This window comes from Acinetobacter lwoffii (assembly GCF_019048525.1).
Classification (GTDB): Bacteria; Pseudomonadota; Gammaproteobacteria; order Pseudomonadales; family Moraxellaceae; genus Acinetobacter; species Acinetobacter lwoffii_K.
Window position 1 is genome coordinate 1,211,101 of sequence record NZ_CP077369.1, and the last position, 57,325, is coordinate 1,268,425.

58 protein-coding genes (2 of these 58 running past the window's edge) are annotated in these 57,325 nt (G+C 44.9%); 31 read left to right on the forward strand and 27 right to left on the reverse strand.

The genetic code is table 11. The features are described from left to right. From hcaD to I6L24_RS05645, 4 genes are all read left to right on the forward strand, one after another. Positions 1-853, forward strand: partial view of a 3-phenylpropionate/cinnamic acid dioxygenase ferredoxin--NAD(+) reductase subunit gene (gene hcaD, locus I6L24_RS05630; protein ID WP_005102991.1) — the 3' portion only. The gene continues 374 nt to the left of window position 1, outside the view; 853 of the gene's 1,227 nt are visible here — the last part of the coding sequence; its start codon lies off the left edge, out of view; it ends in the stop codon at positions 851-853. A gap of 168 nt (positions 854-1,021) precedes the next feature. Continuing rightward, entirely contained in the window at positions 1,022-1,927 is a 906-nt protein-coding gene (locus tag I6L24_RS05635) for a DMT family transporter (protein WP_148334732.1), read from the forward strand. A 181-nt stretch (positions 1,928-2,108) separates the two neighbouring features. Then, on the forward strand, positions 2,109-3,044 hold the full coding sequence (locus I6L24_RS05640; protein ID WP_005261714.1) for a cation diffusion facilitator family transporter: 936 nt from the start codon (positions 2,109-2,111) through the stop codon (positions 3,042-3,044). A 406-nt stretch (positions 3,045-3,450) separates the two neighbouring features. Further along, on the forward strand, positions 3,451-4,506 hold the full coding sequence (locus I6L24_RS05645) for an MBL fold metallo-hydrolase (protein ID WP_005107984.1): 1,056 nt from the start codon (positions 3,451-3,453) through the stop codon (positions 4,504-4,506). On the opposite strand, the gene I6L24_RS05650 is transcribed toward I6L24_RS05645, so the two are convergent. The 3 genes from I6L24_RS05650 to I6L24_RS05660 form a co-directional block, all read right to left on the reverse strand. Further along, a complete protein-coding gene (locus tag I6L24_RS05650; protein ID WP_148334733.1) occupies positions 4,496-4,906 on the reverse strand; it encodes a DoxX-like family protein in 411 nt (136 codons plus the stop codon). The genes I6L24_RS05645 and I6L24_RS05650 overlap by 11 nt on opposite strands. After that, positions 4,896-5,339: a thiol-disulfide oxidoreductase DCC family protein gene (locus I6L24_RS05655; protein ID WP_216986520.1), complete on the reverse strand. Its 444-nt coding sequence runs from the start codon at positions 5,337-5,339 to the stop codon at positions 4,896-4,898. The genes I6L24_RS05650 and I6L24_RS05655 overlap by 11 nt, the downstream gene beginning before the upstream one ends. A 95-nt stretch (positions 5,340-5,434) precedes the next feature. Beyond that, entirely contained in the window at positions 5,435-6,955 is a 1,521-nt protein-coding gene (locus I6L24_RS05660) for a catalase (RefSeq protein ID WP_005245901.1), read from the reverse strand. A gap of 373 nt (positions 6,956-7,328) precedes the next feature. Between I6L24_RS05660 and I6L24_RS05665 the strand changes: the two genes are divergently transcribed. The 3 genes from I6L24_RS05665 (at position 7,329) to I6L24_RS05675 (ending at position 8,834) form a co-directional block, all read left to right on the forward strand. Beyond that, positions 7,329-7,784: a helix-turn-helix domain-containing protein gene (locus I6L24_RS05665; protein ID WP_004647755.1), complete on the forward strand. Its 456-nt coding sequence runs from the start codon at positions 7,329-7,331 to the stop codon at positions 7,782-7,784. A gap of 16 nt (positions 7,785-7,800) precedes the next feature. Next, positions 7,801-8,340 (forward strand): IS630 family transposase, encoded by a 540-nt coding sequence (locus I6L24_RS05670; protein ID WP_236769088.1) that lies wholly within the window; start codon positions 7,801-7,803, stop codon positions 8,338-8,340. Positions 8,341-8,654: 314 nt separating this feature from the next. Then, on the forward strand, positions 8,655-8,834 hold the full coding sequence (locus tag I6L24_RS05675) for a DUF7230 family protein (protein WP_004278505.1): 180 nt from the start codon (positions 8,655-8,657) through the stop codon (positions 8,832-8,834). Here the strand turns inward: I6L24_RS05675 and I6L24_RS05680 are convergent. The 3 genes from I6L24_RS05680 to I6L24_RS05690 form a co-directional block, all read right to left on the reverse strand. Continuing rightward, the gene (locus I6L24_RS05680; protein ID WP_216986521.1) at positions 8,831-9,331 is read right to left on the reverse strand and encodes a hypothetical protein; all 501 of its coding nucleotides are present in this window, start codon (positions 9,329-9,331) and stop codon (positions 8,831-8,833) included. The genes I6L24_RS05675 and I6L24_RS05680 overlap by 4 nt on opposite strands. Before the next feature lie 42 nt (positions 9,332-9,373). Beyond that, on the reverse strand, positions 9,374-11,671 hold the full coding sequence (gene ptsP, locus I6L24_RS05685; RefSeq protein ID WP_005250601.1) for a phosphoenolpyruvate--protein phosphotransferase: 2,298 nt from the start codon (positions 11,669-11,671) through the stop codon (positions 9,374-9,376). An 89-nt stretch (positions 11,672-11,760) separates the two neighbouring features. Further along, a complete protein-coding gene (locus tag I6L24_RS05690; protein WP_004278502.1) occupies positions 11,761-12,243 on the reverse strand; it encodes an RNA pyrophosphohydrolase in 483 nt (160 codons plus the stop codon). A gap of 182 nt (positions 12,244-12,425) precedes the next feature. Here I6L24_RS05690 and I6L24_RS05695 point away from each other — a divergent pair, with 182 nt between their 5' ends. Together I6L24_RS05695 and I6L24_RS05700 are read left to right on the forward strand one after the other, a co-directional pair. Continuing rightward, on the forward strand, positions 12,426-13,076 hold the full coding sequence (locus tag I6L24_RS05695; protein ID WP_005250603.1) for an HAD family hydrolase: 651 nt from the start codon (positions 12,426-12,428) through the stop codon (positions 13,074-13,076). A 160-nt stretch (positions 13,077-13,236) separates the two neighbouring features. Beyond that, entirely contained in the window at positions 13,237-13,485 is a 249-nt protein-coding gene (locus I6L24_RS05700; protein ID WP_004278500.1) for a DUF2789 family protein, read from the forward strand. A 48-nt stretch (positions 13,486-13,533) separates the two neighbouring features. On the opposite strand, the gene ovoA is transcribed toward I6L24_RS05700, so the two are convergent. The 3 genes from ovoA to I6L24_RS05715 form a co-directional block, all read right to left on the reverse strand. Continuing rightward, positions 13,534-15,708, reverse strand: coding sequence for a 5-histidylcysteine sulfoxide synthase (gene ovoA, locus I6L24_RS05705; RefSeq protein ID WP_216986522.1), 2,175 nt, complete (start codon positions 15,706-15,708; stop codon positions 13,534-13,536). Between the two features lie 150 nt (positions 15,709-15,858). After that, the gene (locus tag I6L24_RS05710) at positions 15,859-16,734 is read right to left on the reverse strand and encodes a LysR family transcriptional regulator (protein ID WP_004278498.1); all 876 of its coding nucleotides are present in this window, start codon (positions 16,732-16,734) and stop codon (positions 15,859-15,861) included. A 190-nt stretch (positions 16,735-16,924) separates the two neighbouring features. After that, positions 16,925-17,161: a DUF2061 domain-containing protein gene (locus tag I6L24_RS05715; RefSeq protein ID WP_005107971.1), complete on the reverse strand. Its 237-nt coding sequence runs from the start codon at positions 17,159-17,161 to the stop codon at positions 16,925-16,927. Between the two features lie 261 nt (positions 17,162-17,422). Between I6L24_RS05715 and leuC the strand changes: the two genes are divergently transcribed. The 4 genes from leuC to leuB all read left to right on the forward strand — a co-directional run bounded on the left by leuC (position 17,423) and on the right by leuB (position 21,379). Next, positions 17,423-18,856, forward strand: a complete 1,434-nt coding sequence (gene leuC, locus I6L24_RS05720; RefSeq protein WP_005250608.1) for a 3-isopropylmalate dehydratase large subunit — start codon at positions 17,423-17,425, stop codon at positions 18,854-18,856. A gap of 99 nt (positions 18,857-18,955) precedes the next feature. Beyond that, positions 18,956-19,606, forward strand: coding sequence for a 3-isopropylmalate dehydratase small subunit (gene leuD / locus I6L24_RS05725; protein ID WP_004729456.1), 651 nt, complete (start codon positions 18,956-18,958; stop codon positions 19,604-19,606). A gap of 87 nt (positions 19,607-19,693) precedes the next feature. Beyond that, the gene (locus tag I6L24_RS05730; RefSeq protein WP_004729459.1) at positions 19,694-20,257 is read left to right on the forward strand and encodes a hypothetical protein; all 564 of its coding nucleotides are present in this window, start codon (positions 19,694-19,696) and stop codon (positions 20,255-20,257) included. A gap of 42 nt (positions 20,258-20,299) precedes the next feature. After that, positions 20,300-21,379 (forward strand): 3-isopropylmalate dehydrogenase, encoded by a 1,080-nt coding sequence (gene leuB, locus I6L24_RS05735; protein WP_004278493.1) that lies wholly within the window; start codon positions 20,300-20,302, stop codon positions 21,377-21,379. Positions 21,380-21,452: 73 nt separating this feature from the next. Here the strand turns inward: leuB and I6L24_RS05740 are convergent, their stop codons facing one another. From I6L24_RS05740 to infA, 3 genes are all read right to left on the reverse strand, one after another. Then, complete coding sequence (locus tag I6L24_RS05740; protein ID WP_216986523.1) at positions 21,453-21,851, reverse strand: hypothetical protein; 399 nt, start codon at positions 21,849-21,851, stop codon at positions 21,453-21,455. Positions 21,852-21,995: 144 nt separating this feature from the next. After that, positions 21,996-22,376, reverse strand: a complete 381-nt coding sequence (locus tag I6L24_RS05745; RefSeq protein ID WP_005250613.1) for a hypothetical protein — start codon at positions 22,374-22,376, stop codon at positions 21,996-21,998. 133 nt (positions 22,377-22,509) lie between these two features. Beyond that, positions 22,510-22,731: a translation initiation factor IF-1 gene (infA, locus tag I6L24_RS05750; RefSeq protein ID WP_001284370.1), complete on the reverse strand. Its 222-nt coding sequence runs from the start codon at positions 22,729-22,731 to the stop codon at positions 22,510-22,512. Between the two features lie 231 nt (positions 22,732-22,962). Between infA and I6L24_RS05755 the strand changes: the two genes are divergently transcribed. Then, positions 22,963-23,970 (forward strand): AraC family transcriptional regulator, encoded by a 1,008-nt coding sequence (locus tag I6L24_RS05755; protein ID WP_005107962.1) that lies wholly within the window; start codon positions 22,963-22,965, stop codon positions 23,968-23,970. Between the two features lie 62 nt (positions 23,971-24,032). Here the strand turns inward: I6L24_RS05755 and I6L24_RS05760 are convergent, their stop codons facing one another. From I6L24_RS05760 to asd, 6 genes are all read right to left on the reverse strand, one after another. After that, complete coding sequence (locus tag I6L24_RS05760; RefSeq protein WP_005261725.1) at positions 24,033-25,184, reverse strand: IS4-like element ISAbe18 family transposase; 1,152 nt, start codon at positions 25,182-25,184, stop codon at positions 24,033-24,035. A 156-nt stretch (positions 25,185-25,340) separates the two neighbouring features. Continuing rightward, entirely contained in the window at positions 25,341-26,138 is a 798-nt protein-coding gene (gene truA / locus I6L24_RS05765) for a tRNA pseudouridine(38-40) synthase TruA (protein WP_005261726.1), read from the reverse strand. 14 nt (positions 26,139-26,152) lie between these two features. After that, on the reverse strand, positions 26,153-27,121 hold the full coding sequence (locus tag I6L24_RS05770; RefSeq protein ID WP_005261727.1) for an asparaginase domain-containing protein: 969 nt from the start codon (positions 27,119-27,121) through the stop codon (positions 26,153-26,155). Positions 27,122-27,168: 47 nt separating this feature from the next. Beyond that, complete coding sequence (locus I6L24_RS05775) at positions 27,169-28,485, reverse strand: hypothetical protein (protein ID WP_005261728.1); 1,317 nt, start codon at positions 28,483-28,485, stop codon at positions 27,169-27,171. A 66-nt stretch (positions 28,486-28,551) separates the two neighbouring features. Next, a complete protein-coding gene (locus I6L24_RS05780) occupies positions 28,552-30,138 on the reverse strand; it encodes a FimV/HubP-related protein (RefSeq protein WP_004729474.1) in 1,587 nt (528 codons plus the stop codon). 120 nt (positions 30,139-30,258) lie between these two features. Then, entirely contained in the window at positions 30,259-31,377 is a 1,119-nt protein-coding gene (gene asd / locus I6L24_RS05785) for an aspartate-semialdehyde dehydrogenase (protein WP_005245919.1), read from the reverse strand. Between the two features lie 188 nt (positions 31,378-31,565). On the opposite strand from asd, the gene I6L24_RS05790 reads away from it, so the two are divergent. Continuing rightward, positions 31,566-32,696, forward strand: a complete 1,131-nt coding sequence (locus I6L24_RS05790; protein ID WP_005261736.1) for an endonuclease/exonuclease/phosphatase family protein — start codon at positions 31,566-31,568, stop codon at positions 32,694-32,696. Positions 32,697-33,019: 323 nt separating this feature from the next. Here I6L24_RS05790 and I6L24_RS05795 read toward each other — a convergent pair whose 3' ends face one another. Together I6L24_RS05795 and I6L24_RS05800 are read right to left on the reverse strand one after the other, a co-directional pair. Further along, positions 33,020-33,955: an LpxL/LpxP family acyltransferase gene (locus I6L24_RS05795; protein WP_005261737.1), complete on the reverse strand. Its 936-nt coding sequence runs from the start codon at positions 33,953-33,955 to the stop codon at positions 33,020-33,022. A gap of 107 nt (positions 33,956-34,062) precedes the next feature. Next, positions 34,063-35,967 (reverse strand): ATP-binding cassette domain-containing protein, encoded by a 1,905-nt coding sequence (locus I6L24_RS05800; protein WP_005261739.1) that lies wholly within the window; start codon positions 35,965-35,967, stop codon positions 34,063-34,065. Between the two features lie 33 nt (positions 35,968-36,000). Here I6L24_RS05800 and I6L24_RS05805 point away from each other — a divergent pair, with 33 nt between their 5' ends. The 11 genes from I6L24_RS05805 to I6L24_RS05855 all read left to right on the forward strand — a co-directional run bounded on the left by I6L24_RS05805 (position 36,001) and on the right by I6L24_RS05855 (position 47,231). Next, a complete protein-coding gene (locus I6L24_RS05805; RefSeq protein WP_004278477.1) occupies positions 36,001-36,246 on the forward strand; it encodes a SlyX family protein in 246 nt (81 codons plus the stop codon). 367 nt (positions 36,247-36,613) lie between these two features. Further along, positions 36,614-37,618, forward strand: coding sequence for a hypothetical protein (locus tag I6L24_RS05810; protein ID WP_005261740.1), 1,005 nt, complete (start codon positions 36,614-36,616; stop codon positions 37,616-37,618). A gap of 70 nt (positions 37,619-37,688) precedes the next feature. Then, positions 37,689-38,138: a hypothetical protein gene (locus I6L24_RS05815; protein ID WP_004647398.1), complete on the forward strand. Its 450-nt coding sequence runs from the start codon at positions 37,689-37,691 to the stop codon at positions 38,136-38,138. A gap of 30 nt (positions 38,139-38,168) precedes the next feature. Next, a complete protein-coding gene (topA, locus tag I6L24_RS05820; RefSeq protein WP_004278474.1) occupies positions 38,169-40,811 on the forward strand; it encodes a type I DNA topoisomerase in 2,643 nt (880 codons plus the stop codon). 93 nt (positions 40,812-40,904) lie between these two features. Continuing rightward, a complete protein-coding gene (locus I6L24_RS05825) occupies positions 40,905-41,708 on the forward strand; it encodes an NYN domain-containing protein (RefSeq protein WP_034439084.1) in 804 nt (267 codons plus the stop codon). Positions 41,709-41,713: 5 nt separating this feature from the next. Then, the gene (locus I6L24_RS05830; RefSeq protein WP_153566608.1) at positions 41,714-42,469 is read left to right on the forward strand and encodes a hypothetical protein; all 756 of its coding nucleotides are present in this window, start codon (positions 41,714-41,716) and stop codon (positions 42,467-42,469) included. A gap of 65 nt (positions 42,470-42,534) precedes the next feature. After that, complete coding sequence (locus I6L24_RS05835) at positions 42,535-43,674, forward strand: glycerate kinase (protein WP_153566607.1); 1,140 nt, start codon at positions 42,535-42,537, stop codon at positions 43,672-43,674. A gap of 152 nt (positions 43,675-43,826) precedes the next feature. After that, complete coding sequence (locus I6L24_RS05840) at positions 43,827-45,815, forward strand: ATP-dependent helicase (RefSeq protein ID WP_005250636.1); 1,989 nt, start codon at positions 43,827-43,829, stop codon at positions 45,813-45,815. Positions 45,816-45,898: 83 nt separating this feature from the next. Continuing rightward, positions 45,899-46,150: an RNA recognition motif domain-containing protein gene (locus tag I6L24_RS05845; protein WP_005103025.1), complete on the forward strand. Its 252-nt coding sequence runs from the start codon at positions 45,899-45,901 to the stop codon at positions 46,148-46,150. 193 nt (positions 46,151-46,343) lie between these two features. Further along, positions 46,344-46,847, forward strand: a complete 504-nt coding sequence (locus I6L24_RS05850; protein WP_004278463.1) for a DUF6586 family protein — start codon at positions 46,344-46,346, stop codon at positions 46,845-46,847. Between the two features lie 105 nt (positions 46,848-46,952). Beyond that, positions 46,953-47,231 carry a hypothetical protein gene (locus I6L24_RS05855; RefSeq protein ID WP_004278462.1) on the forward strand — a complete coding sequence of 93 codons (279 nt, stop codon included), beginning with the start codon at positions 46,953-46,955 and terminating at the stop codon, positions 47,229-47,231. Positions 47,232-47,488: 257 nt separating this feature from the next. Here the strand turns inward: I6L24_RS05855 and I6L24_RS05860 are convergent, their stop codons facing one another. The 4 genes from I6L24_RS05860 to I6L24_RS05875 all read right to left on the reverse strand — a co-directional run bounded on the left by I6L24_RS05860 (position 47,489) and on the right by I6L24_RS05875 (position 51,358). Beyond that, a complete protein-coding gene (locus tag I6L24_RS05860; RefSeq protein ID WP_005250639.1) occupies positions 47,489-49,204 on the reverse strand; it encodes a cation:proton antiporter in 1,716 nt (571 codons plus the stop codon). Positions 49,205-49,339: 135 nt separating this feature from the next. Further along, positions 49,340-49,495, reverse strand: coding sequence for a 50S ribosomal protein L33 (gene rpmG / locus I6L24_RS05865; protein ID WP_001205031.1), 156 nt, complete (start codon positions 49,493-49,495; stop codon positions 49,340-49,342). A gap of 12 nt (positions 49,496-49,507) precedes the next feature. Further along, a complete protein-coding gene (gene rpmB / locus I6L24_RS05870) occupies positions 49,508-49,744 on the reverse strand; it encodes a 50S ribosomal protein L28 (RefSeq protein ID WP_000048256.1) in 237 nt (78 codons plus the stop codon). A gap of 165 nt (positions 49,745-49,909) precedes the next feature. Beyond that, the gene (locus I6L24_RS05875; protein ID WP_153566606.1) at positions 49,910-51,358 is read right to left on the reverse strand and encodes a coniferyl aldehyde dehydrogenase; all 1,449 of its coding nucleotides are present in this window, start codon (positions 51,356-51,358) and stop codon (positions 49,910-49,912) included. A gap of 115 nt (positions 51,359-51,473) precedes the next feature. Here I6L24_RS05875 and I6L24_RS05880 point away from each other — a divergent pair, with 115 nt between their 5' ends. From I6L24_RS05880 to I6L24_RS05900, 5 genes are all read left to right on the forward strand, one after another. Then, entirely contained in the window at positions 51,474-52,205 is a 732-nt protein-coding gene (locus I6L24_RS05880) for a TetR/AcrR family transcriptional regulator (protein WP_216986524.1), read from the forward strand. A gap of 48 nt (positions 52,206-52,253) precedes the next feature. Beyond that, positions 52,254-53,120, forward strand: coding sequence for a formyltetrahydrofolate deformylase (gene purU / locus I6L24_RS05885; protein ID WP_004278437.1), 867 nt, complete (start codon positions 52,254-52,256; stop codon positions 53,118-53,120). Positions 53,121-53,312: 192 nt separating this feature from the next. Beyond that, positions 53,313-54,080, forward strand: a complete 768-nt coding sequence (locus I6L24_RS05890; protein WP_005267494.1) for an energy transducer TonB — start codon at positions 53,313-53,315, stop codon at positions 54,078-54,080. 25 nt (positions 54,081-54,105) lie between these two features. Then, positions 54,106-54,729, forward strand: a complete 624-nt coding sequence (locus I6L24_RS05895; protein ID WP_005250649.1) for a MotA/TolQ/ExbB proton channel family protein — start codon at positions 54,106-54,108, stop codon at positions 54,727-54,729. Beyond that, the gene (locus I6L24_RS05900) at positions 54,729-55,133 is read left to right on the forward strand and encodes an ExbD/TolR family protein (protein WP_004278434.1); all 405 of its coding nucleotides are present in this window, start codon (positions 54,729-54,731) and stop codon (positions 55,131-55,133) included. The genes I6L24_RS05895 and I6L24_RS05900 overlap by 1 nt, the downstream gene beginning before the upstream one ends. Before the next feature lie 64 nt (positions 55,134-55,197). On the opposite strand, the gene msrA is transcribed toward I6L24_RS05900, so the two are convergent. The 3 genes from msrA to I6L24_RS05915 all read right to left on the reverse strand — a co-directional run. Continuing rightward, positions 55,198-55,722, reverse strand: coding sequence for a peptide-methionine (S)-S-oxide reductase MsrA (msrA, locus tag I6L24_RS05905; RefSeq protein ID WP_005267491.1), 525 nt, complete (start codon positions 55,720-55,722; stop codon positions 55,198-55,200). A 110-nt stretch (positions 55,723-55,832) separates the two neighbouring features. After that, positions 55,833-56,294: an META domain-containing protein gene (locus tag I6L24_RS05910; RefSeq protein WP_044111866.1), complete on the reverse strand. Its 462-nt coding sequence runs from the start codon at positions 56,292-56,294 to the stop codon at positions 55,833-55,835. A 102-nt stretch (positions 56,295-56,396) separates the two neighbouring features. Next, positions 56,397-57,325 carry the 3' portion of a DUF4105 domain-containing protein gene (locus tag I6L24_RS05915; RefSeq protein ID WP_153566605.1) on the reverse strand. 121 nt of this gene lie beyond the right edge of the window, so the window shows 929 of its 1,050 coding nt (coding positions 122-1,050); the start codon falls outside the window, past its right edge; it ends in the stop codon at positions 56,397-56,399.

The window sequence follows — 57,325 nt, forward strand, 5'->3', positions numbered from 1 at the left end:
CGTCTATACCCTGCGTAACTTGGAAGATTCACAGGCACTGGTGCCTGTACTTCAAGCCGGTCGCCGTATCATCCTGATCGGTGGTGGCGTGATTGGTCTTGAGTTGGCATCATCTGCACGTTACAAAGACTGTCAGGTGACTGTGATCGAAATGGGTCCGATGGTTATGGGTCGTTGTTCACCACAAATCCTGAGCGAATTCCTGCTAGAGCAGCATCGTCAAAACCAGGTCGATGTGCGTCTTGAAACCAAGATTACAGATTGCCGTTTAGATGGTGAAGAAGTCGTGGTAACGCTGGAAGGCGGTGAAGAACTGCGTGCTGATGCTGTAGTTTACGGAATCGGAATCGTGCCAAATGCACAGCTTGCGCTAGATGTAGGTCTGGATGTTGATGTTGCGATCAAAGTGAATGAACACTGCCAAACCTCGAATGCTGATATTTATGCAGCGGGCGATGTTGCGACCCAGTTACGTGACTGTGGCAATCACCGCCGTGTGGAAACCTGGGAAAATGCCAACCTTCAGGCAGGCATCTTCGCGCGTCACGTGATGGGTGTGGAACATCCGAAAGCCAATCCGGCCTGGTTCTGGACGGATCAGCTGAATATCAACTTCCAGTTTGTCGGCGATATGGCCGCAGCTGAATGGCATATCCGTGGTGAAATGGATGCAGCCAAAGGTGCAGACAATTCATTCGTGATGTACGGTGTGACTGATGGTCAGATCGTTGGCGGGATTACCGTGAATGCAGCCAAAGAAATGCGTCATTTGAAAAAAATGATCAGCAAAAATACGGCGTTTGATGTTGAAAAACATTTAGATATCGCGCAAGACTTACGCAAAATTGCTTAAGTCGTATTGAGATATCTTGGGACAGACCTATGTTTTGCATAGGTCTGTTTTTTATGCACGAAACTTGATGAATTTATCAAAAATTAAAACTTCATCTCAGCATGAATTCGCTATACGCTATTTTTGAAGTTGCTGATCCAGAACTTCTTGGCCTCGTTTAGGAGACTTATGAGTTCTTCATCTTCATTGCCGGTCACGGCAAGTATTTACGCTTTATTGGTGCTGATCTGGGCGGCAACGCCACTGGCGATTGTCTGGAGCGTGGCCGAGATTCACCCGATGTGGGTGCTGATCATTCGCTATTTTGGTGCCTCGATTATTGCGTTGTTCCTGCTGAAGATCATGCGCGACCCGCTGCCTTTTGACCGCACTTCAATGAAAAGTTATCTGGCAGGCAGTTTGAATTTAATCGGTGCGCAGCTGTTTATTTATCTGGCGGCCAATTATCTGACCTCAGGTTTGATGGCGCTAATTTTTGGTTTTTCACCGCTGATCGCCGGTTTAATCGGTCATGTGATTTTAAAAACCCATAAACTGATCTGGCTGCAATGGCTCGGCATGGCAGTGGCCGTCGCCGGTTTATGTTTTGTTTTTGCCGACTCGGCAGACAGCAAGATTAATCCTTGGGGTGTGGTACTGATGCTGATCAGTATGGTGTCTTATATCAGCTCAATCTTCTGGGTTAAACAGATTAGTGCACCCTTGAGTCCGATGTCGCAAGCGACGGGGTCATTGCTGGTCTCCGCGGCTGGTTCAGTCATTTTAGTGCCGTTTATCTGGCAACATATGCCGACTCAGTTGCCTAGCACACAGGCAATGATCGGTTTTGTATTTACCATGATCATGTCTTCGATTGTGGCAATGCTGTGTTATTTCTGGCTGATTCGCCGTCTAAATGCTTCGACCGTTTCATTGAGTAATGTGATGACGCCGGTGATCGCTCTGGTATTGGGAGCAACCTTAAATCATGAAATTATCAGCAGTCATGCTTTTGCGGGAATTGCTGTGGTGATGTTCGGGATCATCATGTATTTCTGGAAAGAGTGGCGCGAGCAGTATTTTTCCAAGCATTAAAACTGTAAAAACCAAAAGGGCGAAAGCCCTTTTATTATTTTAGTGGAGAGTAAAGTGATTCAACAACGTGAGAGATCACGACTAAGCAACAATTTGTAAAACAACTTTCAAAAATAAATGATTAAGATTTTGATACATAAATCATTCAAGCTTGCACAAGCTTATTTAGGACAGTGTCAGGATGTCTGAATCCAATAAAATCGTAGTTTATGCAGCCCTGTTTGGTAATCTGGCGATTGCGCTGGTGAAATTTGTTGCGTCCTATATAACCAATAGTTCTGCCATGTTCAGTGAGGCAATTCATTCCGTAGTAGATACCTTGAATGAAATTTTACTGTTATATGGCATGAAAAAATCAGAAAAACCGGCAAATGCCAAACATCCTTTTGGTTATGGGCGTGAACTGTATTTTTGGGCCTTTATTGTGGCACTGATGGTTTTTGCCCTAGGTGCGATTGTGTCCATCTATCAAGGGATACAGCATATTCTTCAGCCTGAAGTCATGCAGGATCCATTGATCAATTATATTGTGCTGGGTCTGGCGATTCTTTTTGAAGGATTTTCATGGTCAGTGGCTTTAAAAACCTTTCGTAAACAAAAGGGAAATCTGGGATATTTTGAAGCCTTTCGACACAGTAAAGATCCAACGACCTTTACCGTGTTATTTGAAGATACTGCCGCCCTGGTCGGCTTGGTGATTGCTCTGGTCGGTATCTTTCTGGCGCATCAACTGAATATTCCTGAATTGGACGGTGCCGCATCGATTTTAATTGGTATTGTTCTGGCGGTTTCTGCCTGGTTTCTGGCACGTGAAACCAAAGGTTTGTTACTGGGTGAAACGGCAGATCCAAAACTGCGTGAAGATGTATTGAACATTGCTCAACAGGATGCGGCAGTTTTTAGTGCTAATGGGGTATTGACTGAGCAGATGGGTGCTCAGCAAGTCATTGCATCATTGAGTCTGGAATTTAAAGATGATTTAACTTCTGATGAAATTGAAGCCTGTGTCAACCGGATCGAAGCGCAGATTAAACAGCTGCACCCGGAAATTATTGCTTTATTTGTGAAACCCCAAACCAAGGCCGTATGGCTGGAACGAACTCAAGGTCGTGTATAAAGATCTAAAAAACGCTTGAGGTTGGTATTTTGATCTCAACTTGCCTTTCTCGCACAATTGATGTGATGATACTGAGGTATGGCGAATTTCATCATAAAATCATCAATGGGCAGACATGCTTTTGTCAGCATGGGCTTATAAATATTGAGTATCATTTTGTATTTTTAGACAGAAGGGCGCGAGCGATATTTTTCTAGATAATCCAAGGCTTCAGCCAGCCATAAGGTCGATGAAATGCCATTTTTTTGCTAAAAATAACAAAAACATACATGATTTTCTGTGACGGATTTCATACTATGTTGTAGTGTGCCTGTTTTTAGTTTGTATGCTCATTAAAAGATGCACCGCTTGACCATTTCAAGAGGTTGTTGTCTTGCATATAGCGAATAATAAATAGTGGATGTTTATGCAAGATCTTCTCAAAACTAAAAAATTCCAGTTAATCACGGAATCCAGTTGGAAACATCTCTGGTCTAAGCCAGTGTTTGAGTATCTGCATTCAGATCATTTCGACGGAAAACAGTTTCGTAATCTTGAGCATGCTTCTCTATCGCGCGGTCGCTTTGATTTATACAAATGGCTCATTACCCGAAAATCCAAGACCTGGAATGTCAATCTTGACGAAGAGCGTGCCGAGTTTTTTTCTCGTCCGCGCGCATTGCCACAGCAGCGTCCAGATGCAGCTCTGGATGACTGGCAAGTCTGGTTTATTGGTCACGCCACCACATTAATTCAGATCGGCCCCTATAACTTCCTGACTGATCCGGTTTGGGCTGAATATGCCAGTCCATCGGCTTCCACAGGGCCGCAGCGGGTCATTCCGGCTGGCATTGCTCTGGATGAGTTACCCCAGATTGATGCTGTACTACTTAGCCATAACCATTATGATCATATGGATCTGGCCAGTCTGGAATGGCTGTACAACACTTTTGAGATGCCTATTTATACCGGTCTGGGTAATGCCTGGTATTTGCCAGAACATTATACCGTGCATGAAATGGACTGGTGGGAAAGTGCCTTTTTTGAAGAGATCCGGATTGTCTATACGCCGGCTCAACATGCCTCAGGGCGCGGCATGCGCGATCAGAACTGTGCACTTTGGGGAGGATTTTCTTTATTACATGGCAAGGAACATTGTTTTTTTGCCGGAGATAGTGGCTACGCCTCACATTTTAAAGAAATTCGTAAACGTCTGGGTGCACCGCGAATTGCCTTACTCCCGATAGGAGCGTATGAACCGCGTGAACTGATGCGCGCGATCCATATGAATCCGGAAGATGCCTTTCATGCCCATCATGACTTGCAGGCCAAATGTTCACTGGCGATTCATTACCGTACTTTTCAGCTCACAGATGAAGACCGGGATGCACCGGAACATGAGTTGCATGAGATCATCAAGCATTCTTCCAAATTGATTAATCCGTTTTACTGCATACGGGAAGGCAAACGGATTATTGTTTAAGTACTTCCTGTTGTTCCTCTTGGATGAGTTGAATGGCCACTACAGAAAGCATCAGCATGGCGGTATTCATTACCACAGGATTGAATGCTGCAGTAAGTTGCAACGGGGCTGTGAATGCAATCAGCAGTAGTAATCCAGCAAGTCCGATAATATTCAACCTATGCAAGAGTATGGACCGGTTCCATTTCAGAAAGCATAAGCCAAATAGCATTTCACATCCTCCGGAAAGTCCAACCAAGACTTTGGCCAGTGCCAGCTCAAAACCCATATTTTGCCAAATGCTAATTTCAGCGGGTGATTGGAACAGAATTTTTGGAATGAGTCCCTGATAGAGCCATAGTATGACCAAAGTCAGCTGGATAGTACGCAGTGATTGTAGGAATACAGGTTTAGGATTCACGGACAGCTTCTTCCAGAAAATGGCGTTTATTTTCGCTGGATGGAATCAGGCAATACTCGGTTTTACCAAATAGCTTGTAACGATTTAAAGCGACCACACGATACAGAAAATCTCGGATAAAACGTGGAACAAAATAACCTGCGCTCATTAAATTAAAGGGAAAACCAAGATGCTGCAGCGCCTTCAGTAATGCAGTCGATTCCGTATAGAGTGTGCCATCTTGAATGACGAGCATCGTGGTGTAATGTTCGGTTGGCATCTGATAATGTTCGAGCAGTGCCGTACCTAAAGGCGATTGGGCGGAAACCAGTTTAAACTGTATCTTCTTATCGTATTGAATCAGAAACCGTGCCCAGCCATTGCAGATCACGCAAACAGCATCAAATAAAACAATGTCGTGTTGTTGAATGATGTCTTCAATATTTGGATGCATTGTTGTATTTCTTTTTGTGCCAGCTTGTTTCTATAGTGCTTGATGCTGCAATAAAAAACCACCCGAAGGTGGTTTCTATACATGTCTAAACTGGCTTAGAGAAAGCTAGGCAAACCTTTGGCTGGATCGCTTTCACGTGCTGCTTGGGCATCTGCTACAGTCATACCTAAGGCCTTAGCAACGCCTTGCCCATAAGCTGGATCGCAAGCGTAACAGTTGCGGATGTGACGGTATTTAATGAAATCTAGCGCATCACCCATCGCTCCGGCCGTGTTATTAAACAGAGCCTGTTTCTGCTGGTCATTCATCAGGTTAAACAGGGCGCGTGGCTGGCTGAAGTAATCATTGTCATCTTCACGGAAATCCCAGAAATCGGCATCACCGGTGATTTTCAGTGGCGGTTCTCTGAATTCCGGTTGTTCCTGCCACTGGCTAAAACTGTTCGGCTCGTAATGTGGCAATGAACCATAGTTGCCATCCATGCGGCCTTGACCATCACGGCGGTTCGAATGTACAGGACAACGTGCAGCATTGACTGGAACCTGTGAATGATTCACGCCAACACGGTAACGCGCTGCGTCGGCATAGTTCACTAAACGTGCCTGTAACATACGGTCCGGTGAGTAGCTGATACCCGGTACAAGATTGCTTGGTGCAAAGGCTGCTTGTTCTACATCCTGGAAATAGTTTTCCGGATTGCGGTTCAGTTCGAATTCACCGACTTCAATCAGTGGATAATCGCCCTTTGGCCAGACTTTGGTCAGGTCAAATGGATGATAAGGCACTGTTTCGGCTTCCAGTTCCGGCATGATCTGAACGTACATTTTCCATTTTGGATAGTCACCACGTTCGATGGCATCAAACAGGTCGGTCTGGCTGCTTTCACGGTCTTTGGCGATCAAGTCTGCAGCTTCAGCATCGGTCAGGTTCTGGATGCCTTGCTGGGTACGCATATGGAATTTTACCCAGAAGCGTTCATTTTTGGCATTGATAAAACTGAAGGTGTGACTGCCAAAACCATGCATATGACGGTAACCGGTCGGAATCCCGCGGTCGGACATGACAATGGTCACTTGATGCAAAGCTTCAGGCAACAGTGTCCAGAAATCCCAGTTATTGGTGGCGCTGCGCTTGTTGGTTTTCGGGTCGCGTTTGACTGCTTTATTCAGGTCAGGGAACTTGCGCGCATCCCGCAGGAAAAACACCGGGGTGTTATTGCCGACCAGATCCCAGTTGCCTTCTTCAGTATAGAATTTTAAGGCAAAACCGCGAATATCACGTTCTGCATCGGCTGCGCCACGTTCACCTGCCACCGTTGAGAAACGCGCAAACATTTCGGTTTTTTTGCCGACTTCAGAGAAAATTTTAGCGCGGCTATATTGGGTAATATCATTGGTCACGGTAAAGGTACCAAAAGCACCTGAACCTTTGGCATGCATACGACGCTCTGGAATCACTTCGCGGACAAAGTTGGCCAGTTTTTCATTCAGCCATAAATCCTGGGCAAGTAAAGGTCCACGCGCCCCTGCCGTCATACTGTTCTGGTTGTCGACCACAGGGGCACCAGCTTCAGTGGTCAGGTGGGTGACAGGGCATTTTTTAAAATCTTGGCTCATCTTTCCTCTCCAAGTTTTGAATATCTTATGTCGTTTACCTAGTATTCATAAAATATTGAGATATATGCTAATCAGATCAGGTTTCGCTATATTTACAATATCTTTAAATAAAGGGTGTTACAGCACAAAACGGAATTCAGGGTATAATTGAGTGAGCTCACTCAAAAAATATTTTTAAATTTAATAAAGTTTAAAATGTTGAAAATTAAATGGTTACTCTTAAAAAGTAACGGGTTTTCCACTCTGTGACAATATCAAATTCTATATATTTTGAATAACTCGAATAATGAATGGGATTAAACGAAAATAACAATAAGTTGACAAAAATAACTAATGATGCGAAAAGGTTTTTTTAGTTAACAGATGTTCACACATGCCTAGAATTGTTTCTGTACCACTTAGTTTAGAACAGCGAGAACGACTCATTTTTCTGGTCAAGCATGCAAAACATTGGCGTGAAAGGCAACGTGCCCAAACTATTCTCTGGCTTTCCGAAGGTAAAAGTGTTGCGGAAGTTGCCACTCTACAAGAACGTATCCCAGAAACCATAAGGCTACAACGCCGACGTTGGGAATTGTATGAGTTTGAATCGATTAAAGAAGGTCATCGCTCAGGTCGACCCAATACATTGATCTCAGACTATCAGGCGAAAATCCTAGATTGGGTCAATACAAGTCCACTCAATGCAGAACAAATCCGAGTCAAACTACATGAAGAATACGAAGTGTCCGTGTCTGTTGAAACCATTCGTAAGTTTTTACGTGATTCAGGTATGGTCTTCAAGCGTACCCGTCATAGCTTGAAAAAAAAGAGATCCGATTGCATTTGAACAAGCAACACAGCAGATTGAAGAATTACGAGAGCAAGCGGCACGTGGTGAAATTATATTAGGTTATGTTGATGAAACAGGATTTTCATCTACACCTGATAACCGCTATGCGTGGACAAAGATAGGTGATGTTCATGCGGTTGATGCAATAAGATTAAAACGAGTTAATGTCATGGGGTGTTTGCTTTCAACGGGGAAACTGGTGACAAGCTGTTTACAAGAGTCAGTGAAAAGCACTTGGTTTTATGCCTATTTAACTGGAATAGCTCAACAAGTAAAACAGATGTATAACCTTCCATTGGTTCTTATTGTTGATAATGCCTCGATTCATAGAAGTAAAAAGATGGCTGATTACAGAGAGCTACTTAAAACTAACTTTTCGACGAATCTGTATTTTATTCCAGCTTATAGCCCTGAGTTAAATCGAATCGAGATGGTATGGAAGCAGATGAAATATTATTGGCGAGATTTTCAAGTCATGACAGCTGACAAAATAGAGCAATGGGTGGAGAAAGTATCAAACCAATTCGGAAAAGAATACATGTTTACTTTTTAATGACAACTTATCTAAGTCGATAATATGTTTTTATCAAAGGATAAAAATAATAAGTGAATAGTATTGTTTAAAATAAATTTTATAACTGATTTATTTTAAACGTTTTTTTAATCGAGTTTTGTTGGGCTGAAGAAACCCATAAAAATAATGAATGAAATAAGGGTGTTTCCTGGCTATAACTCCCATTTTTGCATATAGAAAATCCTGGCTAAATGGGCTTTATTTTTGAAAAAGCATTGGCAAATATGCTTGAAAATTAGTCAGTCGGCCCTATAATTATCTCACTCCTTCCTCCAAATTATATAGAGAGCAAGATGGCCAAGAAAAAAACAGCCGAGCAGGTAGTGATCCACAATTTTGTGGCAAAACACATGCATGAAGTCAACAAAAGCCAGGTTTTTGTAGATCGAAAGAAAAATTCAAAACGTGGCTACAACAAGCACAGACAAGGGCGATATTCCATGGAAGATCGCCCTTTTTTAATGGCCGCTTAAGGTCTGTAAGGTGGCTGGGGACGACGTGGGGGCTGCTTAGGATTAGTTTTAACTGGAGAGAGCGGGGCGACAGGCCGGTTGTTACGAGTTTGCGAATATTGATTTGGATACCGGGATGATGTTGTCGATTCATCCGCGATTAAGTCATTAAAGAATTTATTGAGTTTGCTTTGCACTGGTGCTTTGTGGTGAGGGGAATGAGGCTGTGGTCTGGCCTGCTGAAAACTGGAAAATTGATCTTTTTGTTGGTGATAGAGTCTGGCAGCAATGACGGAGGGGTCATCTCTGCCTAAACGCCGCCGTTGCGATGCCGAAATTTCAATGCCCAATAATGGAATCATTTTAGGCCGATCGGCATAGCTCATTGCTCGATTGCTGGCGGGGCGTATATAAGATGAACCGGAATTATGAGCTTCTTTGCGGGCAGCCAAGGCCGGTGCAAGAATGACCACATAGAACACCGCAACAATCATGAACAGGATGACCAGAAATTCCATAACCACCTCTACCACTGTCGAGGGACTGGAAAAAGTCCCGTATTAGGCACTCACCATACGTGATGCAGATTTCACCATATCCCCTAAACCATGGGTTCTGAAATAATATTCTAACCAGCTTTTTACCATGAGCGGATTGTCCATTTTTAACACATGTTGCAGCAATTCTTGTGCATCACTCATCGGAACATGACAAATGGTTTTACGTACCCGCAAAATATTACTGGAACTCATCGACAGGGTATTAAAGCCCATGGCCATGAGCAAAACTGCAGACAGCGGATCGCCCGCCATTTCACCGCAGATACTGACCGGTTTTTCATTACGATGACAGTCCTGCACCAGACGGGTCAGGGCACGCAGTACTGCAGGGTGTAAATGTGAATAGACATTGGCTACCCGTGGATTATTGCGATCCACAGCCAACAGATATTGGGTCAGATCGTTGGAGCCGACCGAGAAGAAATCCACCAGTTCGGAAAATTCATCAATCTGATGAAGCACACTCGGCACTTCCACCATGATGCCGAGTTTTGGTTTATTTACCTTGACCTGTTCTTCTTCTTGAATCGCCGCATGGTCACGTTCCAGCAGATAGAGCGCTTCCTCGACCTCGCTGACACTGGTCACCATCGGCAGCAGAATATGCAGGTTATTCAGTCCGATACTGGCTTTGAGCATGGCGCGAATCTGTGAAGAAAAAATTTCCGGATGATCCAGGGTAAAACGAATGCCACGCCAGCCGAGTGCCGAGTTTTCTTCTTCAATCGAGAAATACGGCAGGTCTTTGTCTGCACCAATGTCCAACGTTCGCATCACCACCGGTTTATTGGCAAAGTGACTGAGCTGCTGACGATAAATCGCACGTTGTTCTTCCTCGCCCGGGAAGCGGTCACGCAACATAAACGGAATTTCAGAACGGTATAAACCGACACCTTTGGCACCACGCTGCACGCCACGCACCACATCAATCATCAGGCCGGTGTTGACGTAGAGTTTGACCGCCACGCCATCCGGGGTAATCGCATCTTTGGTTTCGTACTGGCGCAGATCTTTAGCAAGCTGTTCTTCTTCTTTTTGAATTTCTTTATAGCGACTGCGCAGGCGACGTGGGGGATTAATAAAGACCCGGCCCTGATGTGCATCGACAATCATCTCTACATCATCGAGGGTGTTGATCGGCAGTTCGGTCACGCCGACCACGGTCGGAATACCAAGAGCACGCGCCACAATCACCATATGTGAGTTCATGGCGCCTTCGGTAGTGACAATCGCGGCAATTTTATCTACAGGTAGTTCAACCAGTGCAGCCGTCGAAATTTCCTCACCAATCAGAATACTTTCATCGGTCAATTCACGGTGACTGGCATCGGCTTCCTGTAAGCGCGCCAGAATACGGCGGCCCAGATCTTTTAAGTCCGCTACCCGCTCACGTAAATAATCATCTTCCATTTGGGAAAATTGTGCCACATGATTGTCAATAACAATTCGCACGGCGCCTTGTGCCCAGTGACCTTCACGAATAAAAGCCTTGATTTCTGCAGGCAGGGCATTTTCATCCAGCATACGCAAGAACACGCTAAACAGTGCGCGTTCCTCGGCCATTAACGCATCCTGCATTTTGTCATCCAGTGACTGGATTTCTTCACGGACTGAATTTAGCGCGTTATCTAAGAGCTGCAGTTCTTCGCTGATGTCATCTGCTTCACGGTCAGGGACTGCGGCAAGATCTGCTGGCGGATAGAGAATCACTGCACGACCTAAGGCAATGCCACCGGAGCCAGAAACTCCCTGAAAGGTTTTATAGGCGGGCAGGTTGCTCGGCTTACGGAATACATCGATATTGCCAACGGCATGGGCATGGGCGATGACGCCAGAAAGCTGCGCGCAGAGTGTGACCAGAAAGGATTCAGCAGCTTCAGAAAAGTCCTGTGATTCTTTATTCTGAACCACCAGTACACCCATGACCTTACGGCGGTACATCACCGGCACACCGAGGAAGGAGTTATAAATTTCCTCACCGGTTTCAGGTAAAAACAGGAAGCGCTCATGTTTAGGGGCATTGTCCAGATTGACAATTTCTTCACGTTGTCCAACCAGGCCCACCAGACCCTCACCGGTCTGCAAAGACACATGGCCGACAGATTCTGCATTCAGGCCTTTAGACGCCATGAGCAGATAACGCTGATTGCGTTCATCGAGGAGATAGATCGAGCAGACATCAACCTGCATGGCCTCGGCCACATGCTTGACCATAATGTCGAGTGATTCATGCAAACTGGTGGACGCATTGATCTCCTGAACAATACGTCTCAAGGTGTCCAGTTGCATATTCGACATAAGGTCTGCTCCGTCTATTCAGAATTTCAGTGATTAAGTTTATTTATAACAATAGCCGCGTAAAAAATCTGCATTATTTATGCGATTTTTTAAGGTTTTTGCTGGGGTAGTTGCTGACACAACTCCACCAGGGCTTTGCGGTAAACATCACGTTTGAAATTCACGACTTGACCGAGTGGGTACCAGTAACTGACCCATTGCCATTGATCAAATTCGGGCGGATCAGACAGATTCAACTGAATATGCTGAACGGGGGCCGTGAGTTTGAGTAAAAACCACTTTTGTTTTTGACCGATACAGACCGGATCAGAGTCCGTACGAATGTATCGATGCGGCAAACGATAGCGCAACCAGCCTTTGGTTTGCGCGACTATCTGGACGTGTTCGGGCAATAAGCCAACTTCTTCTCTCAGCTCACGATAGAGTGCCTGCTCAGGGGTTTCTCCATATTGGATTCCGCCTTGTGGAAATTGCCATGCATTATGACCAATGCGTTTTGCCCATAAAACCTGTCCAGCATCGTTTGCCAAAATGATCCCGACATTCGGTCGGAAACCTTCAGAGTCGATCATTTGGCTACCTAAAAATTGTTTAATTTATGCCTTTGCCATCGGGGAGCATTATTTCGTTATCCAACTCGAAAAAAGCAAAGTTTAAAAATGTTAAAATTGCTATGATCTTAACGAATTTCTATCGACTAGCGGAGATAGATTTACAATTTTTTTCTTAAATTTCAGTTTTAACGAGTATTTTCATGAAATTGGCGCTATTTGATCTCGATCACACCTTGTTAAACACGGATTCGGATCATTCTTGGGGAGAGTTTTTGGTCAGTGAGGGCCTGGTCGATCCAGTTCAGCATCGCGCCATGAATGACAAGTTCTATGACGATTATAAAAAAGGTCAGCTGGATCCTTATGCCTATAATGAATTTGTGTTCCAGTTTCTGACCAAACATGACAATCATTATTTGACTGAATTACATCAACTGTTCATGCAAAAAGTCATTCGTCCACAAATGCGTCCTGAAGGTTTTAAAGCCATTGAGCGCCACCGTGAAGCAGGGCATGCCTTAGTGGGGATTACCGCAACTTCAGACTTTATTACCGCACCCATTTTTCGTGAATTCGGAATTACTGAAATTATTGCCACCAATGCTGAAGTCATTGATGGGAAATATACTGGTAAAGTCATCAATACCGCATGCTATCAGCAAGGCAAGCTGGTGCGTCTGGAACAATGGCTGGAAGGCCGCGACGTAACCGAGTCTTGGGCTTATTCAGATTCTATTAATGACCGTTTCTTGCTGGAATATGCGGATCATGCGATTGCAGTCAATCCGGATGATCGCTTGGAAACTTTAGCCCAAGAACAGGGTTGGAAAATACAGGACTGGTCGATCTAATCACTCCGAACTCATTGATGTGATTATTAAGTACAACTTCGGTTGTGCTTTTTATTTGCCTCATTTGAATATTAATGTTTTTTCACAGTCCAGCTGAATCAGACATGCTATGCTCGAAAAACAGGACATGATAACAATAGTAGATTCTGAGGTATGAGATATGACTCACGTTCGACCACGTATGACACATCTGTTCCAACAGCTTGGCTTGGATGCCAGTGCAGAAGGTATTGAAACATTTATTCACGAGCATCAATTGCATAAAGATCTGACTTTACTGGATGCGCCGTATTGGTCAGAGGCACAACGTCAATTTTTAAGCGAGAAAATAGCCTCTGATGGCGAATGGGCGATTGTGGTAGATCAACTCAATGAATCCTTGCATGAAAATTCAACCAGTGAAGGATAAGATATAAAGCCAATCGTATGATTGGCTTTTTAGACTATGACCTTACCTTTAGCGAATCCGTTTCCAGATCGTGACTTGTGACAGGGTATGTTGATACTTTCTGGCCGTTTCTCGAATCACAAAAGGCACATCTTGGGGTTCGGCCACCAATTCAAAGTGCTGGGTTAAAATGTTGGAAATACCAGCCAAAGTCGTGATCTTTTCCCCATCCTGCTGAAAACCGCCCAGCCATTCGCTACGCGCCGTATGTTCTTCCAGCCAGGTATAGGGCGAACTCAGCATTAAAATTCCACCTATATTGATACGTTTATGAATCTGCAATAAAAAGTCTTTCGGATGATGCAGCCGGTCAATCAGGTTCGCTGCCAGAATAAAATCATAGTCGCTAAAATGTGCTTTCAGGTTGCAGGCATCGGCCTGAAAAAATTCCGTTTTTGACGCAAACTGTTCCAAAGCGACATCTTCAAGTGAACAGCTTTTTTCTTCGCTTAATTCACCTTCTAGCGGCAGCTGATAACGTACCATATTGCCTTGAGCCAAATAGACTGCCTGCTGGATAAAACGTGCTGAGAAGTCCAGACCGGTCACCTGATCAAAATAGTGTGCCAGTTCAAAGCTGGCGCGGCCGGTAGCACAGCCAATATCTAAGGCACGATGACATGGCACTTGCTGAAAATAGGGTTGTGCCAGATCGACCAGTGTTTTGGCAAAATTAGCGATACCAAAATATTCGGGGCCGTACTGGAATTCCAGATATTGGGAGACCAGCTGGTCGCTTTCATAGTTCGAAGGGAAATGTTGCAGTGCCTGATCAGAGGCGACGTAGCGAAAACCAGCGTGCTGAAAGAAATGCCGTCTGAAGGCGTAGCGGGAACTATATAAAGCTTCATTGCCCGCCGAAATCCAGGAGCCACCTTTCATCAGGTTATGGCGACCGTCAAAGGTTGGTGTACTGAAATCATCATAAAGCGGATGCACCTGAAAACCCTGAAATGGATAGATCGGAGTTTCAGTCCACTGCCAGACATTGCCCTGAATATCATAAAAATCGCCCTGCTTGAAATGATCGACCGGACAGGAGCTGGTGCCGTATTTCAACTCGATATTGGCCTGTTCAGGGCTCGGTAAATCTGAATCCAGATCGGAAACTGCATACAGGCGATACCATTCATCTTCAGTCGGCAAGCGAATGGTTTTTCCCAGCAGTTGGGATTTCCACTGACAAAAGGCCTTGGCTTCATGATAATTCACTTCTACCGGCCAGTCCCAAGGCATCGGCACTTCTTCTAGCATCAATCGCAGTGACCAGCCTAATTCAGTTTTGCGCCAGAAACAGGGATGAGCAGCTTGTGAAAATTGCAGCCAGCCTAGACCTTCTTCACTCCAGTAGTGTTCGGTCTGATAGCCATCAGCTTCGACAAAGGCCAGAAATTCCTGATTCGATACCAGATATTTGGAGGCTGCAAAAGCTGCAACCTCGGCTTCATGCCGGCCGTATTCATTGTCCCAGCCATAAAATGGATGGTTAAAATCTTTCTGTAAATGCACTTTGCCTTCCGGCACATCCAGCAAAATATTATCCGGGGCCATGCCGGTAATAATATTGGCACGCCATTGCGGATGCTGGCGTACATGTTCCAAAGCATGCTGGCGGATCAGCACAGAAGAAGTTTCCAGATGGATCCGTTCATGTTCGATGTCCATGATGATGGTCCACCAAGGGTTTTGCCAGTTTAAGGGTAGAGTTAGCGGAGCATGTTCAAGGATGTTCAGGATCAGGGCGCGTACCTGATGCCGATAATCACGGACTTCCTGCACACTGGGCCAGTCATAGTGCACTTCATCCAGGTCATCCCAGCTCATCTCGTCTACACCGATCGCGAAGATACTTTCAAAATGCGGATTTACGCGTTCGCTAATTAGCTTGCTGAGCAGCAGTTTATTGACAAAAAAAGTGGCGGTATGGGCAAAATAAAAAATTAGCGGATGACGTAAAGTAATCGGCTTGATGAAAAATGCATCTTCATGTTTGAGGCATTCAAACAGTTGTTCATAGGTGTCAAAGGTGTTCAGGAAATATTCGCGCAGGCAGTGCCGGGCAGTCTGTTCATCGGCAAAATCAAGTGCCGGCGTGGGCAGCAGCATCGGTTTGGCCGAAAGCCACAGGCTGCTTGTATTGGTTTTATCTTGAGAGTGGGATTTTAAGGGAGAATCGAGCTGCATCCGTCAGGCTCCATCGAATAGTTTTAAGCATTCCTCTGCACTGCAAAAGAATGGAATTGTCTTAAAAATACTCGAAAGATATCGCCAGATGGGGTGTATTTAGGTAACAAAATGCTGCACCGTTTTGGATGCAGCATGTTCAGGAACGGCTTAAATAGACAGCGAGGCACCCTGCATGAGCTGAACCAGAGCCTGAGCTGCTTTGGACTGAGTACGACCGGGATGCCAGACCATGCCCAAACGACGGTTCATTTCCAGATTAATATCCAGCTGGTGCAGGTCATGATTGACCAAAGTTTTTGGCAGTACCGACCAGCCTAAGCCAATCGATACCAGCATCCGGATCGATTCCAGCGGATTGTTACTCATACTGACTTTCGGTTTGATGCCCTGTTTCTCAAATTCGGCCAAAGTAATTTGCGAGGTATAGGTCTGTGATGAGGGCAACAGGCTTGGATAGTCGAGCAAATCTTCCAGACACAGATTTTTTTGCTGCGCCAGCGGATGAAACGGTGCCACCACAAAGACTAGAGGATCATTCCAAATAGTCACATAATTCAGACGCGCATCACCCCGTGGCGGCAAGGTTAAAAATGCCAGTTCCAGATCGCCGGCAATCACTTGTTCATGCGCCTGCTCGGAATCGACAAAATGCACATCCAGAGTCACGTCAGGATATTCCTGAACATAACGGCGCAAATGACTCGGCAGATGATGCAGGCCAATATGATGACTGGTACCAATTTTTAGTTTGCCCTGTACCTGACCCTGTTCATGGCTCAAGGTATAATGAATATCACCGAGTTCATTCAGCCAGTTTTTCACTTTAGGCAACAGAGAGTGCGCCGCGTGGGTGGCCTGTACACCACGTCCGGCAGATTCAAACAGCTTGACCCCAAAGTATTCTTCCAGACTGTGAATACGTTTGGTGACAGCAGGCTGGGTAATGAAGAGCTGATCTGCGGCCAGAGAAATCGAACCGGTTTCCATGACTTTTACGAAGGCTTCAAAGGCTGCGAGATTCATCTTAACCACCTATAAAGAATTTTTATGTGTAAATATATTATTGTTATATTTTAAGAATAAATCAAAGCAAAATTAGCTCATCTATGTTGCAGTGCTGAATTACTATACATTTTCAAAGCCTTGGCATTTTTAAAACTAAAAAAGACCACCTATAAAGGTAGTCTTTTATCAGGAACCTCGACCGAAGAGTTTAGACGGTAATGTCCTCATTCTGCTGTTGGTTATTACGCTCCCAGATTTTTTCATGGAAGAAGAAAGCCACTGCCTGTACCGTTGGTTCTAATAAACTCAAGGCAATCGCCATCGTCAGACTGCCAGTCACCAAATAACCCACAATCATCGCTACGGTAATATGCATAATGTAGTAGCTGAAAGTCTTTTTAAACATGCGCTGGTTATTGTCTACAAAGCGTTGAATATGTGCCATGTCGAAGTTCCTCAAAATCATCATCTCTGTCGATGAAGAAATAATAATAATTCTCATTTAATTTGTAAAAACGAATATTTTTAATAAATTAATCGGAAAATTAGATTGATGAAAATAAAGTGAAAGTCTGATTTGATTCAGCTTTTAAAAGATTCCAAAAAGTTTTTTAACTGATAAAAATGATAAATTAGATTTATGTGATTGCAGCGATATAATCAAAATCAGAGAAAGAATTTACCCAGTCCAGTGGAGTACATCGACATGGCAGGCGCAACCCAAACAGCAAAAACATTATATGACAAATTGTGGGACGACCATTTAGTAACGCAACGTGATGATGGTTCTGCCTTACTGTACATCGACCGTCACTTATTACATGAAGTGACTTCTCCACAGGCCTTTGAAGGTTTGCAACTGGCCGGGCGCCAGCCATGGCGTTTAAGCGCGAATATTGCCACACCGGATCATAACGTACCGACCTCGAAAAAAGAGCGTGAGCAGGGTGTTGCCGGAATTGAAGATGAAACCTCGCGCATCCAGGTGCAAACTTTGGATGACAACTGCAAGACCTTTAATATTGTTGAATTTGATATTAATGATATCCGTCAGGGCATCGCGCATGTGGTCGGGCCGGAGCAAGGCTTGACCTTACCGGGCATGACGGTGGTGTGTGGTGACTCGCATACTGCAACACACGGTGCTTTTGGCTGTTTGGCGCATGGGATCGGGACATCAGAAGTTGAACATGTATTGGCGACCCAATGCCTGGTTCAAAAGAAGATGAAAAACATGTTGGTGCGCGTTGACGGAAAATTAGGTCAGGGCGTGACACCGAAAGATGTGGTCTTGGCGATTATCGGCAAGATTGGTACGGCAGGTGGTACAGGTCACGCGATTGAATTCGGTGGTCAGGTGTTCCGTGATATGTCGATCGAAGGCCGTATGACGGTATGTAATATGGCGATCGAAGGCGGTGCCCGTGTAGGGATGGTTGCTGTCGATGACAAGACTATTGAATACGTGAAAAACCGTCCATATGCACCGAAAGGCGAGCAGTGGGATCAAGCTATTGCTTACTGGAATACCTTGCATTCTGATGAAGGCGCGCACTTCGATACCGTTGTGGTCTTGCAAGGTGAAGAGATTGAGCCACAAGTATCTTGGGGTACTTCTCCTGAAATGGTGATTCCAGTCTCTCAAGCAGTTCCAACGTTGGAACAGGCGAAAGATGACGTACAGCGCAATGACTGGACACGTGCTTATCAATATATGGGCTTAACTGCCGGTCAGGCCTTGGCTGAGATTCAGCTGGATCGTGTCTTTATCGGTTCGTGCACCAACTCACGTATTGAAGATATCCGTGCAGCGGCTGAAGTGGCGAAAGGCAAGAAGGTGGCATCCACCATTAAACAGGCGATGGTCGTTCCAGGTTCTGGTTTGGTGAAAGCACAAGCTGAAGCGGAAGGTTTAGATAAAATCCTGATCGAAGCGGGCTTTGAATGGCGTGAACCAGGCTGCTCTATGTGTTTGGCAATGAATGCTGACAAATTGCAACCAGGCGAGCACTGTGCTTCAACATCGAACCGTAACTTTGAAGGTCGTCAGGGCAATGGCGGTCGTACCCACTTGGTGAGCCCCGCAATGGCAGCGGCAGCGGCAATTGCTGGTCACTTTGTTGATGTTCGTTCATTCTAGTTTAAGCCCTCATCCCGACCTTCTCCCAGAGGGAGAAGGAGTTCCCTCTCTTTGTAGGAGAGGGGTAGGGAGAGGTTACGAATTCGTTGGGAAATAAATATGAAAGCTTATACCGTTGAACAAGGTATCGTTGCACCTTTAGACCGTGCCAATGTCGATACCGATTTAATTATTCCAAAACAGTTTTTGAAATCGATCAAACGTACCGGTTTTGGTGAAAATTTATTTGATGAATTGCGTTACTTGGATGAAGGTTATCCAGGTCAGGACAATTCAGTTCGTCCGATCAATCCGGACTTTGTCTTGAACCAGCCACGTTATCAGGGCGCATCTATTTTAATTTCACGTGCCAACTTTGGTTGTGGTTCTAGCCGTGAACATGCGCCGTGGGCCTTGAGCGAATATGGTTTGCGTACCGTGATTGCGCCAAGCTTTGCTGATATTTTCTTTAATAACTGTTTTAAAAACGGTATGTTGCCTGTGATTTTGGCTGAAGATATTGTTGAGCAGTTATTTAAGGAATGTGCGGAAGATGAAGGTTATCAACTGACCATTGACTTGCAAGCACAAGAAGTTCGTACCCCTACGGGTGAAAGCTTTAAGTTTGAAGTCGATCCATTTCGCAAGCATTGCCTGTTAAATGGTCTGGATGATATTGGCTTAACTTTGCAGGTGGCGGATGATATTCGTGCCTATGAAGAAAAAACCAAACAATCGCGTCCTTGGGTATTTGCCGAAATTCATGGATAAATCAGTAAAAATTGTCATGGCATGACTGCGATGCCCTTGCTAATATCGGAAGATTATTGAGTTTTTTGATTAGGTAAGACAGACATTATGGCGAATTATTGGAAACAGTGGCTTGCTTTAAGTTCAGTATCGGTGCTGTTGACTGCATGTCAAAGCATCGACACGATGAAACTCAAACATGCCAAAGAAAATACTGAGAGCAAAAGCAATGCCCTGATCTACTGTACAGGGACGCCAGATTGCCAGTTCGAACGCTTCAATCAGACCATTATTGTCAACGCCGACAATGGCCGCATCAGTGATGAGGCGCTGAAGCAGAAACTGGTGCGCTTGCAGGCCAAAAATTTAAATCAGGCCAATCCGATTTATTTATCTGTGCCGGCAGGACAGCATGAACTGGTCGTGCGTTTTTATCCGATCAGTAAGGATAAAGCGGAAACTTTACATGTATTCCATCGTTTTCAGGCCAATAACCGCTATAGCTTAAAAATGTTTCGTGACCGTAGTGCGCGTAGCAGCAGTTTATTAAATTCTTCGGCGCCGGATCCGCTTTGCGTAGATCTGGTACAAGAGCAAAAAACCATTCGTCGTTTTTGCAAACCCTATAATGCAGTCACCGGGATTGCAGAGTTTGTAGAAAAGAAAATTTAACCTCTGTCAGGTCTGAATCTGACGTTTTAAACGGAAAATCTCATGTCTAAACAAATTTTGATTTTAGCTGGTGACGGCATCGGCCCTGAAATTGTAAAAGCCGCAGAGCAAGTACTCACACGCGTAAATGAAAAATTTAATCTCGATTTGACATGGGAACAGGGCTTACTCGGTGGTGCAGCCATTGATGCACATGGTTCACCGTATCCTGAAGTGACCTCTGAACAGGCTAAAAAAGCTGATGCGATTTTACTCGGTGCCGTGGGCGGTCCAAAATGGGATACGATTGAGCGCTCAATTCGTCCGGAACGTGGTTTATTGAAATTGCGTAGTGAACTGAACCTGTTTGCTAACTTGCGTCCAGCCATTCTTTATCCGCAATTGGCTGATGCTTCAAGTTTAAAGCCTGAAATCGTAGCAGGTCTGGATATTCTGATTGTGCGTGAATTGACCGGTGGTATTTACTTCGGTCAGCCACGCGGTATCCGTGAACTGGAAAATGGCGAGAAACAAGGCTATAACACTGACGTTTATTCAGAATCTGAAATCAAGCGTATCGCCAAAGTCGCTTTTGAAATGGCCAACTTGCGCGGTGGTAAAGTATGTTCAGTGGATAAAGCCAACGTGCTTGAAGTAACTGAACTGTGGAAACAGACAGTGACTGCGCTGAAAGATGCCGAATACCCTGAAATTAATTTATCGCATATGTATGTCGACAATGCCGCAATGCAACTGGTGCGTGCGCCAAAGCAGTTTGACGTGATTGTCACCTCGAATCTGTTCGGTGATATCCTGTCTGATGAAGCTGCGATGTTGACCGGTTCAATCGGCATGTTGCCATCGGCATCTCTGGATGAAAATGGCAAGGGCATGTATGAGCCTTGTCATGGTTCTGCACCAGATATCGCCGGTCAAAACCTGGCAAATCCATTAGCGACGATTCTTTCGGTGGCGATGATGTTGCGTTATACCTTCCGTGAAGAAGCGGCTGCTAAAGCGATTGAAGATGCAGTAGGTCAGGTCTTGGATCAAGGCTTGCGTACGGCAGATATCATGTCTGAAGGCATGCAAAAAGTCGGTACGGTTGAAATGGGTCAAGCAGTCGTTGCTGCATTGAACTAAGCCTGTTTTGATTCAAAAAAACGCAGCCTTGAGCTGCGTTTTTTTATAATAGAAATTCCAAAGCTTAAACCCCTTAACAGGTTCGGCCTGTGGTGCGTACCGCGGTCGCAATATTATCTTTGAGTAAGAAGGTGATTTTACATTGCAATTTGACGTCGTAGCCGCCGGCAGGACTTACTGAGACAGGAATCGGTACAGTGCCTGTCCCTGTGGCAGGAAACTGCGCTACAGGCAAAGGAATGGTAATGGGGCGTTGTACCACATAGCTTAATTGCTTGGCGCTGCGTTCAGGCCCACTGATCTGCTGGTAACCTAAACGTTTTAGATCCAAAGTTTGATCGATCAGTTGGCTGCTTTGCCCAATGAACTGTTGTAAATAGGCATCACACTGTGCAGTCGTTGAGGAGGTGGTGGTGCATGCACTAAGCAAACCCAAGGCTGTGCAGCATGCTAAAATCAGTGTGAACTTCATGAGTTGTCCTCACACCAAATAAAATGAGTGTAAGCGCATTCCATGCAAAAATACTGTTGTGATTTGATACACGGTAGAAGTTTAGCGTGGTGAGGTTGATCCCTGATTTAATTAGATACAGGCTTTGAACTCGATGAGTACAGCTTAGCAAGCTCTACCGGTATAGCGGATGGCTTGAACAATTTCATTTTTTAGGTCAAACCAGATTTGGCATTTCATCTCAATGTTATAACCACCATTTGAGGGCATCGGCATTGGTGCACCGATCGAGATACTCTGACTAATATTCGGCGTGGCCATCGGAATATTCATATCCCGAAAAATAGTGTAGCTGAGAGATTCTGCGGTTTGAATCGGTTGCTGGGAGGTCTTGAATCCCGTTGCGCGAAGATCAAGCTGGCTACGAACCTGTGCTGCAGTTTGACCCACATAAGGTTGTAGAGACTGATGCAGATGCTGATTGCCGCCGGTAGCGCACGCAACGAGAAACAAGCTGGAAAGTAGGGGTAAGCATTTCATATTCATTGTTTTTATACGTGTTGTTTTAATTCAATGAATAGTTGTGAATTTATAGGCCTGTGTCAAATTATTTTATTGATTGATAAATAATTCAAGTAATAAAAAAGCCACTAAAAGTGGCTTTTGCTTGCGCTAAAACTTAGCGTGCACGATATGTGATACGACCTTTAGTCAAATCATAAGGTGTCATTTCAACCTTCACACTGTCGCCAGTCAAAATACGGATATAGTGTTTACGCATTTTACCAGAGATGTGGGCAATCACTTCGTGACCGTTCTCTAAACGTACACGGAACATAGTATTAGGAAGCGTCTCGGTGACAACGCCTTCGAACTCGATGAGTTCCTCTTTATTGGCCATAGCCTACCTGAATGAATAAATTGGAAAGGCGCAAATTATAGTCAATTTTTTTGCAAAATACAAGACGAAACGGGCGTTAGACTGATCATCTGCCAGTAAAATAGGCGAACTGTCACGATAATTTTTTTAACTAAAAAGACACCTGTTTCTGTTGTCAGTTTGGTCAATCACAGTTAATCTAAAATTAATCTTTTTAAGTATAAATGAAGTACATACAAGGAAGGCTTTTGAGTGAGTCAGCTAACGGATGCATCAGTCGTATTGCGTTTAGGCTATCAGGCGATTCGTCGTGCGGGGTTGCCAACAGAAGAACTTTTGACCAAAGCAGGAGTGGCTTTAAATCAGGTGGAAGCCAATGACCGTACCCCGCTGAGTGCCCAATATGCCTTTTGGGTGGCGGCAGAGGAAGTCAGCAAGGACCCGGACATTGGATTGCATCTGGGTGAGCACCTGCCACTTTATCGTGGTCAGGTCATTGAACACCTGTTTGTTTCATCTGAAAATTTTGGTGAGGGACTGAAACGTGCTTTGGCTTATCAGCGACTGATCAGCGATGCCTTTGCTGCCAAATTAGTGATTGAAGATGATCGCTGCTATTTAACCAATGGTGAACAGCCTTTTGCTGAGAGTCTGGTCAATCGTCATTTTACTGAATGTGCTATGTCAGGTGTACTGCGTTTCTTTAAATTTATTACCGAAGGGCGTTTTGAGCCGATTTATATCGATTTTAATTTTTATAAAGGGGCACCTGATGATGAATACTTCCGGGTTTATGAGTGTCCGGTCAGTCTAGGTCAGAAAGAAACTCGTTTGTATTTCGATCCGACTATCCTGGAATATCCGCTGTGGCAGGCTGAACCTGAGCTGTTGCAGCTGCATGAGCAACTGGCCATTGAAAAGCTACAGGAACTGGCAAGATATGATCTGGTCGGTGAAGTCCGTCGTGCGATCGGCTCTACTTTGGAGAGTGGTGAAACCACACTGGAAACTGTAGCAGCACAACTGAATATCACGCCACGCCGTTTGAGAACGCAACTGAGTGAGGCACATACCAGTTTTCAGCAGATTCTCTCGGATTATCGTTGTCGTCTGGCCAAGCGTTTGCTGGCGAGTACCAATGAGAGCGTCGAGCGGATTGTCTATCTGACCGGTTTTTCCGAGCCAAGTACCTTCTATCGTGCCTTTAAACGCTGGACCAATGAAACGCCAGTGGAATATCGGAAGCGGAAGCAGCGTTAAAAATCCCTCCTAACCTCTCTTTAAAAAAGGGAGGAATTCCCCCATTGCTGTCCCACAATTTTTCACAAGAGGAAGCTCATTTGAGCTTCCTCTTGTTTTATGGGTATTTTATCGGGTGAAAATAAAGCTTTTAAAGTTCTTCTTTCAAACAAATTCACTTGAATTATTCTGAGTAAACGTTGAACTGTCCAACCTGTTTTCCCTAAATGTTGAGCGAAACTCACCAATAAATAGGCGATCATCGCAATCCAGATTTGTGTCTGAATTGCGTTCCTGCTGCGGCCTAGAAACGCTTTTAATTTGAGATTCTGCTTAATCGCCTTAAAGAACAGCTCAACTTTCCAACGATCTTTATAAATCGCCGCAATGGTGGAGGCGGCTAAATGAAAGTTATTGCTGAGAAAGCTAAAGTGCTTGCCACTTTGCTGATCTCTATATTCAATTCTTCTTAACACTGGGGCTTTTCTTTTTAGGGCATGTGCGCTATTCAGCTGAATGGTTTCATCTTTTAGAATACCTTTGGATTCAAGCACTGGATGTTGCTGGATCACCTGATACACAGATTTAGGCCTAAAACGTGTGACAAATCCAATGTTTTGAGCAGTCAGATTTGCATACCATTGGTAATCGACATAGCCTTTATCAAAAACTACAATGCTGCCAGCAGGAAACTGGAATTTGCGGCCTTGTACCATGTCATTTTCTTTGCCATTTTCAACTGCAACAAACTCAGGAATATCATTGCTGTGATTCAATCCTATGCTGAGTTTCATGCTGGCTTTTGAGTCGTGAACTTTGGCCCATTCACATAAGGAAAGCGACAGGTCAATATGACTGGCATCCAAGGAATACAAGGGATTCTTAAAGCGAAATTTATGAGCTACTTTCGAGTGTTCATAGTATTTAAGCAACTTGTAAAATAGCTGTTGATACAAGGCAGCAGGCTGCTGCTCATTGATTCGTGCCAGCGTGCTTCGGGGAATAGATTTTGCTCCGAGATGACTTAGCTTTTCCTGTTGGCACTCCAAATTGGATTGAATATCTCTCAGACTTTGCCTACAAGAGAATTGAGACATCAATATGGCAATAAACTGATCCCACCGGGAAGCCGCTCTAAATTTCTGTCCAACATGGTGTACTTTAGCAAGTTGTTCAAAATCCTGTCGCACAACAGGTTTAATTAGCTCATGAAATACGGTATTCTGATGTAACAAAACCTGAATCCTGGTCGTTAAAGTGTTTGTTTGCACTCATATTTTAACTGTTAGGACTCAGGTTTTTTTATTTAAAGCAAACTATGGGACAGCAGTGGGAATTCCCCTCCTTTTAGGAGGGGTTAGGGGAGGTAAATATTCTAAAAAATTTAAAAACTATTCCGGCATATTCAGCCAATGTGGACCTAAGGGTAACTCCGGTAATTCAAACTGCGCCGGATAGTCAGCATGAATAAAATACAAACCATCTGCTGGTGCAGTCACGCCTGCGGCTTTACGATCTTCGGCAGCGAAAATAGTATCAATATGATCGGCAGCGTACATACCCTGACCAATTTCCAGTAAACAGCCCATGATATTGCGCACCATATGGTGCAGAAAGCCATCGGCTTGAATATCCAATACCAGATATTGACCATGCTGAATCAGGTGGCAATGGCTGACATGACGAACGGGCTGATTGGACTGACAGGCTGCGGCGCGGAAGCTTTCAAAGTTATGCGTGCCTTCAAACTTTTTCGCGGCGTATATCATCTGTTCAACATCAAGCGGTGCATAGACATGGGTGACCTGTTTATGCAGCAATGCCGGGCGTACAGGGTGGTTGTAGACCACATAGCGATAGCGGCGCGCCTGTGCCTTAAAACGGGCATGGAAGCTGTGATCCATTTCTTTGATCCACTGGATCGAGATGTCTTTAGGGAGTTGGCTATTGCAGCCCATCAGCCAGCCACGTTCAGAACGCACGGCATCAGTATCAAAATGTGCCACCATGTTGGTCGCATGTACCCCGGCATCCGTGCGGCCGGCACCCTGTAGGCTAATCGGTTGATCGGCAACTCGGCTCAGGACCCTTTCAATGGTTTCCTGTACGCTTGCAACTCCCGGCTGTTGAGTCTGCCATCCCCGATAATGCATCCCACAAAACTCAATTCCCACCGCAAAACGCTGCATAATGACCTCAAACCTTATTGATCGTACCAATGACGATGCCATTGCTCTACAGTGTCGTATTGTAAATACATTTTCAGGGCTTTTGCATACAGATCCGCATGTCCATAACTTTCATTCAGCAAAATTTTGCAGTGATTGACCCATTCGGCAATAGCATAGCGCTGATCCGTCGCACCAAAAGGCACTTGGGTGGTCAAGACGGAAATGCAGCCCTGCTCATAGAGTTGATCAATGAGCGCAATCATGGTGTCATTGACCGCCAGGTTGCCAGTGCCAAAACCTTGCAAAAATAGAAAATGCGGTGGTCGAGCCAAGAGGTTGTTCAAGTTATTCAGCTGCTGAGCCAGATCAATCGGCTGCATCATGATGCTCATGCAGTTGAATTCAGCCGCTTTCGCAATATCTTCTACCTTGACCTGATAACACGGTTGATGGGTCTGGATTGCGATATTGGCCTCAAGACCTGCAAAGGCATTTAACTCGGTAGTATGCTGTTTCAGTGCAGTTTGCGCATGTAGCAGCTGATGATGGAATGCCAGATAGACTCCGGCGCTACAGGTGCTGACCGAATCTAATGCAAATTTCAGGTTATCCAGGGCATCGCTAAATTCACGCTGTTCATTGTCTTGAGCATTCAGCAACGGATATTGGCTACCGGTCAACACCACATGCGCCGAGTTTCCAATAAAATGTGCCAGTACTGCACTGGCATAACTCAGTGTATCTGTACCGTGAATAATCACAAAATGCTGGATCTGCCGCGATTGCAATTGCTGAATAAACTGTACCAGTTGCAACCAGTCGGTTGCTGTACAGGCACTACTGTCCTTAATAGCGGGTGCATGATAGCATTCGACGAAATAATGCTCTGCGAGTATCTGTTCGAGCTTTGGAATAAATAAATCAGCAGGCATCGGTGCAAGAGGGTCTCCCACACAGCCGAATGTGCCGCCCATATAAATTAATGCAATATTTTTTATCATAAAAAAAGCAGCCAATTATTGACTGCTTTAGTGTAAATCGAAATGCATCAAGATGCGATTTGATTCAGTAATTGCTCGGCGCGTTGTTGTTGCTCAGGAGTATATTCAGCTTCTCGCTCCGCAATGACTTCACGAGCAGCGGTATAGGCACCGAGTTGAATATATTGCTGGGCAAGATCCAGGTTAAGACTTGCTTCATTAACATCCAGTAATTCCGGGAAAGATTGCACCAGCGGATCATGCTGGTCTATCGTTGCCTGAGCTGGTGTAGCAGGAAGATCGAAATTCATCGCTGTCGCAGCAGGTGCTTCTGGCGTGGTTTCCAAATGATCTAATTTAAAATCCATGCCTGATAGATTGGTTTGTGACGCTGGTTCTGCCACAGGTGCTGCAGCTGTCAAGCTAGACAGGTCAAACTCAGTCGCTGGCACAGCCGTTTTTTCAGCTGCTGGTACAGGTGTGTCAAGTGAGAATGAAAAATCGAGAGGCTTGATTTCCTCAGTCACAGTTGGTGCTGTTTCTACTGGAGCAGATTGTTCCAAATCCAGTTTAAAGTCTAAGACAGGTGCCGTTTCTGTTACTGCTGTAGTTTGAATATCTGTAGATGTACTCTGAAATTCAAAATCTACAGAAGGAGCAGCAGGTACAGGAGCCTCTTCAGCTTTTGGTGTTTCTACTGGGGTAGTCTTTGGTTCAAAATTAAATTCAAGTGGCTGAATATCTGTTACAGGTTCTGCAACAGGGGCCGGCTTGCTTGATTGAAAGTCCTGCTGCAATTGTTCAAATGCCAGTTCATTTGAAGGGGCCGGTGCAACCAGATCGGCAAAAGCATCTGAAGTTGAAGTAGCTTCCTGCGCAGAAGAAGTTTTAGGCTGGGCACTTGGGAAATCAATGGTATCTTGTACAGCAGATGAAGATTTTTCAAATTCACGCTGTTTCGCTTCAGCTTGCGCCAGAATCTCATCTAAATGCAAAGAGCGGATATGGTTGAGCAGCTGTGAAATCGCAAACTCATCTTTTTGTAAGATATGAATATCCAATAACAACAGATAGAGTTCATGCTGGGAATTATCCCGATTCAGTGCCTGATTAATCTGTGCTTCGGCCGCAAAAAAATTACGTTCCTGAATCAGGCCTTCAATTTTCTTGCATGTTTCTGCTGATAATGGCGTTGCTGATTTTTTTGTGACCCCGACTGGCTCCACTACTTTGGTTCTTTGTGGAGCAGCTTTTGAAGCAGAGCCAGGTTTTTTCGCTTTTACCGTTTTAGTTTTTGCTTTATCTGATTCTTGAGCATCTTGTCGTTTTTTAAAGACAATTAATACGATGATCAATATCACTAATGGAATCACATAAATCAGCATGTTTTACCCCTTGGGGATAGAGTAGTTTAAGTTCGCCTATCCCAATAAATCGTCATGTGTAACTTTTTAATTAATTGGCTTCTTATCTGCTTGTTGGGCTTTGAGCTGTTGTTGTAGCTGGGCCAGACGCGCATTTAATAACTGAATTCTGTGATCCTTCTGATTGAGTGCCAATTCTAATTCAGTTACGTTTCTCTGTAATTTAACGGTTTTTTCTCGGGCTGTCATAACTTTTAATGACAATTCCTTTGATGTTTGATTGCGTTCTGTGTTCTGGTTTGCAGAAACTTGCCCGGAATCGCGCTGGTTCTCAGCCACTAGGCTCATTTCTGCCTGATTCAGGCGGTATTTAGTCTTGCCAGTAGGCTTAGACGGTAGCTCGGTTTGCTTTGCCGCAGTGACTTTAATAGGCGCAGGTGTAGGATGAGTCGTATTTAAGTTCAATGCAGCACCTTTACGTAGACGATTGGCATTTCCTCCAATAAAAGCATGCTCATTGTCTTTTTTAATTTGTTGCATGACTTCATTGACCGGGCGCTGCTGCTGTTGAGCAATTCGTGAGGCAATTCCCCACAGTGACTCATTGGATTGAACTACATAAGTAGGTTGAGTCTGATTCGGAGTTGCTTTGACTGGTGAAGCTTTTGTAGTAACTGGAGCTGGAGTTTTCACCGGATTAGCTGATCCAGTTGATTTTCTGGCTTGTTCCTCAGCAAATTTTTTCACCAATGGATCACTGGAAGCAGTTTGATGATCAGAATGGGACTCTACAGCTTTCTGCATATTTGCTTTATTTGGTGCTGATGCACTTTGATTTGCTGGTATCGTACTGGTTGGTTTGTTTGTAGTCGAGGCTGCTGCAGGAGCCGGCGATGCAAGAGTTGCTTGTGAGGTCTTTACTGAATCTGAAAGCGCCGCTGCAGTTTTAACTGGGGCTTGAATATCGGGTGCAGTTACAGCCTCGCTTTTAAGCACAGGCGCAATCGCTTGCGCCTGAATCGCTGGACTTGATGTCATTACAGCTGGTGCAAATGCAGTTTTAGGAATGGAAATATTCGATAATACAGGTGGTGCTGTGCGTTGCAATGCCAATGGCTTTTCTAAAACCGGTGGCTTATTTGAGGCAGCGGAAGCTGCTGTACTGTAATGGCTACTTACGGGTAAGTTGAGTGCAATATCTTTTTCACTGACGACGACAACTGGTGCAAGCGGGCGTTCATTCTGTTTGAGACTAGCTTTTAATAAATCAGTTTTAGCTTGTAAGGGCGTACGGATATGTTGCAGACGTGCAGCATTGCCTTCCTTGATTTTGACAATAATATTCAGCTCGCGCTCTGTCATGGGGCGAGAAGAAGTAATAGTAATAACCCCGGTGCCATTATTGCTGCGCCGAGTAAAAAAGTTCAGATGACCAGGTGGCTGATGCGATGCACCTATCGAGAGTAAATCTTCAGGTGAAGCCAGACTGACTTCAATCGGCAAATTGATATCAGACTGCCGAAAAGTCATTTCTGCGTAGAGTAATTCCCCTGGGGCAGACTGAATCTGAACCGGATCTACATTAATCGCATAAATATTTTGTGAAGCGACAATGGCTAAAATGGCAAGCTTTAATTTGTTATATACAGTCATCTTAATCGTGAGCTCAGTCATTATCGCATAGCGAAAATTATAGATTAACGGGATGTTTGTTTTTTGTAAAATACTTACGCAATAGTTACATAAAAAAGCCGATCAATAAAGATCGGCTTTTGGCTTTATATCCAAAGGATATTAGGCATTTTTATAATCAATCAGAATACGCAGCATACGGCGTAACGGCTCAGCGGCACCCCAAAGCAACTGGTCACCTACAGTGAATGCACCCAGATATTCTTTACCCATGTTCAGCTTGCGCAGACGGCCTACTGGAACGCTTAAAGTACCTGTTACAGCAACAGGCGTCAGATCAGTCATCGATGCTTCACGAGTATTTGGAACCACTTTAGACCAGTCATTGGCACGTGCAATGATGTCTTCGATTTCATCCAAAGGTACATCTTTTTTCAATTTCAGGGTTAATGCCTGAGAGTGACAACGCATGGCACCAATACGCACACAGTGACCATCAATCGGTACGATCTGCTGATTGCCCAGAATCTTGTTGGTTTCAACCTGACCTTTCCATTCTTCTTTCGACTGGCCGCTTTCCAGCTGCTTGTCGATATAAGGAATGAGTGAGCCAGCCAAAGGAACGCCAAAGTTTGCAGACGGGAAGCCTTCACCACGTTGTAATTCAGCAATTCTAGAGTCGATATCCAGAATTGGAGAACGCGGATCATCTAGCAACTCTTTGGTATTGTTATATAAATAACCCATACCATTGATCAGTTCACGCATGTTCTGTGCGCCTGCACCTGAAGCGGCCTGATAGGTCATTGAAGTTGCCCATTCCACCAGATTGTTCTGGAACAGACCGCCCAAGCCCATCAGCATCAAGGAAACTGTGCAATTACCGCCGACAAAAGTCTTGGTGCCTTTGACCAGACCGTCTTTGATCACATGCATGTTCACCGGATCAAGTACGATGATGGCTTCATCATCCATACGTAAGGTCGATGCTGCATCAATCCAGTAACCGTTCCAGCCTTCAGCTTTCAGTTTCGGGAAAACTTCAGAGGTATATTCGCCACCTTGACAGGTAATAATGACATCCATTTGCTTCAGACTGTTAATGTCTGATGCATCCATAAGTGCTGGGGCGGTCTTACCGCCAAATGCCGGCGCTTCACCGCCTGCATTACTGGTAGAGAAATAGAATGGCTCAAAATGAGCAAAATCATTCTCTTCAACCATACGTTGCATAAGGACGGAACCAACCATCCCGCGCCAACCGACCAGACCTACTTTCATGTCACTTTGCCTCGGTGCGTTAAAAAATCAAAAGGGATTCGAGTGTACCAAAAAGGGACTCAACTGCAAGAGCTACACAATCAAAACATCAATATTCTTGAGAGAAATATCTGCTTTATGATACATACAAAATTGATAACGTCATTTTTCTTTTAGAAAAAATAATAACTTAATTAAGAGCGCAGTTTATGATATGGGTTATCCAAATTCTGGCAATCATTGTCATTTGGTTAAGTTTTTGGTCACTGATACCACGCGATGAATGGTGGATTCGGGGTGCGGATTTTCCACGCTTACAAATTCTGGTATTGGGCTTTATCGCCTTTATTCTTTTTCTCCTGGTTGATCATCCCTGGAACTGGTTGAATCAGCTGCTTTTTATCGGTCTGATGGCAGCTTTGGCCTATCAGTTGAAAATGGTATTGCCCTATACCTTTATCTGGAAAAAACAGGTCAAGCAGGTCAAGCATGATCAGCTGGATCCGCAACGTCAGATTTCCCTGGTCGTTTCCAATGTACTTACTACCAATACCAAATATCATTTACTGATCGAGCAGATCCAGATTCATCAGCCAGATCTGGTTTTGACTCTGGAAACCGATCAAAACTGGCAAAATGCACTCTCGGTGATTGAAGCTGATTATCCTTATCGCGTGCCTGTGCCTTTGGATAATCTGTATGGCATGCATCTATATAGCAAGCTCGAACTGAGTGAAACTGAGGTTAAATTTATTCTGAGTGATGAAATTCCCTCCATTCATACCACGGTGATTTTACGCTCAGGACAACCGGTACAGCTCTACTGTCTGCATCCCAAACCACCCAGTCCGACCGAGGCCAAGGATTCTACCTTGCGTGATGCTGAACTGCTGATTGTCGGTGATCAGATTAAAGATCTGGATGAAAGCTGTATCGTCATGGGCGATCTGAATGACGTGGCCTGGTCACGTACCACACGCCTGTTTCAACGCATTAGTGGGCTGCTGGATCCGCGGGTAGGACGTCATTATGTGAATACTTTTCACGCAGATTATCCTTTTTTCCGCTGGTCGCTGGATCACGTCTTTCATAGTACCGATTTTGCCTTGGTACACATGGAGCGTTTACCGCATGTAGGTTCTGACCATTTTCCGGTCTTTCTGGTATTACAAACCGGTCGGGTATTCGAGCATATTCAGGAAGAATTAGAACAAACTGATAAAGATGAGCAGGAAGCACAAAAAGCCATTGAAGAGGGCATTCAGAAAGCAGAGAAAGAGGAAAAAATAGTCACTGATGAAGTTGCCCTGGCTTATAAAGAAGGGGGCAAAATCTCATAGGTTTTTAGAAGAAAAGTGTACGATATTGCTTACAACAGTTTACGCTTCTTGCGAATGGGCAGGGGTTGGGAATCTGGGTATTCTAGGTTTATCAGCACAGGGAGTCGAGAAAGGATATTCTCATAAGGAAGACGAAGCTGAATGAAAACATCATGGATATGATGCTGAAAGGGAAATCACAAAAAAGCAGAACGAATTATAATATGTGAAAGCACAACCTCATTAACCCGAGTTTTACAGGATGTAGAGCTCGGGTTAAATTATTTCAATTACTTAAACATGATTTTAAGCTATAGCCCTTCAAATTCCGTGATCAAATCGATTTAGTAAATTGATTTATAACCTTCAGGGCGAGTCTTAAAACGGCGGTGGAACCACATATATTGGGTCGGTGCGATGCGCAACTGCTGCTCAATCACCCGGTTCACGCGAGTGGCATCTTCAACTTCATTCTCACTAGGGAAGTTTTCCAGTGCCGGTTCAATGAGCACATGGTAGCGCGGATTGTTAATATCGCCATGACGGTAGAAATATAAAGGAATTGCAGCCGCTTTGGTCATTTTCAGTAAACGGCGATGTGCGGTTACAGTCGCCGCAGGCACGCCAAAAAAAGGTGCCATCACGCCTTGTTTTAAACCATAATCCTGATCCGGACTGTACCAGATCGCATGGCCATTTTTCAGGTTACGTACCAGACCGCGCATATCATCATGGTCAATCTGATTGGCATAAATTGTGGCGCGACAACGGTAAATCAGCATGTCCAAAAGTGGATTATTCTGCGGACGATAGACTACATCCGGTTCAAAATATTGTGCGCAAAGATAACCACCCGCATCGAGCAAAGTTGAATGCGTGCCTAATAACAGCATGCCTTGGCCTGCGGCTTGTGCCTTCTGAATATGTTCCAAGCCTTCAATACTGACGCGGCCCTGAAACCATTTCGGACTGTACCAGGCATTCAGCGTCTCAAACACCCCCAGCATTTGATCGATAAATACCTGACGGGCATTGTCCTGTACCTGCTTTTCAGACCATTCGGGAAAGCAGACTTCCAGATTACGCAGCGTGGTTTCACGGCGTGATTTCAAGTATTTAAAAGAAAGGTGGCCCAGCAGGGACGCCAGACGATGCTGAATGGCCCAAGGTAAGATCGCCAGAATCATCAGGAAAATAATGCCTAGCCATTTGCCCCAATATTGAGGTAACAGGAATGACCATTGAAATTCACCGGGTTGATATGCAGGCTGAGTACTCATAAAACAATTTAGGGCCAAAAGATTAAATGCAGTCTAACAGAGAAGATTATTGAAATAAAAAAGCATCTGTACGAATACAGATGCTTTAGTAAAAGCTCGGGGAATATTTAGCCGTTACTTAGGTTGTCCAGTTCTTCCCAACGCTCTAATTTTTCCAGTAACAGCTCATCAATTTCGGATAAGCGTTTAGACAGTTTCAGTGCTTTATCGGAATCAGTCACAAATAAAGAGCCATCAGCCAGTTGTGCATTGATCTCGACCTGCTCTTTTTCTAGCGCTTCCATCTCAGCTGGAAGCTGTTCGAGTGCACGCTGGTCCTTGTAGCTAAGCTTAACTTTCTTGGCAGCGACCGGTGCCGCCTCAGCTTCTGCTTTGGCCATGGCTTTTTTCACGGCACTTTTTTGGTCAACCACGGTTTGATCCGGGCGCTGTTCAAGATAATCCTGATAACCGCCAACATATTCGTCAATATTGCCCTTACCATCAAAGACCCAAGTGGATGTTACCACGTTGTCCATAAAGGCACGGTCATGCGAGATCAACAGCAGGGTGCCTTTGTAGCCACCCAGCATCTCTTCCAGTAACTCTAAAGTCACCATATCCAGGTCGTTGGTTGGCTCATCCATCACAATCAGGTTCGATGGTTTCAGCAACAGTTTCGCTAGCAGGATACGGTTGCGCTCACCACCTGACAAAGCTTTGACTGGGGTACGGGCACGTTCTGGCGAAAACAGGAAATCTTGTAAATAACTATAGATATGACGACGGTTACCATTCACATCCACGTGGTCAGAACCTTCTGAGACGTTATCTTTAACAGATTTTTCCAGATCCAGCGCATTACGGAGCTGGTCGAAATAGGCCACTTCTAACTGCGTACCGGTCTTCACCGTACCGCCATGTTCTAGCTCGCCCAGAATGGCTTTAATGAGGGTAGTTTTACCGACACCGTTATCACCGACCAGACCGATACGGTCGCCACGGAGGACAAGTGCAGAGAAGTTGTTGATGATCGGTGCATTGTCACCGAATTTCACACTCAGGTTCTCAATTTCAAACACCAGTTTGCCGGAACGGTTGGCATCCTGAGTCGCCATCGTCACTTTACCTTGTTGCGAACGACGTGCTCTAGATTCTTCACGTAATGCTTTTAGGGCACGGACACGACCTTCGTTACGGGTACGACGGGCTTTAATCCCTTGACGGATCCAGACTTCTTCCTCAGCCAGCTTTTTATCGAACAGCGCATTTTGCTTTTCTTCAGCTTCCATTTGCTGGGCTTTCAGGTCTAGATAACGTGAATAGTTACCTTCATAACTACGCAGTTGACCACGATCCAGTTCAACAATACGGGTAGCAATGCTATCGACAAAGGCACGGTCATGCGAAATGAACAATAGGGTCAAATTATTTTGATCGAGCAGGAATTTTTCCAGCCATTCGATACTTTCAACGTCTAAATGGTTAGTCGGTTCGTCGAGTAACAGGACATCAGGTTGGGTAAGTAAAGCACGTGCTAGCAAGACACGACGTTTACGACCACCAGACAAATCGGCAAGATCTGCATCCGGGTCCAGGCCCATTTTGCTTAAAATCGAATTGACCTTGGTTTCCAGGGCCCAGCCATCCAGCTGATCCATTTTGTGTTGCAGGTTGCCCATACGATCACAGGCGTCCATGTCACCTAGTACACAAGCTTCACTGGCAGCATGATAAGCACGCAGAACTTCTGACGCTTCACCAGCGCCATCTGCCACGATATCAGCCACTTTACCTGAATCCATCGGTACATCTTGCGCCAGCATGGAAATGGTAATGCCGTTTTGTAATGAAACTTCGCCGTTGTCAGGCAGTAAACTTCCTTCAATCAGCTTAAGTAAGGTAGACTTACCCTCACCATTACGGCCAATCAAACACACTCGTTCGCCGCGTTCCAAGTTAAAATTCGCGCCGTCGAGCAGGGCGGGTCCACCAAACGCAAGTTGGACATCCCTAAGGGTAATATAGGCCATAATGTTTCCTGAAATCCCCAATGAGGACTTTAAATGACTAAACAACAAAATCTAAATGATCAGGCGTCATTTTCCGCACCCATTGAAGATTTGCAAGTGCGAATTGCATTTTTAGACGATTTAGTTGAACAGTTGAATGATCAGGTGGCCAAACAGACCCTGGAAATTGCTGACCTGAAAAAGCAAATGACGCTGTTATATCAACGTGTTGAGTCTTCAGATCTGTCTGAAGGCATAGCAGAATTTGATCCGGTTGCAGACCGACCACCGCATTATTAATTTGCAACCAATGATTTAATCAACAATAACCCTTAGCTGATCTAAGGGTTTTTTATTGAAAAATAAAAATGAGTCAATCTATAAGATGATAAAAAGAGAAGTATTTTTGTTTTGAATGGGCTTTTAAATTGCCTTAAACACGCATATAAAAGTAATAAAGTGCAACGCGATGATCAAGTGTAAAAGAATTTTCCTGTTGAAAACAAACATTCGCGCTTGCAAACAGATTTCTTGCCGGCATTTCATAAAATGCAGTTTGGCCCTCTGCCGAAACAGGGCTGCACCCATTCAGCCATAAAATTATTTGACCTTTCACTCACTTCCTACTCTAATACCGGCTCTCAGGTACATTCCGGAATTGCGTCCCATGCACCCAAAAGTTGTTCTACTCGACCTCGAAAATAATTTCCCTACAGCCAAGTTAATGCGTGAGATTGTGGCGCATTATTCGACTTTATATCTGTTTAGCTGTGCCGGAAAATTTGAATTCTCCTTAGAGGATTTAACCGAGCTTGCCGGCTGGATTAGCAGTGGTCAGGTGGTGGTACTGGACACGCCTGAATCGCCACAAAAAGAATATGAATATGCGGTCATTGTCGGTCAGCTTATGGCGCTACTGGAGCCGGAAACCGAGGTTGAATTGATCTCGGCGATGGACAGCTGCGAGATGTTGCAGCAGATGCTGCAAGCTTCTGATATTCCGTGTCACCTAATTCAGATTCAGCCTGATGAGACAAACATTCCAACCGATCAACCTAAAAATCATCTTCCGAGTCTGGATACCATCAAGAACAAACCTGCCTTGCAACTGGTGAAAAAATACTGTGATGCGTTAGGGAAAATGAGCGGCAAACCGAATACGGTGGAAACCCTAAAAAACTCAGTGGCGAATATTCTGCAAGTGATGCCGGTAAAAGCTCAGCATGTGGTCGGCATGTTGATTAACCTGAAAATCGTCAAACGCTATGATGAGCAAATCAGCTTCCGCAAAAAAGTTTTGAAACAATGGCTGCAACTCAATCTGGATGAACAAAGCCCGGTTGAAAATCCAAAACTGGATCAGGTCATTTCCCAACTGAAGGCAGAAGAAGCTCCAGTTGAATCTGAAATACTCAAGTCACCAATCCAGTCGGCACAGCAAGACCTGTTCAAGAACTTTGGCCGGATCGATCCGGTACAACTGGAAGTGGCGCGTAAACTGCGTGAATTGCAGGGCGATAAACCCAAAGACATTTATGAGCTGCGTGATTTACTGGAACAGTTATTTCCAAAATCGGACATCCGCTTGCTGCTGAAGGAGTTGATCGAGAAAGGTTATATTTACTGGAATGGTCACGAAATTTTATATAGTCATGAAATGTTCCTGAATTAATTTTATCGTGCAAACTTGCGTTTTATATTGTGCTTATGCAACTCTAATAATAGAACATAAAGGTTGAACTATGGAAAACACTGGAATCTGGGTGACGGTGGTCATCATCATTTTCGTCATAGGGTCGATTTTCGGGTTGCGCGTGAGCCCCCGAGAAAAAGCCTTGGGCCTGATGCGTGACAAAGCCCGTAAAATGGGTTTGCATCCACGTCTGGTGGTGGCACCGGACTGGACCAAAATCCCGAAGGCGACTGAAAGTCGTGCCAGTATGGTCGCGTACTACAGTGTGCTGATGCCAGATGCGCGTTTGCCCTTGATGCGCGCCCGTGTTGTCGATAATAAACTCGAAATCGTGCAGGGTGATGAGAAATTTAAAGATTTTCCCATTGCATTAAAAGGCATTTATGCTATTGATATGCAGGCCAACTGTGTCGGCATGTACTGGGATGAAGAAGCTGATTTAAGAGCGACCCAACTCGACGACATCAAAGCACTGTTACACGCTTTGGCTGAACTTTAATTTAGAAATAAACAGGATTAACGGTTAATTATGGCGAACGCTCCTCGGTCCACATCAAAAAGCAGCACAGCGAAGTCTCCCGACGCTGGAAGCAAGCGTGCCCTAGTGATTGTGGAGTCGCCTGCAAAAGCGAAAACAATCAATAAGTACCTTGGTCCGAACTACATCGTAAAATCATCGGTGGGTCATGTGCGTGACTTACCGACTGGCGGTTCTGCAAAATCGACAGAGAAAAAACCAGCGACACGTACCAAACTGACGGATGCAGAAAAAGCTGAAAAATCACAGAATGCGTTGATTAACCGCATGGGTGTCGATCCGGAACATGACTGGAAAGCCAAATACGAAGTCCTTCCTGGCAAAGAACATGTGGTTGCCGAACTGAAAAAACTGGCATCGCAAGTCGATGAAGTCTATCTGGCAACGGATATGGACAGGGAAGGAGAGGCGATTGCCTGGCATTTAAAAGAAGTCATCGGCGGTGATGATTCGCGTTATCAGCGTGTGGTCTTTAATGAAATTACCAAAAATGCGATTCAGGATGCCTTTAAGCATCCGTCACGTCTGGATACCAATAAAGTCAATGCGCAGCAGGCACGCCGTTTCCTGGATCGTGTCGTGGGCTTTATGATTTCGCCATTGCTTTGGGAAAAGATTGCGCGTGGTCTGTCAGCCGGTCGTGTACAGTCGGTTGCGGTGAAGCTAGTGGTCGAGCGTGAACGTGAAATTCGTGCCTTCATTCCTGAAGAATACTGGCAAGTGTTTGCCGATACCAAATCGAAAAAAGATGATATTCGTCTCGAAGCGGTCAAGCAAAATGGCAAGACGCTCAAGCTACGCAATAAAGCCGAAACTGATGCCTTATTAAACCTGATCAAAGATGCTGATTATACGGTTTCTGCACGTGAAGATAAGCCAACCAAGGTTAATCCAAGTGCGCCGTATATCACGTCAACGCTACAACAGGCAGCCAGTACCCGTCTCGGTTTTTCTGTGAAGAAAACCATGATGCTGGCGCAGCGCCTGTATGAAGCCGGTTTCATTACCTATATGCGTACCGACTCGACATTCTTGAGTGATGATGCGGTGAATATGGTGCGTGGCCATATCGAATCGGAGTTTGGCGAGAAATATTTGCCTGCCAAGCCGAACCGTTATGGCAATAAAGCCGGTGCGCAAGAAGCGCATGAAGCCATTCGTCCATCTATGGTTGGCTTAAAAGGCGACAGCCTAGTGGGTGTTGAGCGTGATGCACAGCGCCTCTATGACTTGATCTGGCGCCAGTTTGTTGCCTGTCAGATGACTCCGGCAGAATATTTGTCTTCTACCATTTTAGTGGATGCTAATGGTGTAGAGCTGAAAGCCAAAGGTCGTACCTTGGTCTTTGATGGTTTTACTCGCGTGCGTGGTGCCAATAAAGCTGATGACGATATTTTATTGCCTGCGGTCAAAGTCGGTGAAGTCCTTAAACTTGAGAAACTTGATCCATCTCAACATTTCACCAAGCCACCGGCACGTTTTACTGAAGCCTCACTGGTGAAAGAACTCGAGAAAAAAGGCATTGGCCGTCCATCGACCTATGCTGCGATTATCTCGACCATTCAGGATCGTGGTTATGTGAAACTGGATAACCGTCGTCTCTATGCCGAGAAGATGGGTGAGATCGTTACCGATCGTCTGGATGAAAATTTTAGTAATCTGATGAACTATGCCTTTACCGCAGATCTTGAAGGTCAGCTGGATAAAGTAGCAGATGGTGAGCGTAACTGGAAAGAGTTATTAGACAGCTTCTATGGCGATTTTAAGCAACGTTTGACTACGGCGCAGGGTGAGAACGGTATGCGCCGCAATCAGCCTGTAGAAGTGGATGCAGTACACTGTAAAGAATGTGACCGTCCAATGCAGATTCGTACCGGAACCACAGGCGTATTCTTGGGTTGTTCAGGCTATAACCTACCGCCGAAAGAGCGTTGTAAAGGAACCTTGAACCTGACACCAGTTGAGTCTCTGGCTGCATTATCTGATGATGAGGCTGCGGAAACTGCTGACCTGATGTCGAAGAAGCGTTGTCCGATCTGTGAAACTGCCATGGACAGCTATGTGATTGATGGCGGCCGTAAACTGCATATCTGTGGGAATAACCCGGACTGTAGTGGTTTTGAACTTGAAGAAGGTGAGTTCAAAATTAAAGGCTATGATGGCCCGAGTATCCCATGCGACAAGTGTGATGGTGAAATGCAGCTGAAGACGGGTCGTTTTGGTCCGTATTTTGCCTGTACCAGCTGTGACAATACCCGTAAAGTCTTAAAGAGCGGTCAGCCTGCGCCTCCACGTGTGGATCCGATCAAGATGGAGCATTTACGTTCTGCCAAGCATGACGATTTCTTTGTACTGCGTGACGGTGCAGCCGGTTTATTCCTGGCGGCAAGCAAGTTCCCGAAAGTGCGTGAAACCCGTGCACCGAAAGTGGCCGAGATTCGTTCTGTTGCCGACCAGCTTGATCCAAAGTATCAGTTTATCTTGCAGGCACCTGATGTGGACCCGGAAGGGAATCCAACTCTGGTAAAATTTAGCCGTAAGAACCAGTCACAATATATTGGTTCGGAAACTGCAGAAGGCAAGCAAACCAAATGGTCTCTGGTTTATCAGGACGGAAAATGGGTTGAAGCCTAAACTCTAAGATTCAAAAAAATGCTGACGAAAGTCGGCATTTTTTATGTCAGAATCATGTATATAAAAAATTAAAAATAATATCTTGGGGTGAATGTGGATATTCAGACAAAAAAGTTCGCTGTATTAATCGATGCGGATAATTCTTCTATCAACGCGATTTCATCGGTATTGGAGGAAGTTGCGAAATATGGAATTGCCAGTGTCAAACGTGTGTATGGGGACTGGAGCAGCGAAACGTTAAAGAAATGGCGAGATGTACTCCTTCCTCATGCCATCACTCCGGTACAACAATTCGCTTATACCAAGGGTAAAGATGCGACGGATATGATCCTGATCATTGATGCTATGGATTTACTTTATGCAGGTGCATTAGATGGATTTTGTATCGTATCCAGCGATAGCGATTTCACGCCCTTAGCTTCACGTATTCGTGAAAATGGTCTAACAGTGTATGGCTTTGGCAAAAAAGCTACGCCTGAAGCATTTAAGAAAGCCTGTGACAAGTTCATTTATATCGAAAACTTACTTGTAGATAGTGAAATTAAAAATAATGAGGATGGTGAAGAAACAGGATCAATAGATAAAAAAGTTTCGGAGATTATCAAGACTAATGGACAAAAAACTATATCTGCGCAAAAGGAAATTCAGTTACCTGAAGGGATGGATCGAGCTACGCTTAACTTAATTTATAAAGCTGTAAAAGATAATGCCGATGATAATGGATGGGCGAATTTAGGGATGGTCGGGCAGTATATCAGTGCAGTAAAGCCTGATTTTGACTCTCGTAACTATGGTAGAGCCAAATTGTCAGGATTAATAAAAACTTTAAATTTATTTGAAACAAAAATAGAAATGAGTCAGATGTATTTAAGAAAAATGAAAAAGCAGAGTGTGTAATCGATATGTGGAAAAAGATTCGGATTCTGATTTTATTAATCATCTTATTGATTGTCGCGGTCAATGCCTATCGTGATCAAAACCAGAACTGGTCAAAGCCGATTATTGTGTTGCTGCATCCGATTAATGCCGATGGATTACCGACCACACAGCAATATATCCAGCAACTGTCAGCTCAGGACCTGAATGGAGCACGGGAATATCTGGAAAAAGCAGCTCAGCAGTATCGTAGACAGCCGACTTATTTTTATTTTAATTTAGGCCGTGAGCTTCAAGTTCTACCACCCAAAGTCCCTGAGCAAGACTCGCTCATCGATACAGTTTTATGGAGTTTAAAATTCCGTTTCTATGCCTGGAAACAGCGACAGAGTTCAGATCCTTCAGCCAATGTGACTTTATTTTTAAATTACTACGATCCTGTACAGACCAAGCAATTAAAGCATTCAACCGCCTTGCAAAAAGGCCGGATTGGTTCGATAAATCTATTTGCATCCAAACAACAAACTGAACAGAATAAAATTGTCTTGGTTCATGAATTGCTGCATGCCTTTGGTGCTTCGGATAAATACGATTTAGCGACAGGGCAACCGATTTATCCGCTGGGTTATGCATTTCCAGATCAGCAACCCTTATTTCCGCAATCCAAGGCGGAGCTGATGGCAGGGCATATTCCCCTGTCTCAAACTACCAGTAAAATGCCAGAATCTTTAAATCAAACCTTGATTAATGAGATAACTGCAATTGAACTGGGCTGGAAATAAAGACTTGTGGATAGTACTGGATTTATCCACAATTTAGACTTCATTTGTGGATAAAAGATTACATCATGCCGCTCACCTTTGTACTTGCTCCTGACTCATTTAAAGAAAGCATGTCTGCTGCGCAGGCTTGTCAGGCCATGCAACGCGGTATTCAGAACGTCATTCCGGATGCCCATATCATTCATGTGCCAATGGCTGATGGCGGTGAAGGCACGGTCGATGCATTGATTTCAAGTTTAAAGGGGCAAAGTATTGCATGTGAAGTGACCGGACCACTGCCTGAGCAACGTATTCAGACCTATTGGGGTTTGGTTGATCCAGGTCAAACTGCCGTGATTGAAATGGCCGAGGCCAATGGCATTCATTTATTGAAGCCTTCACAGCGTAATCCGATGCTCACTTCAACTTATGGCACAGGAGAAATGATCAAACAGGCATTGGACTTGAGTGTGAAAAAAATCATCATTGGGCTGGGTGGGAGTGTTACCAATGATGGTGGTGCCGGCATGGCACAGGCACTGGGTGTGCGGTTTCTAAATCATGCGGGTGAATTAATTCAGGTCTGTGGTGGAAACTTAGATCTGGTCAAATCAATGGATTTATCCGAACTTGATCCACGTTTAGCAGATACTGAAATAATTATTGCATCGGATGTCAACAATCCACTGTGTGGACCAAATGGTGCATCGATAATCTTTGGACCACAAAAAGGTGCAACGCCTGAAATGGTCAAGCAGTTGGATCAAAACCTCTGTCATTTCGCCGATGTGGTTGCTCAGCAGATTGGCTGTGATTATCGTCATGTGGCAGGTGCGGGCGCTGCCGGTGGATTGGGTTTTGGTTTAATGGCATTCACTGCTGCTTCCATTCGATCAGGTGTAGAGCTGATGATTGAACAGGTTCAACTCAACGAGAAAATAGCGCAAGCAGATCATGTGTTTACCGGGGAAGGTAAAATTGATTTTCAAACCAAATTTGGCAAAACGCCATTTGGTGTGGCGCAGGTTGCAAAATACTTCAATAAACCGGTGATTGCTTTTGCGGGTCTAGTCGGTGAAGGGGTTGAGGATTTGTTTGAGTCAGGATTTAGCCAGATTATTGGGATTAATCCGCCAGATTGTCCTTTAGAGGAAGCCTTAAATAATGCAGAAATGAACTTGGGGAAAGCTGTCGCTGAGATAGTTAAAAATCTTTTGACACAGTGAAAGTATTTCTCTCTCCTGTAATCCAGCACGCCCTGTCGTTAGCTAATATCAAATCAGGAAATAAAATTGGAGACAGTTTCAGGACAACTGAAAAGCCATAATTCTGGAAGCGATCTGTTAAACTACATACATCCACAAAATGATGAGTGAAAATGAGTTTAGCCACCCTGATTGATGAATTAAACCCCCAACAAAAGCAAGCAGCGACCACAGAAGCAAAACACAGTTTGGTGCTGGCCGGGGCAGGTTGTGGCAAAACCAAGACTATCGTGGCACGCGCAGCTTACTTGATTGAGCAGGGTGTGCCTGCCAACCAGATTCAAATTCTGACCTTTACCCGCCGTGCAGCCAGTGAAATTGTGGCGCGTGTCGAACTTGCACTGGGTGAACAAGCCAAGGGACTGCGGGCCTCGACCTTTCATACCTTCTGTATGTATCTGCTGCGCCGTATTCCGAAAGCTTTTGGTCTGGAACAGTTTTCGATTATTGATCGTGATGATCAGTTGATGATGTTTCGTTTGATTCGCGGCCGTGATGACAAGAAAAATCCCAATCATCTGCCGAAGCCTCAAGAATTATGTGATTTGTATTCTTTTGCAAGGAATACCCGGCAAAAGCTCAGTCTGGCGCTGGAAAAACAGATGCCGGAATATCTGGCCTTAAAGGACCAGATTGCCGAAATTATGAAAGAATATGAAGCACGTAAGCAAGCGCGAAGTTTTCTGGATTATGACGATATTCTGGCGGTAGTAGCTACGGCGCTGGCACAGTCCGAAGGTCTGGTCGACTATGTCGCTTCAATCTGTCGGCATATGCTGGTCGATGAAATGCAGGATACCAATCCATTGCAATGGGCTTTGCTGGAGCCACTGAAAGACCGGATCAGCCTGTTCTGTGTCGGTGATGATGCGCAGTCGATTTATGGCTTTCGTGGTGCAGACTTTGAAAATATTCACCATTTCAAAGAACGTGTGCCAGATGCGCAGATTTTTAAATTAGAAAAAAACTACCGCTCGACCCAGGAAATTCTGGATCTGTCCAACTGGCTGCTCGATCAGTCTGAAATCAAATATGACAAACGTCTGGAAGCGTATCGCGGAGAAGGTGTAAAGCCGCGCATGCATATTTTCCCGAATGAGTTTGATGAAGCCAAATGGATCGCGATTGATATTAAAGAGCGTCATTATCTGCAAGGTAGTAAGTGGGGCGAGCATATGGTGCTGGTTCGTTCCAGTTTTGCCGCACGGCATATTGAGGCAGCCTGTATCGCGGCTAATGTGCCGTATCGCTTTATTGGTGGCATGAAGCTGCTGGAAACGGCGCATGTCAAAGATTTGCTCAGCATGCTGCGCGTAGTCGCCAATCCGCTGGATGATATCGCCTGGATGCGTTTCTTGACCCTGTGGAATGGTGTTGGTGATGTGGGTGCCAGTAAGCTATCGCAGCAGTTATTGGCTGAACCGGAAATGGAAGCTATTGCAGATAAGTTGGAAAAATTTGGCAAGATACCATTAGAAACCATTCTGATCATGCAGCAGATGAGTGTGCTCAAAGGCGAAGTGCCAGCCTGCGTCGGTCTTGCGGTGCAGGCGATTGAATCGCAGTTGGCGGAAAACTATAAAAAGGATTGGCCACGTCGCCAGAGTGATTTTGAACTGGTCAAACAGCTGGCCTCCAAGCATTCGCAGCTGAGTGAATTTTTAGAGGAATATGTACTGGATCCGGTGTCAATCTCAGAAATTGAACGCCAGTCAGATACGGATGTAGTGACCCTCATCACTATCCATTCGGCCAAAGGTACCGAACAGAATGTCTGTTATGTGGCCAATGTCACGCCGGGGAATTATCCGCATGCACGTGCCCAAGGTGATTTTGATGATGTCGAAGAAGAGCGTCGTGTGCTCTATGTAGCACTGACCCGGGCAAAAAATGAATTAATTCTGACCAAACAGAACCTGAATCATTGGGCGCGGGAAACCGTGGATGAGCAGGGACGTAAAGTTGAAAGTTATTTTCTGAATGATCTCACCCGGCATTTATGCACCACGGAAACCCATTACAAAACCCGGCAGCAAACTGTAAAAAGTGCCTTGATTGAACGCAAGTCGATTAATTTAGATTTTGGGATTGATCTCGATTAAACTATAGCAAAGTTGTTTCATGCAAAAAGTAGAGTAGGCGCGTGCTTTTTGATATTTTTTGCCTATCTTCTTAAGGTTGTAAGATGAAAATTTTAGTTCGTAATTTAGAACGTACGGTCACAGAAGCCGAATTACTGAAACTGTTCCAGGAATATGGCACAGTGGAGACCTGTACTTTGGTGCTTGATGCAGCAACAGGCAAATCAAAAGGTTTTGCTTTTGTAGAAATGCCACATGGCCGTGAAGCAGTCAAAGCCATTAAAGGCCTGAATACTTTACGCCTGCACGGACATGGGATCCGCGTGAAAGCCACAGAAGATAAGCCTCAGGCTTAAACTCAAAAAAGGAGCACTTGATAGGCTCCTTTTTTATGGCTGCAATTTAGTATCGCCGTACTTAATCAGTGAGCTCAATGCTCTGAATTTCAGTGCTGGATGGATTCAGTCTAAACATCTTTTGATTGCGAAATGTAGGCGAACCTTTTACTTTATAAAAGCCAAAATTTGTTTTAAACCTTAGGAAATCTCGATGACCCGTGTTGCTCGCTATCATGCGGACCGTACCAATCAAAAACTGTATTTTGCCCGCCTTTCCTGCCAGCAAGCAGAGCAAACTGAACATGTACAACAGGCTCAGGCACAACGTGAAGCAACTGTGTTTCATTTGCATGGTGCTTTGTTAGCATTTTTACAGGAACTGGTGCGTTACTATCGCCTGAATGATCCTCATCCGACGCTAAAATCGATCGAAGAACTCATGGCGGCCAAAGGCCAAATTTCGCCAGAAGTCGCGGTGCTGCAACATTTGTCCAAGAGCGGTTTCATTGCTGAACTGAAGCGCGCTTACCGTCTGTGCCAGTATGCGCCCGAACCAAGTACCCCAGAACCTGAAGACGAAACCTCCTCAAATCTCATCATTAAAGTCACACAGTCTCCACAAGCATGGTTACCTGATACTGCTATATTGAGAGAGTGGCATCGTGACCTGACCCAATTAATTGATGGTTTTCGTAATGAGATGATTGAATTTTAATCGGATCGGCTGTACTTGAAATTGCAATTTTTAACCCTATATCAATTACTCTAATGATGCAAAGTGCACCCGGTGCTTTGCCACCATGTTGAACATGGAGGATATATGTCTATAGAACAGTTGAAAGATTTATTTGGTAATCAAGACGCGATTTTAGAACTCGTTCAACTTGAAGGTGGCGCGTTGGCTCTACGCAATGCAGGCTCACATAAACAGCCTTTGGTCATGATTCAATTTAATGATGAGGTGAAAGCTCTACTTGGAGAGCAGACGCCCGTGATTGCGCAACAGATGATTCAGGCAGCACTCTATGGCTTGCTGGAACAGCAGGTCAATGAATGGCAGGCTGAAGTTGTGGATGAAGAACCAAAGTATATGAGTTAATCGTTGAAATTTATTTAGAAAGCACACTATCGGTGTGCTTTTTGAGTTTTATAGGTTATTAAATTAGGCAGATTTTAAGTATCACAAAAACGTTCATTTAAAATGAAGATGAAAAATCAGTATTTTAAAATTTAAGTCGTGAGCAGTCTGAAGCCAGTGTGTTAATAAAATATTTGGCTCAGAGATATATTGATGTACATAAAAAAAGTTGCCAGATCCGGCAACTTTTTTATTCAGTGTTTATTCAAAGAAAAACTTTAATGAGAAGGCGTATGCTGATGCGCGATCTCAATCTGATTCAAAATATGATTGCTCATATTTTTCGCCATTTCTTCTTTGGCATAATAAACCGTACCGACATTATCCCGACGAATGGCTTCAGCTTCTTCCTTGCTTTCTGCACAGACCAGTACCTGAATTTGTGGATTCAAGGTCTTGGCAATGTCCACGATTTTATGAATATCGATAATATCCATAGGAGAGATAACCAGTAAGCGCGCATGTTGAATATGTGCTTGAATCAGTACTCCGGCTTCAGTGGCTACACCAGACACTGCAGCAATGCCTTTTTCACGTAGGTTTTCGACGATGTCACGGTTTTCTTCGGCAATCACCACCTTAATGTTTTCTTCCATCAATGAGCGGGTAATGCGACGTCCCACCTCACCATGGCCAATAATGACCACCTGATCGCGCAGGTAATCCTGTGAGACTTCATCCGGTAACATTGCCAAAGGGTCACCACTGCGTTCCAGTAAGCGGGCCAGAGTCGAGCGTTCCCGAATCCATTTCTGTACCGGCTCAATCGCGGAAAAGATAAAGGAGTTAAGCGTAATCGAAATTAAGGCACCTGCCAGAATCAGGTTTTGACCTTCCAGCGAAAGCAGATTGAGCGAAACACCGAGTGCAGCCAAAATAAAGGAGAACTCACCAATCTGTGCCAGAGAAGCACCGACGGTCAAAGCGGTATTGATCGGATAACGGAAGAACAGCACCAGTGCCATCGCGGCAATAGTTTTACCAATCATGATAATCCCGACCACGGCCAGTACATGTAAAGGCTGTTCCAGCAGGATGCGCGGATCAAACAGCATGCCGACGGAGACAAAGAATAAAATCGAGAAAATTTCACGCAGTGGCAAGGTTTCTTCTTCGGCACGATGACTGAAATCAGATTCTTTCACCACCATCCCGGCAAAGAAAGCACCCAGTGCCATCGACACGCCAAAGATCTTATAGGCACCAAAGGCAATCGAAACAGCAGCAGCCACCACGGTTAAGGTAAACAGCTCACGTGAACCAAGACGTGCCACGACCTGTATGATCATCGGAATCAATCGTTTACCGATAATCAGCATGAAGGCAATAAAGCCTGCGACTTTGAGCAGAGTAATACCTAAGGTGAGCCAGATATTCTCATCGCTTGCGCCTTCCAGCGCCTGCCCCCCTAAAAGCACCGCAGTGGCAGGTAACAGTACCAGCGCCAAGACCATAACCAGATCTTCGACCAGTAACCAGCCAACAGCAATCCGGCCATTGATCGAATCGAGCAGGCCACGATCACCGAGTGCTTTGAGTAGAACCACAGTACTGGCACAGGACAGGCTTAGGCCAAAGACCAGCGCTGAGCCAAAGCTCCAGCCCCACAGCATCGAAACTCCGACCCCGAGCAAGGTGGCAACTGCAATCTGTAAAATCGCACCAGGCAGGGCAATCCGGCGGACCTGCATCAGATCGTTCAGGGAAAAATGCATCCCGACACCAAACATCAGGAACATGACGCCAAGTTCTGCCAGCTGGTTGGCCAGATGAATATCACCGACCACACCGGGTGTGTGGGGACTAATCAGAATGCCGGCAATGAGATAGCCGATCAAAGGGGGAAGACGCAGCCGTGCAGCGAGATAGCCAAAGACCAAAGCTAAGCCAAAACCAACAGCCAGTAATATAATGAGCTCTACGTCATGTGGCACTAAATACTCCTTTAGCTAGGTTTGCTGGGAAATAAGCACAAAAAGTGCCAAAACATGCAGAAAGTTTATCAAGCCGGATAAAAAAAGTGCAAAAAAAAACGACCCGCAAAGGTCGTTTTTTTAAAGAAACTAAAATTATTTGATTTTAGCTTCTTTGAAGATTACGTGTTGACGGATTTTTGGATCAAATTTTTTGATTTCCATTTTTTCCGGCATAGTACGTTTGTTCTTAGTCGTGGTATAGAAATAACCTGTACCAGCTGAAGAAACTAAGCGAATTTTATCACGCATGGTTCAGACTCCTTAGATCTTTTGACCTTGAGCACGTAGGTCAGCAACAACCTTTTCAATGCCCAATTTGTCGATAATACGCATACCTTTAGTGGTTAAACGAAGACGTACAAAACGTTTTTCGCTTTCTAACCAGAAACGGTGGTGGTGCAGGTTCGGCTCGAACCGGCGCTTAGTTTTGTTGTTGGCGTGTGAGACGTTGTTACCAACGACTGGACGCTTGCCGGTAACTTGGCAAACCTTAGACATGGTGTAACTCCATTGATTTAGCCAACAGCAAATCTGTATGGCCAGTCAAAAATAAACGGATTGAAATCATTCAAGGGGCGTTTTATATCAAAAATGCGCTTAAAAGACAAGCGATTTTCGTCAAAACGCGGCACGAACTATATCGATAGCTCATGCCTTGATCATTTAGCGGAGAAGTGTCTTCGAAATCAGCTTGTGAATCGGTTTATTGAACGGTGGCAGAATGTATTTCAAGCTATACAGCTTTGGATTCGACATTACTGAGCGTTCATGCGACAAACTGAAGAAGCCTTCTGGGCCATGGTATTTACCCATACCTGATGCACCGACACCCCCAAATGGTAGATCGTCCTGCGCAACATGGGTCAGTACCGTATTTTGCCCGAAATGCCCTGAATGGGTACGCTGTGCGACATAATCGGCACGCGCCTGATCAAAGTCGAAGTAGTATAAAGCAAGTGGACGTGGACGGCTATTAATAAAGTCGATGACATCGTCAATTTGATCATATTCCATGATCGGTAACAGTGGGCCAAAGATTTCATGCTGCATGATCTGCATCATCGGGGTGACATTGGTCACGATGGTCGGTGCAATCTTGCGCAGATCAGCCGAGTTTTCACTACGCGGATTAATTTCAATGACTTGCGCACCCTGTTCACGCGCATCATTCAGATAGCCTTGCAGACGGTTATATTGTTTGACATTAATAATCGAGGTGTAATCCTGATTATGGGTGATATCCGGATACATGCTTTCGACACAGGCTTTAAAGTGATCAATGAACTCGGCAGTTTTTCCGAGAGGCAGGAACATATAGTCTGGCGCTACACAGGTCTGACCGGCATTCCAGAGTTTGCCCACCGCAATCCGCTGCGCGACATCGCGCAGATCAATCGATGGATGCACCAGTACTGGCGATTTACCGCCCAGTTCCAGAATCACCGGCACCAGATTTTCGGCAGCGGCTGCCATGACGGTTTTACCGACTGCAGTTGAGCCGGTGAAAATCAGTTTATCGAAAGGCAAACGACAGAAAGCATCTGAAATCACACCGCCACCATTCACCACAGCGACCAATTCTTTAGGGAAGGCTTCAGCCAAAGCTTTTTCTAAAACTTCACCAAAGGCAGCGGATGCACTGGAAATTTTGATCATGGCATGGTTGCCGGCCGCCAGTGCGCAAATCAGGGGGCCAATCGACAACAACAGCGGATAGTTCCATGGTGCGATAATCCCAACCACGCCTAAAGGCTGATATTGTACCCAGGCTTTAGCCGGCTGATGAATAATGCCGACATGACGCTTGGAGGGTTTCATCCACCGGGTCAGGTTTTTGCTGTAATATTTGATATGTTCCAGACAGGTGAGCAGTTCACCAATCTTGGTTTCCCCGATTGAACGGTTACCATAGTCCTGATTAATTGCATCAGCAAATTGATCTTGATACTTAACTAAGATACGCTTAAGTCGAGCTAAACGATCGATACGTTCCTTTGCAGTCGGCAGAGGGTAGTGTAAGTAAGCGTGTTTTTGTTGCGCCAAGACTTCATTCAGATATTGGCTATCAAAAAAATGTGGTGTCATTGATGTTGTTTTTGTGTGACTGTTCATGCCGCACTACCATTATTCAAAAATCGATTAATTAATTTTTAGAGCAAATACTCTAATTAGTCAAGTGACTTTGTGTGTTAGGCTGCTAATGCATGAACTGAATGGTTATTTTAGGATGTCCCAAACCAAAACCTTAAAAACTAAAGAGCGTATCTTGCAGCTCAGTTTGCAGCTGTTTAACGAGCGTGGCGAACGATCGGTAACCACCAATCATATTGCGGCTGAACTCGGCATGAGCCCGGGTAACTTGTATTATCATTTCCGCAATAAAAATGAAATTATTAAAGAATTGATGGAACAGTACCAGCATCAGACGCTAGAAATGCTGGCGCTGCCGGATGACCGTGCGCTGGATGCCAATGACAAGGTGCATTATTTTCAGGTACTGAGCAGTCAGCTATGGGCTTATCGTTTCCTGCATCGTAATGTCTATCATCTGGTAGAAAATAACGAAGATTTTCGCAAGATGTATCCACGCTTTGCCGGGCAGGTCATGCAGCAGGGCCAGAAAATCTATAAAGGCTTTGTTAATGCAGGCCTGATGGACATGACCGATTCAGAAATTGAAGCACTGATCATTAACCTGTGGATTGTACTGACCAACTGGACCAATTTCCTGTATATGTCAGGTCATCTGACCGATTCCAATACCCTGGAAGAAAAATGGGTCTGGCAGGCACTGCGCCAGATGGTATTCTTGGAAGGGGCGTATTTACGTGGTGAAAGTCGTCAAACCTATGAAGGTTTATTGAGTAATTTGGGCTCTTCGGAACTTTTTGCCAGCCTGTCGTCGTCTAAAGATTCTGAATCTGAACAAACTATTCAGAATATCCAAGAAACGCGCTAGAATACTCGGCTTATTTTTTAATTTAACTGATTAGTGACTTAAACCAACATGAATATGACGACTGCTAACACCGCACGTTTATTGATTACTTGTGAAGACAAGCCGGGCATCGTGCAGGCTGTTTCGAGCTTCTTGTATCATCAAGGTGCCAACATTACTGCGCTTGACCAATATGCGACAGCAGCGCAGGGCGGACGTTACTTCATGCGCGTTGAATTTGAATTAGATAATCTTCAAAGTCGCAAAGAAAGTATTACCCAGACTTTTGCAGCGAATGTGGCGGAACGCTATGGCATGCAATGGCGTCTGGCTCTGGTCAGTGACGTGAAAAAAGTCGGTATTTTGGTGTCTAAAGTCGATCATGCCTTGCTTGAGCTGTTATGGCGTCATGCGCGTGGTGGTTTGCCTTGTGAAATTACCAAAGTGGTGTCGAATCACGAGACTTTACGTGAAGCAGTTGAAAATTTTGGCATTCCATTCGAAGTTGTGCCGGTGACCAAAGACAACAAACCTGAAGCTTATGCAGAAATCGACCAGTTGATGCAGGGCAATGACTTACTGGTGCTGGCGCGTTATATGCAGATTCTGGATGAAGAATTTGTCAGCAAGTGGGAAATGAAAGTGATCAACATTCACCATTCTTTCCTGCCGGCTTTTGTAGGTGCCAATCCGTACAAACAGGCCTATGAAAAAGGCGTGAAGCTGATCGGTGCAACTGCGCACTATGTGACTGCTGATCTGGATCAAGGTCCGATTATTGAGCAGGATGTGGAGCGCGTGAACCATGACTTTACTGTTGAGCAGTTACGTGAACTCGGTCAGGACGTAGAACGTAATGTATTGGCCCGTGCGGTAAAATGGCATTTGGAAGACCGTATTATTGTCGATGGCAACAAGACTGTCGTGTTCCAATAAGACTTGCATTGAGTTTTAAAAAGGCATACTTTTAGTGTGCCTTTTTTGTTTTGATGCAAAAAAAGTCAGTCAAAGGTAGGATTAGCGGTTGCAAATGAAAACACTTCTCATTTATTATTGGCATACTTTAATTGTGCTAACCGATGAGCTTGATAGTTTGTTCCACATCATCTCCTCAAGGTAATAGATTTAATGAGTCAAGTTGCTGCGCCCCAAATGCCTACACCGCCGAATCAGATGAAAAAGAAAGTCATCTCTATCGTGGCGGCTGTACTGGTTGGGCATGTGGGTGTGTTATATGCGATCAGCCAGATGAAAGCACCTGAGCTGGCACCCATTGATAAGCAACCCTTAAAAGTGCGCTTTGTAAAACTCCAGGAAGCGCCAAAACCTTTACCGCCAAAGCCGAAGGCCGAGCCACAAAAAGAGCCGCCTAAGCCAAAAGAAGTCAAAATTGTCGATAAACCGCTGCCACCACCACCGAAAAAAGTAGAAAAAATCGAGCAGGTGAAAAAGGCTGAAGAGCCAAAAGTGGTTAAAGCACCGCCAGTTGAAGCAAAACCAACCCCAAGTCCGGTTGTACCGACAGTGGTCACTGAAACTAAAGTTAAACCGGCACCTGCTCCAGTCGCGCCACCTGCGCCTGTGGCACCGCCAGCACCTGCTGCGCCGCCATCCCCGAAAAGTGTATCAATTGGTGGGGGCGTGTCTTGGCAGCGTTCACCAAAAGTCTCACTCTCTGCAGGTGAATTAAAATCAGCCTGTTCACTGGTAGTAGATGTTTCAGCGAATGAGCAGGGTAAAGTAGTTTCTGCGACTGCACGAAATTCAAGTTGTAGCCCGGCGGTAACGCGCAAAGTAGAAGCCGCGGTACGTCGTGCACAACTCACCAAATATGTTGAAAATGGTGTGGCTTATCCAACCCGTGTGGAACAGCCTTTCGATTTTCAGGTTAAATAACGGCTCACCCATTAGGAGTTCGAATATGAACTTTTCAGTTTATTGGCAACACGCTGATGCAGTCAGTAAAACGCTGTATTTCGTGTTATTGGCAATGTCGATCGCGACATGGACCATTTTTGTGCTGCGTTTGATGGGCACTCGCCAGCTGAAACAGATTGCCTATGCTCAGTTATCTAAAGCATTGGAACAACTGAAAACCAAACTGGCTCCTTTGGGCTTTGAACAGCGTAAGGCAGTGGCAGAACAGGCACTGTTACGCCAGATTTCAGCAGAAAAAGCCAATGCCGAAAAAGGTGTATCAGTTCTGGGTACGATTGCCTCAATTTCACCATTTGTCGGTTTGTTCGGTACGGTATGGGGCATCTTCCATGCGTTGGTTGCTGTTGGTAAAAGTGGTCAGGCTGGTCTGGCACAAGTGGCAACCCCAGTCGGTGAAGCATTGATTATGACTGGCTTAGGTCTGGCAGTCGCGATTCCTGCGGTACTGGCTTATAACATCTGTGTCCGTGCTAATCGTGGTTTGGCACACGAGTTACAAGATCAGGCACATGGTCTGCTGATTGATACTATGCTGCAACAGGAATCTGCTGCAAAAAAGTCTGATGAAAAAGTAACACAACAGAGTTTCGTGGGAGGTCAAGCTTAATGGCTTTTCAACTGGGTGAAGACAACGATGTAGGCATGAATGAGATGAACCTCATTCCCCTCATCGACATTATGTTGGTATTGATGATCATCTTTCTGGTGACAGCGACCGTTGCGAACCCATCAATTCCATTAACCTTGCCACAAACTACTGCGGAGATTATCGATCTGCCGCCTGAAAATGTCACGATCAGCATCAATGCCGAAGGTGACATTGCCTGGAATGGCGATGTACTGACGCTAGAGCAGCTTGAAACCCGTTTTAATGAAGCGGGCCAAGCTGAACGTCAGCCGACTATTGTGTTGAAAGCGGATAAAGAATCACGTTATGACTCGGTGGCGCAAGTCATGTCGCGTGCGAGTGGAGCCGGACTCAGCGATATTGCTTTTGCAACCGATAACTAAGATTTAGATAATAAAAAAAGCGACTGATTGCAGTCGCTTTTTTTATGCCCATTTTTCGTGAATCTTAATGGGTTTTTAATAGGGTCGTAAATTTGCTGCGTAATTTATTCAATTTTGGCGGAATGGCAAAATTGCAATAGCCCTGGGTCGGGTTCTTGGCAAAGAAGTTTTGATGATAGTCTTCCGCCGGATAGAAAGTTGGAGCAGGGCTCAGTTCAGTCACCACATTGATGCCATCGGCTTTCAGGGCATCGATCGCCTGCTGCGCCTGTTGCTGCTGTTCATCATTCAGATAATAAATTACAGAACGATACTGGGTGCCGACATCATTGCCCTGACGGTTTAATGTGGTTGGATCATGGGTCGCAAAAAATACATCAAGCAACTGGGTATAGTTAACCTGGTTTTCATCGAAATCGATCAGAATGACTTCGGCATGGCCGGTATTGCCTCCGCAGACATCATCATAGTTTGGCTCAGTCGTATGACCACCTGCATAACCGCTGACGACCTGCTGAACTCCCTGAATCTGTAAAAATACGGCTTCAGTACACCAAAAGCATCCCCCACCGAAAAGTGCCTGTTGCATGGTTGATTCCTCATTCAATTAAATAACTCAATCGGGCTGATGGTTAAATTCCAGCTCATCAGTATGAAAGATAAAAAAGCCTGTCCATACAGGCTTTTTGTAGGGAAGTATTAACGCGGCTGAACAGCACTTTCCAGCTGGATCAAGAGATTTCCATGGCGATCCAGTAATTTTAAGGTTTTACCAAACACTTGATAATGAGTCACTTTGGCTAAAGCTTCATTAAATTTCTGATCAAGCTGATCGTTGTTCATGCAAGCCATACGGGTAGTGGCCATCTGGCTCAGGGTCAGCGTGTCTTTTGCTGCTGTGTAGCTGCCCATAATCCGGTTACAGCTATCTGAACCTGAAACGCGCTGGGTACTGGCATCAAATTGCAGACTCGGAACATTGCGTGCGGTTGGCACCGTCTTGATTTCAGTATTGCCAATCTGGGTTGCAATCCAGGTACGATTTTGCAAAAGTTGTAAATGATTCGCGGTTTGTGTCGTGGCTGTATTGGGTACAGTTTCGCAGCCCATGACCGTTAAAACCGAGCCTAAAATCGCGATTGCAGTTAATTTTTTTAGCATGAGAGATACTCTGATCATTGACTAGCTGTTTGTATATAAACAAAAAAATGATCAAGGTTCCAGTTGATTTTGTATCTTTATTGAAGTGGATTTGCTACACAGTTATTGCATGTCGGGTTTTGGTAGGCCCTGCCGGATCAGGCGTGAATAGTCCTGACTGGAGAGATTAGCGGTGCGTTCTACCCGTGGATTGACATGTGCCCGTTGATACCAAGTGTGCATATCCCAAGACTGTTCTAGTACTTTCAGGTCATAGAGATAATTCGGTAAATAGCCGGAGGCCAGCAACCGGTAATCTGAGGGTAGCTGTTGTTGCGATATCGCCTGAACCATATCAAAGACCAGTGTGGTGCAATTACTGGTCAGGGTATTGTACCATTTTGGCTTTTGGGCCAGCTCATCGGCCTGACGCAGATATTCCTTGAATAGCGCTTTAGCCTGAGCTTGCGGCATTTTGACTGGGAAAAAATAGACCTGTTCACCACGGACATTGCTACGGGTATAGACAATATCCTTTTCATCCGATGCGACCAGACTCAGTTCATATTTTCGGAAAAAGCCACCAATCGCTGAAAACTCTTCATTCTTTTCCTTGCGGATTTCAATCGAGAAGGTGAGTGGCTTTTGATTGGCAAAATCGAAGCTGACCAGGGTATGGGCAATTTTAGGCCCCATCCAGTAGGAAGTAATGATGTTCACGCCAGTAATCTGATTCAGATCAAAACTGCGGCTTTCCCAGCGTTCGATATAGCGACCATCGGCCTGCCAGTCAAAGTTGCGGATATTGTGTAAGGTAACCTGATCGCCTTGCAGCTCATAATGCAGAAGCTGGGAAACCTCAGGATTCCACTCTCGATCCTGACGCGCTTCCAGACTGAAATATCCTAGCAGACAGAATAAAAAGGCCAGAAGATAAAGAACGCTATCCACTTGGCGGGAGATCAGATGCCGGGTGAAATAAATCCCGAGAACGACCAGCGCAAAGGTCAGCCAGAGTCCAATCAGCATCAAGCTGCCGATTTTTCCAATAG

Excerpts from the sequence above, each read along its gene's own strand:
- I6L24_RS05635 (WP_148334732.1), top strand. The coding sequence starts at position 1,022 with ATGAGTTCTTCATCTTCATTGCCGGTCACGGCAAGTATTTACGCTTTA.
- I6L24_RS05640 (WP_005261714.1), top strand. The coding sequence starts at position 2,109 with ATGTCTGAATCCAATAAAATCGTAGTTTATGCAGCCCTGTTTGGTAAT.
- I6L24_RS05645 (WP_005107984.1), top strand. The coding sequence starts at position 3,451 with ATGCAAGATCTTCTCAAAACTAAAAAATTCCAGTTAATCACGGAATCC.
- I6L24_RS05655 (WP_216986520.1), bottom strand. The coding sequence starts at position 5,339 with ATGCATCCAAATATTGAAGACATCATTCAACAACACGACATTGTTTTA.
- I6L24_RS05660 (WP_005245901.1), bottom strand. The coding sequence starts at position 6,955 with ATGAGCCAAGATTTTAAAAAATGCCCTGTCACCCACCTGACCACTGAA.
- I6L24_RS05665 (WP_004647755.1), top strand. The coding sequence starts at position 7,329 with ATGCCTAGAATTGTTTCTGTACCACTTAGTTTAGAACAGCGAGAACGA.
- I6L24_RS05675 (WP_004278505.1), top strand. The coding sequence starts at position 8,655 with ATGGCCAAGAAAAAAACAGCCGAGCAGGTAGTGATCCACAATTTTGTG.
- I6L24_RS05680 (WP_216986521.1), bottom strand. The coding sequence starts at position 9,331 with ATGGAATTTCTGGTCATCCTGTTCATGATTGTTGCGGTGTTCTATGTG.
- ptsP (WP_005250601.1), bottom strand. The coding sequence starts at position 11,671 with ATGTCGAATATGCAACTGGACACCTTGAGACGTATTGTTCAGGAGATC.
- I6L24_RS05690 (WP_004278502.1), bottom strand. The coding sequence starts at position 12,243 with ATGATCGACTCTGAAGGTTTCCGACCGAATGTCGGGATCATTTTGGCA.
- I6L24_RS05695 (WP_005250603.1), top strand. The coding sequence starts at position 12,426 with ATGAAATTGGCGCTATTTGATCTCGATCACACCTTGTTAAACACGGAT.
- I6L24_RS05700 (WP_004278500.1), top strand. The coding sequence starts at position 13,237 with ATGACTCACGTTCGACCACGTATGACACATCTGTTCCAACAGCTTGGC.
- ovoA (WP_216986522.1), bottom strand. The coding sequence starts at position 15,708 with ATGCAGCTCGATTCTCCCTTAAAATCCCACTCTCAAGATAAAACCAAT.
- I6L24_RS05710 (WP_004278498.1), bottom strand. The coding sequence starts at position 16,734 with ATGAATCTCGCAGCCTTTGAAGCCTTCGTAAAAGTCATGGAAACCGGT.
- I6L24_RS05715 (WP_005107971.1), bottom strand. The coding sequence starts at position 17,161 with ATGGCACATATTCAACGCTTTGTAGACAATAACCAGCGCATGTTTAAA.
- leuC (WP_005250608.1), top strand. The coding sequence starts at position 17,423 with ATGGCAGGCGCAACCCAAACAGCAAAAACATTATATGACAAATTGTGG.
- leuD (WP_004729456.1), top strand. The coding sequence starts at position 18,956 with ATGAAAGCTTATACCGTTGAACAAGGTATCGTTGCACCTTTAGACCGT.
- I6L24_RS05730 (WP_004729459.1), top strand. The coding sequence starts at position 19,694 with ATGGCGAATTATTGGAAACAGTGGCTTGCTTTAAGTTCAGTATCGGTG.
- leuB (WP_004278493.1), top strand. The coding sequence starts at position 20,300 with ATGTCTAAACAAATTTTGATTTTAGCTGGTGACGGCATCGGCCCTGAA.
- I6L24_RS05740 (WP_216986523.1), bottom strand. The coding sequence starts at position 21,851 with ATGAAGTTCACACTGATTTTAGCATGCTGCACAGCCTTGGGTTTGCTT.
- I6L24_RS05745 (WP_005250613.1), bottom strand. The coding sequence starts at position 22,376 with ATGAATATGAAATGCTTACCCCTACTTTCCAGCTTGTTTCTCGTTGCG.
- infA (WP_001284370.1), bottom strand. The coding sequence starts at position 22,731 with ATGGCCAATAAAGAGGAACTCATCGAGTTCGAAGGCGTTGTCACCGAG.
- truA (WP_005261726.1), bottom strand. The coding sequence starts at position 26,138 with ATGCAGCGTTTTGCGGTGGGAATTGAGTTTTGTGGGATGCATTATCGG.
- I6L24_RS05770 (WP_005261727.1), bottom strand. The coding sequence starts at position 27,121 with ATGATAAAAAATATTGCATTAATTTATATGGGCGGCACATTCGGCTGT.
- I6L24_RS05775 (WP_005261728.1), bottom strand. The coding sequence starts at position 28,485 with ATGCTGATTTATGTGATTCCATTAGTGATATTGATCATCGTATTAATT.
- I6L24_RS05780 (WP_004729474.1), bottom strand. The coding sequence starts at position 30,138 with ATGACTGAGCTCACGATTAAGATGACTGTATATAACAAATTAAAGCTT.
- asd (WP_005245919.1), bottom strand. The coding sequence starts at position 31,377 with ATGAAAGTAGGTCTGGTCGGTTGGCGCGGGATGGTTGGTTCCGTCCTT.
- I6L24_RS05790 (WP_005261736.1), top strand. The coding sequence starts at position 31,566 with ATGATATGGGTTATCCAAATTCTGGCAATCATTGTCATTTGGTTAAGT.
- I6L24_RS05795 (WP_005261737.1), bottom strand. The coding sequence starts at position 33,955 with ATGAGTACTCAGCCTGCATATCAACCCGGTGAATTTCAATGGTCATTC.
- I6L24_RS05800 (WP_005261739.1), bottom strand. The coding sequence starts at position 35,967 with ATGGCCTATATTACCCTTAGGGATGTCCAACTTGCGTTTGGTGGACCC.
- I6L24_RS05805 (WP_004278477.1), top strand. The coding sequence starts at position 36,001 with ATGACTAAACAACAAAATCTAAATGATCAGGCGTCATTTTCCGCACCC.
- I6L24_RS05810 (WP_005261740.1), top strand. The coding sequence starts at position 36,614 with ATGCACCCAAAAGTTGTTCTACTCGACCTCGAAAATAATTTCCCTACA.
- I6L24_RS05815 (WP_004647398.1), top strand. The coding sequence starts at position 37,689 with ATGGAAAACACTGGAATCTGGGTGACGGTGGTCATCATCATTTTCGTC.
- topA (WP_004278474.1), top strand. The coding sequence starts at position 38,169 with ATGGCGAACGCTCCTCGGTCCACATCAAAAAGCAGCACAGCGAAGTCT.
- I6L24_RS05830 (WP_153566608.1), top strand. The coding sequence starts at position 41,714 with ATGTGGAAAAAGATTCGGATTCTGATTTTATTAATCATCTTATTGATT.
- I6L24_RS05835 (WP_153566607.1), top strand. The coding sequence starts at position 42,535 with ATGCCGCTCACCTTTGTACTTGCTCCTGACTCATTTAAAGAAAGCATG.
- I6L24_RS05840 (WP_005250636.1), top strand. The coding sequence starts at position 43,827 with ATGAGTTTAGCCACCCTGATTGATGAATTAAACCCCCAACAAAAGCAA.
- I6L24_RS05845 (WP_005103025.1), top strand. The coding sequence starts at position 45,899 with ATGAAAATTTTAGTTCGTAATTTAGAACGTACGGTCACAGAAGCCGAA.
- I6L24_RS05850 (WP_004278463.1), top strand. The coding sequence starts at position 46,344 with ATGACCCGTGTTGCTCGCTATCATGCGGACCGTACCAATCAAAAACTG.
- I6L24_RS05855 (WP_004278462.1), top strand. The coding sequence starts at position 46,953 with ATGTCTATAGAACAGTTGAAAGATTTATTTGGTAATCAAGACGCGATT.
- rpmG (WP_001205031.1), bottom strand. The coding sequence starts at position 49,495 with ATGCGTGATAAAATTCGCTTAGTTTCTTCAGCTGGTACAGGTTATTTC.
- rpmB (WP_000048256.1), bottom strand. The coding sequence starts at position 49,744 with ATGTCTAAGGTTTGCCAAGTTACCGGCAAGCGTCCAGTCGTTGGTAAC.
- I6L24_RS05875 (WP_153566606.1), bottom strand. The coding sequence starts at position 51,358 with ATGAACAGTCACACAAAAACAACATCAATGACACCACATTTTTTTGAT.
- I6L24_RS05880 (WP_216986524.1), top strand. The coding sequence starts at position 51,474 with ATGTCCCAAACCAAAACCTTAAAAACTAAAGAGCGTATCTTGCAGCTC.
- purU (WP_004278437.1), top strand. The coding sequence starts at position 52,254 with ATGAATATGACGACTGCTAACACCGCACGTTTATTGATTACTTGTGAA.
- I6L24_RS05890 (WP_005267494.1), top strand. The coding sequence starts at position 53,313 with ATGAGTCAAGTTGCTGCGCCCCAAATGCCTACACCGCCGAATCAGATG.
- I6L24_RS05895 (WP_005250649.1), top strand. The coding sequence starts at position 54,106 with ATGAACTTTTCAGTTTATTGGCAACACGCTGATGCAGTCAGTAAAACG.
- I6L24_RS05900 (WP_004278434.1), top strand. The coding sequence starts at position 54,729 with ATGGCTTTTCAACTGGGTGAAGACAACGATGTAGGCATGAATGAGATG.
- msrA (WP_005267491.1), bottom strand. The coding sequence starts at position 55,722 with ATGCAACAGGCACTTTTCGGTGGGGGATGCTTTTGGTGTACTGAAGCC.
- I6L24_RS05910 (WP_044111866.1), bottom strand. The coding sequence starts at position 56,294 with ATGCTAAAAAAATTAACTGCAATCGCGATTTTAGGCTCGGTTTTAACG.